At 72.0% G+C, this 42,470-nt stretch carries 43 protein-coding genes and 2 pseudogenes (1 of these 45 running past the window's edge); 30 read left to right on the top strand and 15 right to left on the bottom strand.

Annotated features, from left to right (window positions below):
- On the top strand, nt 1-346 hold a 346-nt coding region (locus ABT171_RS36250; protein ID WP_351250664.1), incomplete at its 5' end, for an ATP-dependent Clp protease proteolytic subunit.
- An 89-nt stretch (nt 347-435) separates the two neighbouring features.
- Complete coding sequence (locus ABT171_RS36245) at nt 436-1,047, top strand: ATP-dependent Clp protease proteolytic subunit (protein WP_351250663.1); 612 nt, start codon at nt 436-438, stop codon at nt 1,045-1,047.
- Between the two features lie 143 nt (nt 1,048-1,190).
- On the opposite strand, the pseudogene ABT171_RS36240 reads toward ABT171_RS36245, so the two are convergent.
- Nucleotides 1,191-1,648 (bottom strand): annotated as a pseudogene (locus ABT171_RS36240) (dienelactone hydrolase family protein); the annotation flags it as partial.
- A 129-nt stretch (nt 1,649-1,777) separates the two neighbouring features.
- Between ABT171_RS36240 and ABT171_RS36235 the strand changes: the two are divergent.
- The 4 genes from ABT171_RS36235 to ABT171_RS36220 all read left to right on the top strand — a co-directional run bounded on the left by ABT171_RS36235 (nt 1,778) and on the right by ABT171_RS36220 (nt 5,342).
- Entirely contained in the window at nt 1,778-3,094 is a 1,317-nt protein-coding gene (locus tag ABT171_RS36235) for a jacalin-like lectin (RefSeq protein WP_351250662.1), read from the top strand.
- A gap of 103 nt (nt 3,095-3,197) precedes the next feature.
- Nucleotides 3,198-3,791: a TetR/AcrR family transcriptional regulator gene (locus ABT171_RS36230; protein WP_351250661.1), complete on the top strand. Its 594-nt coding sequence runs from the start codon at nt 3,198-3,200 to the stop codon at nt 3,789-3,791.
- Nucleotides 3,788-4,621 carry an alpha/beta fold hydrolase gene (locus tag ABT171_RS36225; protein ID WP_351250660.1) on the top strand — a complete coding sequence of 278 codons (834 nt, stop codon included), beginning with the start codon at nt 3,788-3,790 and terminating at the stop codon, nt 4,619-4,621. The genes ABT171_RS36230 and ABT171_RS36225 overlap by 4 nt, the downstream gene beginning before the upstream one ends.
- Before the next feature lie 214 nt (nt 4,622-4,835).
- Nucleotides 4,836-5,342, top strand: coding sequence for a DUF6624 domain-containing protein (locus tag ABT171_RS36220; protein WP_351250659.1), 507 nt, complete (start codon nt 4,836-4,838; stop codon nt 5,340-5,342).
- 103 nt (nt 5,343-5,445) lie between these two features.
- Here the strand turns inward: ABT171_RS36220 and ABT171_RS36215 are convergent, their stop codons facing one another.
- Nucleotides 5,446-7,191 carry a DUF2264 domain-containing protein gene (locus ABT171_RS36215; RefSeq protein WP_351250667.1) on the bottom strand — a complete coding sequence of 582 codons (1,746 nt, stop codon included), beginning with the start codon at nt 7,189-7,191 and terminating at the stop codon, nt 5,446-5,448.
- A gap of 851 nt (nt 7,192-8,042) precedes the next feature.
- On the opposite strand from ABT171_RS36215, the gene ABT171_RS36210 reads away from it, so the two are divergent.
- The 3 genes from ABT171_RS36210 (at nt 8,043) to mmuM (ending at nt 10,259) form a co-directional block, all read left to right on the top strand.
- Nucleotides 8,043-8,327, top strand: a complete 285-nt coding sequence (locus ABT171_RS36210; RefSeq protein WP_351250658.1) for a hypothetical protein — start codon at nt 8,043-8,045, stop codon at nt 8,325-8,327.
- A gap of 167 nt (nt 8,328-8,494) precedes the next feature.
- Nucleotides 8,495-8,998: a nucleoside deaminase gene (locus ABT171_RS36205; RefSeq protein WP_351250657.1), complete on the top strand. Its 504-nt coding sequence runs from the start codon at nt 8,495-8,497 to the stop codon at nt 8,996-8,998.
- Between the two features lie 334 nt (nt 8,999-9,332).
- On the top strand, nt 9,333-10,259 hold the full coding sequence (gene mmuM, locus ABT171_RS36200; RefSeq protein WP_351250656.1) for a homocysteine S-methyltransferase: 927 nt from the start codon (nt 9,333-9,335) through the stop codon (nt 10,257-10,259).
- Nucleotides 10,260-10,599: 340 nt separating this feature from the next.
- On the opposite strand, the gene ABT171_RS36195 is transcribed toward mmuM, so the two are convergent.
- Entirely contained in the window at nt 10,600-12,195 is a 1,596-nt protein-coding gene (locus tag ABT171_RS36195) for a carboxylesterase/lipase family protein (protein WP_351250655.1), read from the bottom strand.
- A gap of 393 nt (nt 12,196-12,588) precedes the next feature.
- Here ABT171_RS36195 and ABT171_RS36190 point away from each other — a divergent pair, with 393 nt between their 5' ends.
- The 3 genes from ABT171_RS36190 to ABT171_RS36180 all read left to right on the top strand — a co-directional run bounded on the left by ABT171_RS36190 (nt 12,589) and on the right by ABT171_RS36180 (nt 15,004).
- Entirely contained in the window at nt 12,589-13,602 is a 1,014-nt protein-coding gene (locus tag ABT171_RS36190; RefSeq protein ID WP_351250654.1) for a hydroxyacid dehydrogenase, read from the top strand.
- A gap of 126 nt (nt 13,603-13,728) precedes the next feature.
- Nucleotides 13,729-14,817, top strand: coding sequence for a LacI family DNA-binding transcriptional regulator (locus tag ABT171_RS36185; RefSeq protein ID WP_351250653.1), 1,089 nt, complete (start codon nt 13,729-13,731; stop codon nt 14,815-14,817).
- Between the two features lie 37 nt (nt 14,818-14,854).
- Complete coding sequence (locus tag ABT171_RS36180; RefSeq protein ID WP_351250668.1) at nt 14,855-15,004, top strand: hypothetical protein; 150 nt, start codon at nt 14,855-14,857, stop codon at nt 15,002-15,004.
- A 123-nt stretch (nt 15,005-15,127) separates the two neighbouring features.
- Here ABT171_RS36180 and ABT171_RS36175 read toward each other — a convergent pair whose 3' ends face one another.
- The gene (locus tag ABT171_RS36175) at nt 15,128-15,388 is read right to left on the bottom strand and encodes a hypothetical protein (RefSeq protein WP_351250652.1); all 261 of its coding nucleotides are present in this window, start codon (nt 15,386-15,388) and stop codon (nt 15,128-15,130) included.
- Nucleotides 15,385-16,248: an isocitrate lyase/PEP mutase family protein gene (locus ABT171_RS36170; protein WP_351250651.1), complete on the bottom strand. Its 864-nt coding sequence runs from the start codon at nt 16,246-16,248 to the stop codon at nt 15,385-15,387. The genes ABT171_RS36175 and ABT171_RS36170 overlap by 4 nt, the downstream gene beginning before the upstream one ends.
- A gap of 241 nt (nt 16,249-16,489) precedes the next feature.
- Between ABT171_RS36170 and ABT171_RS36165 the strand changes: the two genes are divergently transcribed.
- Entirely contained in the window at nt 16,490-17,122 is a 633-nt protein-coding gene (locus ABT171_RS36165) for a VOC family protein (protein WP_351250650.1), read from the top strand.
- Between the two features lie 60 nt (nt 17,123-17,182).
- On the opposite strand, the gene ABT171_RS36160 is transcribed toward ABT171_RS36165, so the two are convergent.
- A complete protein-coding gene (locus ABT171_RS36160; protein ID WP_351250649.1) occupies nt 17,183-18,316 on the bottom strand; it encodes a hypothetical protein in 1,134 nt (377 codons plus the stop codon).
- 88 nt (nt 18,317-18,404) lie between these two features.
- Here ABT171_RS36160 and ABT171_RS36155 point away from each other — a divergent pair, with 88 nt between their 5' ends.
- A complete protein-coding gene (locus ABT171_RS36155) occupies nt 18,405-18,806 on the top strand; it encodes a VOC family protein (RefSeq protein WP_351250648.1) in 402 nt (133 codons plus the stop codon).
- Here the strand turns inward: ABT171_RS36155 and ABT171_RS36150 are convergent.
- Together ABT171_RS36150 and ABT171_RS36145 are read right to left on the bottom strand one after the other, a co-directional pair.
- The gene (locus tag ABT171_RS36150; RefSeq protein ID WP_351250647.1) at nt 18,789-19,475 is read right to left on the bottom strand and encodes a helix-turn-helix domain-containing protein; all 687 of its coding nucleotides are present in this window, start codon (nt 19,473-19,475) and stop codon (nt 18,789-18,791) included. The two genes, ABT171_RS36155 and ABT171_RS36150, sit on opposite strands and share 18 nt — an antisense overlap.
- A gap of 47 nt (nt 19,476-19,522) precedes the next feature.
- The gene (locus ABT171_RS36145; RefSeq protein WP_351250646.1) at nt 19,523-20,362 is read right to left on the bottom strand and encodes a VC0807 family protein; all 840 of its coding nucleotides are present in this window, start codon (nt 20,360-20,362) and stop codon (nt 19,523-19,525) included.
- Between the two features lie 146 nt (nt 20,363-20,508).
- Between ABT171_RS36145 and ABT171_RS42030 the strand changes: the two genes are divergently transcribed.
- Nucleotides 20,509-20,721, top strand: a complete 213-nt coding sequence (locus ABT171_RS42030; RefSeq protein ID WP_503077967.1) for a hypothetical protein — start codon at nt 20,509-20,511, stop codon at nt 20,719-20,721.
- Between the two features lie 259 nt (nt 20,722-20,980).
- Here the strand turns inward: ABT171_RS42030 and ABT171_RS36135 are convergent, their stop codons facing one another.
- Nucleotides 20,981-22,174: a YihY/virulence factor BrkB family protein gene (locus ABT171_RS36135; protein ID WP_351250645.1), complete on the bottom strand. Its 1,194-nt coding sequence runs from the start codon at nt 22,172-22,174 to the stop codon at nt 20,981-20,983.
- Nucleotides 22,175-22,305: 131 nt separating this feature from the next.
- Here ABT171_RS36135 and ABT171_RS36130 point away from each other — a divergent pair, with 131 nt between their 5' ends.
- The 15 genes from ABT171_RS36130 (at nt 22,306) to ABT171_RS36060 (ending at nt 37,240) form a co-directional block, all read left to right on the top strand.
- Nucleotides 22,306-23,943: an acyl-CoA dehydrogenase family protein gene (locus ABT171_RS36130; protein WP_351250644.1), complete on the top strand. Its 1,638-nt coding sequence runs from the start codon at nt 22,306-22,308 to the stop codon at nt 23,941-23,943.
- Between the two features lie 288 nt (nt 23,944-24,231).
- Nucleotides 24,232-25,518 (top strand): GAF domain-containing protein, encoded by a 1,287-nt coding sequence (locus ABT171_RS36125; protein ID WP_351250666.1) that lies wholly within the window; start codon nt 24,232-24,234, stop codon nt 25,516-25,518.
- A 175-nt stretch (nt 25,519-25,693) separates the two neighbouring features.
- On the top strand, nt 25,694-27,028 hold the full coding sequence (locus ABT171_RS36120; protein WP_351250643.1) for a hypothetical protein: 1,335 nt from the start codon (nt 25,694-25,696) through the stop codon (nt 27,026-27,028).
- 76 nt (nt 27,029-27,104) lie between these two features.
- Nucleotides 27,105-27,677 carry a GNAT family N-acetyltransferase gene (locus tag ABT171_RS36115; RefSeq protein WP_351250642.1) on the top strand — a complete coding sequence of 191 codons (573 nt, stop codon included), beginning with the start codon at nt 27,105-27,107 and terminating at the stop codon, nt 27,675-27,677.
- Between the two features lie 139 nt (nt 27,678-27,816).
- A complete protein-coding gene (locus ABT171_RS36110; RefSeq protein ID WP_309486338.1) occupies nt 27,817-27,900 on the top strand; it encodes a putative leader peptide in 84 nt (27 codons plus the stop codon).
- A gap of 126 nt (nt 27,901-28,026) precedes the next feature.
- A complete protein-coding gene (locus ABT171_RS36105; RefSeq protein ID WP_351250641.1) occupies nt 28,027-29,727 on the top strand; it encodes a nitrite/sulfite reductase in 1,701 nt (566 codons plus the stop codon).
- On the top strand, nt 29,724-29,915 hold the full coding sequence (locus ABT171_RS36100) for a hypothetical protein (RefSeq protein ID WP_351250640.1): 192 nt from the start codon (nt 29,724-29,726) through the stop codon (nt 29,913-29,915). Before ABT171_RS36105 ends, ABT171_RS36100 begins: the two co-directional genes overlap by 4 nt.
- Nucleotides 29,912-30,622: a phosphoadenylyl-sulfate reductase gene (locus tag ABT171_RS36095; RefSeq protein WP_351250639.1), complete on the top strand. Its 711-nt coding sequence runs from the start codon at nt 29,912-29,914 to the stop codon at nt 30,620-30,622. The genes ABT171_RS36100 and ABT171_RS36095 overlap by 4 nt, the downstream gene beginning before the upstream one ends.
- A gap of 26 nt (nt 30,623-30,648) precedes the next feature.
- Entirely contained in the window at nt 30,649-31,185 is a 537-nt protein-coding gene (gene cysC / locus ABT171_RS36090) for an adenylyl-sulfate kinase (RefSeq protein ID WP_351250638.1), read from the top strand.
- Entirely contained in the window at nt 31,182-32,126 is a 945-nt protein-coding gene (gene cysD / locus ABT171_RS36085) for a sulfate adenylyltransferase subunit CysD (RefSeq protein WP_351250637.1), read from the top strand. Before cysC ends, cysD begins: the two co-directional genes overlap by 4 nt.
- Before the next feature lie 2 nt (nt 32,127-32,128).
- A complete protein-coding gene (locus ABT171_RS36080; RefSeq protein ID WP_351250636.1) occupies nt 32,129-33,463 on the top strand; it encodes a sulfate adenylyltransferase subunit 1 in 1,335 nt (444 codons plus the stop codon).
- A gap of 235 nt (nt 33,464-33,698) precedes the next feature.
- Nucleotides 33,699-34,808: an aliphatic sulfonate ABC transporter substrate-binding protein gene (locus tag ABT171_RS36075; RefSeq protein ID WP_351250635.1), complete on the top strand. Its 1,110-nt coding sequence runs from the start codon at nt 33,699-33,701 to the stop codon at nt 34,806-34,808.
- A 12-nt stretch (nt 34,809-34,820) separates the two neighbouring features.
- The gene (locus tag ABT171_RS36070) at nt 34,821-35,624 is read left to right on the top strand and encodes an ABC transporter ATP-binding protein (protein WP_351250634.1); all 804 of its coding nucleotides are present in this window, start codon (nt 34,821-34,823) and stop codon (nt 35,622-35,624) included.
- Entirely contained in the window at nt 35,611-36,501 is an 891-nt protein-coding gene (locus tag ABT171_RS36065) for an ABC transporter permease (RefSeq protein ID WP_351250633.1), read from the top strand. The genes ABT171_RS36070 and ABT171_RS36065 overlap by 14 nt, the downstream gene beginning before the upstream one ends.
- A gap of 1 nt (nt 36,502) precedes the next feature.
- Entirely contained in the window at nt 36,503-37,240 is a 738-nt protein-coding gene (locus ABT171_RS36060; protein WP_351250632.1) for a sirohydrochlorin chelatase, read from the top strand.
- Nucleotides 37,241-37,323: 83 nt separating this feature from the next.
- Here the strand turns inward: ABT171_RS36060 and ABT171_RS36055 are convergent, their stop codons facing one another.
- The 6 genes and pseudogenes from ABT171_RS36055 to ABT171_RS36030 form a co-directional block, all read right to left on the bottom strand.
- Nucleotides 37,324-37,647 carry a hypothetical protein gene (locus ABT171_RS36055; protein WP_351250631.1) on the bottom strand — a complete coding sequence of 108 codons (324 nt, stop codon included), beginning with the start codon at nt 37,645-37,647 and terminating at the stop codon, nt 37,324-37,326.
- Between the two features lie 611 nt (nt 37,648-38,258).
- On the bottom strand, nt 38,259-38,900 hold the full coding sequence (locus tag ABT171_RS36050; RefSeq protein WP_351250630.1) for a mycothiol-dependent nitroreductase Rv2466c family protein: 642 nt from the start codon (nt 38,898-38,900) through the stop codon (nt 38,259-38,261).
- A gap of 55 nt (nt 38,901-38,955) precedes the next feature.
- Nucleotides 38,956-39,966: a ketopantoate reductase family protein gene (locus ABT171_RS36045; RefSeq protein ID WP_351250629.1), complete on the bottom strand. Its 1,011-nt coding sequence runs from the start codon at nt 39,964-39,966 to the stop codon at nt 38,956-38,958.
- A gap of 31 nt (nt 39,967-39,997) precedes the next feature.
- Entirely contained in the window at nt 39,998-40,549 is a 552-nt protein-coding gene (locus tag ABT171_RS36040) for a DUF1697 domain-containing protein (protein ID WP_351250628.1), read from the bottom strand.
- 263 nt (nt 40,550-40,812) lie between these two features.
- Nucleotides 40,813-42,058, bottom strand: a pseudogene (mgt, locus tag ABT171_RS36035) (macrolide-inactivating glycosyltransferase).
- A gap of 21 nt (nt 42,059-42,079) precedes the next feature.
- Nucleotides 42,080-42,470: the 3' portion of an ABC transporter substrate-binding protein gene (locus tag ABT171_RS36030; protein ID WP_351250626.1), read on the bottom strand. The gene runs 887 nt beyond the window's last position; 391 of the gene's 1,278 nt are visible here — the last part of the coding sequence; the start codon falls outside the window, past its right edge; the stop codon is at nt 42,080-42,082.

Here is a 42,470-nt window from a genome sequence, read left to right as displayed (position 1 = left end):
GTTCTGCGCGTCCATGGGCCAGTTCCTGCTCACGGCCGGCACCCCCGGGAAGCGGTTCGCGCTGCCGCACACCAGGATCCTCATGCACCAGCCGTCGGCCGGGCTCGCGGGCTCCGTCACGGACATCAAGATCCACGCCAAGCAGCTGCTGGAGACGAAGCGGGAGATGGCCGAGCTGATCGCCCATCACTCGGGCCAGACGTTCGAGCAGATCACCAAGGACTCGGACAGGGACCACTGGTTCACGCCCGCCGAGGCCAAGGAGTACGGCCTCATCGACGACATCATGACCCATGCCGCGGGGGCGCCGGGCAGCGGTGGCTTCCGGAGCGGGTCTGCTGCATGACCGCGTGGTGGGACCACACCCCCCTTCACACGGAGGTATCGCGCTCAGTGAAGCCAGTTGAATACTCGTCTCAGGGCCGGGGCGTGCCCATGACAGGTCGCTATGTGGTTCCTAGCTTCGTGGAGCGCACCGCGCAGGGAACCAGGGAACTGGATCCTTACGGCAAGCTCTTCAGTGAACGGGTCGTCTTCCTCGGGCACCAGGTCGACGACACGTCGGCCAACGACATCATGGCGCAGCTGCTCTGCCTGGAAGCCATGGACCCGGACCGGGATATCTCGCTCTACATCAATTCGCCTGGCGGCTCTTTCACGGCTTTCACGGCTATCTATGACACCATGCAGTTCGTCAAACCTGACATCCAGACCGTCTGCCTGGGTCAGGCCAACTCCGCCGCCGCGTTGATTCTCACCGCGGGTACGCCAGGGAAGCGGATGGCGCTGCCAAACGCCCGGATACTCATTCACCAGCCGTACCACGAGGGAAGTCAGGGCCAGATATCCGACCTTGAGATCCAGGCCACGGAGGTCGAACGGCTGCGTCTCCTCATGGAGCGGGTCCTGGCGGAACACACGGGGCAATCGCTGGAGCAGATCTCCAAGGATGTGGAGAGGGACAAGATCTTCACCTCTTCCGAGGCCAAGGAGTACGGTCTCATCGACCAGATAGTGTCGCCCCGGTCGGTCGCCGGAGTCTCTTGAGCCCCTGACACGAGGGGCTTGAAGTGGTGCGGGAGCGCGAGGGGGCACGAGGCCGGCAGACCCGGCTCCCCGGCGTTTCATCCTGGACCGGCTCCTGCACCACACCGCCCGCCTTCGGCCCCTGACCGCGGTTGCCGACCAGATCACTCCGTCACGGGCAGGCACTCGGCGAGCAGGCCGTCGACGTCGCGCCAGGCCCGCTGCGCATGCCGTGGGTGCTAGCCGACGCCGGGGAGCACGGTGTGGCCGACCGGCGGATGGTGGAAGGCGTGCAGGGCTCCGCCGTAGACCACGAGGCGCCAGTCGACGCCCGCGCCCTGTATCCCGGCGGCCAACGCGTCCCGTTGCGGGGGCGGCGTGATCGGGTCTTCCGAGCCCGCCCGGCCCACACCGGGCAGCGAATGCGCCCCGCCTCGCCCGGTCGGCCCGTGGTCAGTGCGTTGGCTGTCCCGATCACGCGCGGGTCGACGCCGTCGCGCCCGAGTTCCAGCGCGATCGCGCCCCCGGTGCCGTAGCCGATGGCGGCGATCCGGTCGGGTCCGGTGCGCGGTTCGGCGCACAGCACGTCGAGCGCCGCGTGGCCGATGCCCCGGAAGGAGTCACCGAGGACGGAGAGCGTCTGCGCACCCCAGAAGACGGCGAAATCCTGCCACGCATTGATGTTGAACGGTTTTCTCAACCGCCCTTCAGAAACAGGCGAGTTGAGTCGAGCATGGGCCGCATGCGACCCATGAGACGACTTCTCGCCGCCCTCGCGGCCGGCGCGCTGGCGCTGACCGGCCTCACCCTCTCCACCGGTGCGGCGCAGGCCGCCGGCTCGGGCACGTTCAGTGTGCTGACGTACAACGTGGCCGGTCTGCCGGAAGGGCTCAGCTCCAGCCATCCGGCCGCCAACACCCCGCTGATCTCCCCGAGGCTGGCGGACTACGACATCGTCAACGTCCAGGAGGACTTCAACTACCACGCGGCGCTGTACGCGGGCGACACCCACCCCCACCGGACGGCGACCAGCGGTGGCGCGGGCATCGGCGACGGCCTCAACACCTTGTCCCGCTACCCCTTCGAGGACTTCGAGCGGGTGAGGTGGAACGACTGCACCGGCACCAACTGTCTGACGCCGAAAGGCTTCACGCTGGCCCGGGTGCGGCTCGCCGAGGGGGTGTACGTCGACCTGTACAACCTCCACCCGAACGCCGACGACACCGACGACGCCCTCGCCGCCCGCCGCGCCAACATCACGCAGCTGTCGCAGTTCGTCCGGGCCAACTCGGCCGGCAACGCGGTGATCGTCATGGGGGACACCAACACCCGCTACACCCGCAGTGGCGACAACATCCGCACGCTCGCCGACGACAACTCCCTGACCGACGCGTGGGTGCGGCTCGTCAGGGGCGGCACGACACCGGCACAGGGCGCCGACCCGCTGCTGTGCCCCGCCTCCGCGCCGCCGGACGACTGCGAGGTGGTCGACAAGGTCCTGTACCGCGGCAGCGACCTGGTCTCGCTCACGGCGACCCGCTACCACGACGAGTGGGCGAGGTTCCTGGACGCGAGCGGCGGCAACCTCTCCGACCACTTCCCGCACACCGTCGGCTTCTCCTACACGCTCAACCCGGGGCTGCGCGCGAGTGACTTCTTCGGCGGCCCGCACGGCACGGCGTTCAACGACGCCGACGACCTCCCCGCCGCCCCCTCCCCGCGCACCCTGACCCTGCGCGGCGCCGCCCGCCTGGACGCGGTGTCCCTCACCCACGACGACGGCACGGTCCTCGACCACGGCGGCACGGGCGGTACGGCCGCCTCGCTCACCCTGGCCGCCGGTGAACACCTCACCTCGGTGAAGCTGACCGAGGGCCGGAAGGACGGCCGCACCCGGATCTTCTCGGCGGCGTTCACGACGGACAGGGGCCGGGTGCTGTCCGCCGGTACGGCGGGCACGGACACGACCACCTTCACCGCCCCGTCCGGCTGGCAGATCGCCGGTTTCACCGGCCGCGCCGGCGACGAGATCGACAAACTCGGAGTGCTGTACACGCCGATCGGCTGAGTCCCGCGCGCCACGGGCCGTGCCGCCGCCCACCCGACCTGAGTGACACCTCGAACCTAGATCCCCTAGGATTAAACCTAGGTAGTCAAGGAGGAGGTGTCCGATGGCCCGAGCCGGCCTCACCGTCGACCGTGTCGTCGCGGAAGCCGCCGAACTCGCCGACGAGGCGGGCTTCGCGAACGTCACCCTGTCCGCGCTGGCCCGCCGCTTCGGCGTGAAGGACGCGAGCCTGTACTCGCATGTGCGCGGCCTGGAAGACCTGCGCACCCGGCTCGCGCTGTACGCCGGCGGCGAGCTGATCGACCGGATCGCACCGGCCGTGGCCGGCCGCGCGGGCAAGGAGGCGCTGGCCGCCTTCGCCGGCGCCTACCGGGCCTACGCCCTGGAGCACCCCGGCCGGTACGCGGCCACCCAGATCCGCATCGACCAGTCCCTGGTCGCCGACTCCCCCGCGATGCGCCGCACCGCCGAGATCACCTACGGCATGCTGCGCGCCTACGGGCTGGACGAGCCCGACCTCACCGACGCCGTACGCCTGCTGCGCAGCACCTTCCACGGTTACTGCGCCCTGGAGTCCGCCGGCGGCTTCGGCGCCGACCGGGACGTACAGGCCTCCTGGGACAAGGCGGTGGAGGCCCTGCACCTGGCACTGGAGCACTGGCCGCGCGAGAACCGGACAGGAGAACGCCGTTCATGACCAGAGAACTCCACTCCCGAGAACTTCACTACGACGTGACGGGCAGCGGTCCCGTGCTGCTCGTCCTGCCGGGCGGGGCCGGGCATCCGATGGGGTTCGGGCCGCTGACCGAGCGGCTGAGCGCACGCTTCACCGTGGTGACATGCGACCCGCTCGGCCTCGCCCATGGGCGGCTGGGCCGGCCGGTGGCCGAGCAGCGGGTGACGGACTGGAGCGAGGGTGCGCACCGGGTGCTGGAGGCGGTGCTTCCCGCGGGCGCATCCGCGTACGTCCTCGGAACCAGCTCTGGCGGTATCGCCGCCCTGGACCTGCTTGCCCGGCACCCCGAGCGGCTCGCGCACGTCGTCGCGCACGAACCGCCGGTCGTGCAGGTCCTCGCGGACGCACCCCGGCAGCGGGCGGGGTTCACGGAGGTGGCCGACACGTTCCGGGCTGCCGGCTTGCGGGCGGCCGGGGCCCGGCTGGCCGCCGTGCTCGACGGCACACCCGCGCCCACCCCGGCGGACCCCGAGGCCCAACCACCTTCGCCCGGCGAGGAGTTGACCACCCCCATGGGCGTCTTCCTCACCCGGGTCCTGCTCCCGTTCAGCGCGTACGTACCGGACACGGCCGCCCTGCGGTCCGTCTCTGTGCGTCTCACCCTGGCCGCGGGCCGCGACTCCCGTGGCTGGCTGCTGCACCGCACGGCCAGGATGGCGGCCGAGTCGGCCGGCGCCGGTTTCACCGAGTTCCCCGGCGGCCACCTCGGCGTGCTGGAGCACCCGGAGGAGTTCGCGCGCCGTCTCGTGGACACGCTGTCCGGGGCCGGGGCCCAGGTCACAGGGGCGTAGTCACAGGGGCGTAGTGGCCGTGCGGCCGCCGGCCCCTGTCTTGCAGGGCCCTGTGACCGTCACAGCGATCCGGCTGTGGTTCCGGGCGTAGATCCATTATCACTGTTCCCGCAGATGCCTGTCACCCTTCTCCGGAATGATCTTTATGCCCTGTATGGCCTCCTAAGGTTGCGGATGACGAACACAACGCTGCGATGGGATACAGGAGTTGAAAGTGGCGTACGACGTTGCCGCGCTGGCGGAGGAACTCAAGGCGATGGCTGCGGACGATCACCAGGCCGCCGTGCGCGGCTACAGCGACGACCCGGTCGAGCAGCTGGCATGGCGCCGGCTGACCGCACGGCACGGTGACCGGCTCGGCGCGATCATGGACGAGTACGGCTGGCCGACGGCCGAACTCGTCGGCGAGGAGGCCGCTCGCGCGGCGTGGCTGATCGCCCAGCACGCCGACCGGCAGCTCCATGTCCAGCGCCGCGCCTTGAAGCTGATGCAGCAGGCGGTGTCAGCGGGCTCGGCCAGCCCGCGCGACCTGGCCTTCCTCCGCGACCGCACGCTTGTCAACGAGGGTTGCCGGCAGATCTACGGCACGCAGATCGCCGGCGTGAAGGACGGAGCGCCCGTTCCGTGGCCCTGCGAGGATCCCGAGCGTATGGACGAACGGCGTGCGGAAGTCGGCATCGAGCCCTTCGACGAGTACGTTGCCAAGTTCGCAACCCCCTGATGCCGGCCTGATGTTCTGTCCTTGTCCCGCCGCTGGCCGGTGGCCTCGCGGCCACAGGGCGCGCCCGTTCGACCCGGCCTGCGCCACCACTCTCAACGGGGCGTCACCGACCACGACGAGCCTCTGGATCGCCCGTCTGAAGCCGGGAGACCCGCCCGCCGGAAGCGGTGAGGACAAAGACACTCCGCGCGCCGGACGCCCAGCGGACACGCACTTCGTGATCCGCCCCGTGCTTCTCCGTCACCCTCACGGACACCAGGTCCGTGAGGGGCCGGGGGTCCGGCTCGCCGGTGAGCCGGGCGAGTGCCACGAACAGCGTGGCCCCGCCCGTGCCGGTCCCCCCTGTCAGCCCCTCCGGCCCCGCGGACAGGCCGGACACGGGCAGCAGGTCGGCCCTGAGTCCGTCCGGCGCCGACCACCCGGTGACCCGTACGGGTGTGCCGGGCTCGGCCCCGGCCACGAGATGGGCGCGCACCTCCACCGCTCCCTCGGCGACCACGAGGCTGGTGACGGTGATCCCGTCGCGCACGGTGTGCCGGGAGGCGATCCACCCCTCGCCGGTGCCCAGCGGCTCGATCCGGGTGCGGCTCGGTTCACCGCCGACGATCACACTGTTGTCGTACGACGCCGCGGGCACCGTCGCGGTCGAGTAGGCGAGCCGGGTGTAGTAGGGGTCGTAGCGGACGTCCTCGCTGCCGTGGTTGTGCAGCCGGACCAGCCCGTCCGAACGGGTGGACTGCAGCAGCCAGTTGGGGACGGGGAGGGGGTGCACCTCGTCCCTGCGGTCCACCGGGGCGGGTTCCTCCGGTGCCGTCCACACCTCGTGCTCGGGGGGCAGGAGCAGTCCGAGAAAGCCTTTGCTGGCCCAGTAGGGGGAGGCCGGACCCGAGTAGCTCTGCACGAGCGAGGTGTCGGGGCCGAGCCAGCCGAGCGGGAGCAGACCCCGCTCGTCGACCGCGCCGCCGTCGAGGAAGTACCGCAGCGCGCCGGAGGCCAGACGCCGTGTCTCGCCGGGTGCCAGGGGGGTCTGGCCGGTCAGGGCGCCGAGCCAGAGCGGGGCCGTCGTCGCGAAGCGGTAGGTGAGGGAGCGGCCCTGGTGCAGGGGGGCGCCGTCGCCGCCGAAGAGGCGGGCGTAGTCGGCGAGGTGGCGCGACAACCGTCGACCGTATACAGAAAACAGTTCACTGTCGTCCGCCAACCATGCGTGGAAGACTGTATACAGATGCATGGCCCAGCCGTTGTAGTAGTCGAACTTCCGGCCGTCGCCGTCTGTGTACCAGCCGTCCCCGAGGTACCAGCCCTCGATCCGCTCCAGACCCCGGTCGACCGCCTTGCGGGCCGCCTCCGGCCGGTGGTCGATCTCCTGCAGGAAGCCGCCGACGGTGACCGGGAACAGCTCCCAGTTGCACGGCCAGGGTTCGGCGGTGAGCGCGTCCGCCAGCCAGTCGGCGGTGCGCTGCCGCACGGCGTCGTCCAGGCGGTCCCACAGCAGCGGCCGGGTCAGCCGCAGGGCGAGGGCGACGGACGCGGCCTCGACGAGCGGCTGGCTGCGGTCCTCGATGCGTGGCCAGACCCCACGGGGACCAGCCGCGAGTCCGTCGGCGTAGCGGCCGAGCACGGTCTCGTCGCGGCGGAAGGCGGCCAGCAGCAGCGTACGGGCGTATCCCTCCAGGCCGTCGGAGAGGTGGCCCGCGTGGCTGACATGGCCGCCGGGGAGGTGGTAGAGGGCGCGGTCGGGTGTGGCGTAGGGCTCGACGGCGGCCAGCAGGGCGTCGGCGGCGGCCTCCCAGTGGGCGCGGGTGTATCCGGTGTACGGGCTGGACGCGCGGTCGTCGGCGGGCAGTTCGATCACGGCGGTGGCATTCCTTCCTGGCGGGGCAGGCCCTGTCGTCAGAATCCTGTCGTCCGCCCGCACGGCGGGCGTCGCGGTGTCAGTGCGTGCTCTGGTGTCTCCCGACCGAGGGTTGGCGCGCCGAACCCAGGGCGGTGCCCGTTGTCCAGGGTGCCGTCGGCGTTGAACCAGCGGCGGACGATCGGGGTGACGAGCACCGGCTCGCCGCCCTGGTCTTGTCGCTGCCCCGGCCGAGCAGGCCGTAGTAACCGTTACCGAGGTCCTTGGGCGCCCGAGTCGGGGCCGGCAGTCGGGGTCCGCGCAGGCCGGACGCTCGCCACACCACAGCGGGCCCGGACCCCTACGCCTCGGCCTCGCGGCTTCATCAGGCCCAGTGACGCGGACCTCCGACGCCGCCCGGTCCCCGTCCGTCGGCTTCGACCGCGTCAGCACCTTCAGGACGGCCGAGCGGTTCCCGGCCCGGAGCCGGCAAACGCCGGCCGTGACACCGTTGCGGGGGTCGTGGGCGAGCTGGGTGCAGACCTGGCCTTGGTCGACGGAGTCAGGTGGTCATTGCCTCGGGCCAGTCGGCTCCCTGCCGCCCGCCTGATCACGTCGCACCGCTGAAGTCTGGAGTTTCCTCATACCCCCGACCCGACTGGTTCATGTAGGAATCTACGAAGAACCGGTCTCGGCCTGCGGGGGCTTTCATGTTTTCCGCTCCTGGCTGACTTCGCTCGGTGGGTTGTGTACTCCTCACAGAAGTTGCAACAGAGCACGGCGAGTTGTGACGAAGCGACAGATGAGTGCCGTGGGCTTCCTGCCCCCGCTCGACCATCCTGACATCTTGCCGAGCTAGGGGGAAAGCCTTGACCGAAACGTTGTCCGGCCGGCATGTCGGGATCGCCTCCTCTCGCCTGCGGATCCACGCCTGGAAGGACCGCGTCCTCATCGGGATGGGCCGCCCCGGCCCGGACGAATCCCGGCAGGCGTGGCTCCAGCGGCTGTCCCGCCAACTCGGCACCACCTACCCGGTCCTCGACCCTTACTCTCCGCGGCGGGACTCTCCGGCCAGGGGCTGTGTCAGGCACCCGCAGCCCGAGAGGTCGTCGAACAGCACTACCTCCTCGGGCATGACGCGCGCGGTGCGGTAGTGCCTTGAATCTGCGGGGCTGCACCTCACCCGCATCTCCCCCGCATCTCGCCCACGCCCCGGTCACGCCGGAGCAGCTGTGCGGCGTCCAGCCGCGAATGCCGCCCGCCTGGGCCGGCCCGCATCCACCCTCTCCACCCTTTCCACCCTGTCAACGAAGGAGTCACCGTGATCACGCACACTCAGGAAACCGGCATCCAGGAGTTCGAGCGCGCCTGGATGCACAAGGCGATCACTTTGGCCACCGCCAGCGTGGCGAACGGGGGCGGTCCGTTCGGCGCGTTGGTCGCCAAGGACGGCGAGGTCGTCGCGACCGGGCACAACCAGGTCACCTCGACCCTGGACCCGGTGGCGCACGCCGAGGTGAGCGCGATGCGCGCCGCCTGCAAGAAGCTGAACACCTTCTCGCTGGAGGGCTGTGTGCTGATCACGTCCTGTGAGCCGTGCCCGATGTGTCTGGCCGCCGCTCTGTGGGCGCGTGTCGACCGGCTCGTCTACTCCGCCGACCGGCACGACGCCGCCGTGGCCGGCTTCGACGACCGCACCTTCTACGACCTGTTCGAGAAGAGGCCCCAGTCGATGTGGCCGATGTCGGTCGAGCACCTGGACCTGCCGAACCGCACGGCGCCGTTCGACGCGTGGCTGGCCAAGGCCGACCGCATCGCCTACTGACGTCACTGACCCAACGCCGTACGGGACCACTTGGCACCGTCGGCGAACTAGCCGCCCAGTGAAGGAGGCGATGGACGCCTGGCTCCCGGGGCGTGACCGGGAGCCGGCGGTTGAGGAAACCCTTCCGGGCGCCTCGGACGCCCCCGGACGCCCCGGACGGCTCTGGCCGGTCGGCCGATCGGGGCATGCCGACGACGCTGATGCGGACGGGCAGGCGTCGGTGCGGCTGCTCAACGACACGGGGCACCTTCGGCAGGCGGGGGCGTTGGATTGCTCCGTCCCCAGCGGCCCTCAACCTCTGGTGCATCGCGGAACGAGTACTTAGCGTCATGACATGATCAGCAACACCTCCCCCAGCCTCGCCGACGCGCTCGCCGCCGGGACGGTCGTGCTCGACGGCGGTATGTCCAACCAGCTGGAGTCCGCCGGGCATGACCTGAGCGACGAGCTGTGGTCGGCCCGACTGCTCGCCGAACGGCCGGAAGCGGTTACGGAAGCCCATCTCGCATACTTCCGCGCGGGCGCCGACGTGGCCATCACCGCCGGCTACCAGGCCACCTTCGAGGGGTTCGCACGGCGCGGTATCGGCCATGACGACGCCGCGCGCCTGCTCACGCTGAGCGTGCACCTCGCGCGGGACGCCGTCCGCCAGGCCAGGGACGAGGGCGTCGAACGGCCGCTGTGGGTCGCGGCCTCGGTCGGCCCGTACGGCGCGATGCTCGCGGACGGGTCCGAGTACCGGGGCCGGTATGGGCTGAGCGTCGCCGAGCTGGAGCGGTTCCACCGGCCGCGCATGGAGGTGCTGGCCGCCGCCGCACCGGACGTGCTCGCGCTGGAGACCGTGCCGGACGCCGACGAGGGTGCCGCACTGATGGGAGCGGTGCGCGGGCTCGGGGTGCCGGCCTGGCTGTCGTACACCGTCGACGGTCGGCACACGCGTGCCGGGCAGCCCCTGGAGGAGGCGTTCGGCCTCGCCGCCGACGTGGACGAGGTGATCGCGGTCGGAGTGAACTGCTGCTCGCCGGACGACGTGGAACCCGCGGTGGAGATCGCCACGCGGGTCACCGGCAAGCCGGTCGTGGTCTATCCGAACAGCGGGGAGACCTGGGACACCGAGGCGCGCGCCTGGACGGGGCGTGCGCGGTTCGGCGCCGGGCAGGTCGGGGCATGGCGCGACGCGGGCGCACGGCTCATCGGGGGGTGCTGCCGGGTGGGGCCGGAGGGGATCGCTTCGATCGCGCGGGCGCTGGGCAGGACCTGAGCCGCTCGTCCGGCACTGGGCCGCAGGTTCCGGGGCGCTGGTCTCCCGGCGTGGGAACCGGTTGCCGTCGTGGTTCCACAGGTTCCGGGGGCGGGAGGGGCGAGGCCGATGACCAGGAACAGTGAGAACGCTGGGCGGAGCACGATCCGGGATGTCGCGCACCACCGCCGACTCGACCCCCGACTGGCGACTGCCGACTGCCGACCGGCGACTGCCGACCGGCGACTGCCGACCGGCGACTGCCGACCGGCGACTGCCGACCGGCGACTGGCGACTGCCGACCGGCGACTGGCGACTGCCGACTGCCGACTGCCGACTGCCGACCGTCGACTGGCGACCGTCAGCGGCGTCTGCCTCCGACCGAGCGTCGTAACCGCCGTACCGCTGCCGCCAGTTCGGCTCCGGGGGCTTTCATGTCGGTGGCAGGGTCGGGCATCGGGGCTGTGGAGGAGGTCTTCCAGAGGGTGTATTCCGCATCTCGTGGACCGTATGCGGTATGCGGTTCGCCGTCGCCGAAGATCCGCACCGGGTGGGAGGCGTCCCAGGCCTGCCAGCCGGGGTTCCCGGTTGTCGCGAAGCGGACCCAGGCGCCGTGCATCGCGTCGCACAGTTCGTGTGGGGCGCCTTCGCCGGCCAGTTTCTTCGACTCGGGTATGTCACCGCTGTCGAAGACGAATCCCAGCTCCAGGGCGTGACAGGCGCCGAGTCCGGGAAGCCGGGAGGGCCATGCGAACTCGTAGAGGTAGGAGGTGCCGGCGCGGGCGTCGGCGAGGCGGTGCAGTGGGACGCGCAGCAGGTGGTCGGTGACCATCTGGCCGACGATCTCGGCGGTGCCCGCGCCGGGGTGCAGGCTGCGGTAGCCGCGCGCTATCTCGTGGCCGGCGTGGCAGCGGGCCATGGCACCGGCGAGGGCGACGGGACCGAGCCGGTCGACGTGTTCGAGCAACCCGCCGGGTACGAGCCAGAGCCGGTACTCGTCGCGGGTCCAGCCCATGAGCAGTTCGACGCCTGGGGCGGCGTCACCGTCGATCAGGGCCTTGAGTGGCTCGCGGGGCACGAGGTCGCCGTCCACGACGACGCCGAACTGGGGTCCGCCCAGGACGGGACTGCTGAGCCGGCCGACTTCGGCCTGGGTGCGCAGCAGCAGGTCGCGGTCGACGGCGGCGAAGGCCGCCGCGGTGGCGGGGATCTTCAGCCGGGTGGCCATGCGGCGCACCATGCGCCGAACCTTGTCGCGTTCGGAGATCTCGGGTGGGCCGCTCTGCAGTACCGCCCGGCGGATCAGGCCGCGGGTGTGGGGGGCGGCGAGCAGGACGCCGGCGCTGATGGCGCCGGCCGACTGGCCGCACAGGGTGATCTGGTCCGGGTCGCCACCGAAGGCCGCGATGGCGTCGTGCACCCAGCGCAGGGCGGTGAGCTGGTCGCGCAGGCCGCGGTTGGGGGGTGCGTCCGGAAAGAGTCCGTAGCCCTCGATGCCGAGCCGGTAGTTGACGGAGACGCAGACGACGCCGTCCCGGGCGAAGGTGGCGCCGTCGTACACGGGTACGGCCGAGGATCCTCTGGTCAGGGCGCCGCCATGGAGCCAGACGAGGACCGGGAGGCGGGCTCCGTGGCTGGGGTCCGGGGTCCATACGTTGAGGTTGAGGCAGTCGTCGCCGGGGATCTCCGGGTCGGAGAGGTACTGCGCGAAGGCATCGGAGTACGGCGGTTTCGGCGCGGTCGGCCCGAAGGTCCCGGCGTCGCGCACGCCGTCCCAGGGCTCGGGCGGCTCGGGCGGGCGGAACCGGCGGGGCCCGAAGGGCGGGGCGGCGTACGGGATGCCCCGGAACACCGCGACGCCCTGCTCGTACCGGCCGCGTACGGCCCCGTACGGCGTCCGGACCACGGGGCTCACCCGGTCTGTTCCGGCCGCGGGGTTCGCCTGGTCTGCCGTCATCGCCACCAGCCCTTCGCCGCGCACTCGTGCAGGCGCCGACTCGTGCACTGTGCAACAACAGAGCACCACAAGCCCGCCCGGTATTCCGGCGCACGGGCACGCGGGAGGGCCGTTCGGGTTACGGCGGCACGATGGGTGCCGGGTCGGCCACCTGGCGTAGACGGGAGGTCAAAGCCGAACTGGTGCCCGGAAGGCTGGGCTTCCGCCGGAAAATTTCGGTAACCGATTACGGCACCTGTCAGCGGACGATCCCGGCCGCCCAGCCGGAGCAGGAAGCACTCTCCGCCCCACCGGATCCGGTCCCACCCCTAACGATTGACCGCCCCTTCCCGGCGACCTACGGTAGAAGGCGCTTTCTGAAAACGTTGCTACCGCCGTTTCGTCAGGAGAGCCATGCCCCGCCCCCAGCCGCCACGGGCCGTGTTCGCGATGGATCCGGTGCATCTCCCGTTGCTCTTCCCACCGCCGCTCATGGCCCGGCTGAGGCGGACGGCCGACCTCGACCCGGGACTCGTCGTACGGGACTTCGGGGAGCCGGCGGTGGCCGACGCCCTGGCCGCGGCCGAGTTCCTGATCACCGGCTGGGGCTGCCCGCACCTGGACGCCGGTGTCCTCGCCGCCGTCCCGAGGCTGCGTGCCGTCCTGCACGCCGCGGGCTCGGTCCGCTCCCTGGTCGGCGAGGCCCTGTGGAAACAGGGCGTCATCGTGTCCAGCGCGGCCGCCGGCAACGCCCTGCCGGTGGCGGAGTACACGCTCGCGATGATCCTGCTCCTCGGCAAGGATGCCTTCGAGCACCGTGAGCGCTACCGCCGCACCCACACCCTGCCGACCCCCGCCGAGACCGCGGCCACCGGCAACCTCGGCCGCCGCGTCGGGGTCATCGGGGCTTCGCGTGTGGGCCGCCGGCTCATGGAGCTGCTGCGGCCGTTCGACCTCACGGTCCTGTTGCACGACCCCTATGTGAGCCCCGCCGAGGCCGCCGCCATGGGCGCACGGCCGCTGCCGCTGGAGGAGTTGCTGCGGCGCAGCGACATCGTCAGCCTGCACGCCCCCGACATCCCCGAGACCCGGCACATGCTCGACCGGGCCCGGCTCGCGCTCATCCCGGACGGGGGCGTGCTGATCAACACGGCGCGCGGTGCGCTGGTCGACCAGGACGCGCTGACGGAGGAGCTGGTCTCGGGTCGCCTGCGCGCGGTTCTCGACGTCACCGAGCCCGAGCCGCTGCCCGCCGGCTCCCCGCTGTACGAGCTGCCCAACGTCTTCCTCACCCCGCACATCGCGGGCTCGCTCGGCAACGAGCTGGAGCGGCTGGGTGCGGTCGTCGTGGAGGAGTTGGAGCGGCTGGCCGGGGGTGTGCCGCCGCGGCACGAGGTGCGGCGCGCGGATCTGGACCGGGTCGCCTGAGGTGCGCGCCGGGACCGTTGTCCACAGGGCCGCCGGCGCCGAGTGACGATGGGCTACGGTCTGCGCACCGGCGGGGGCGGGTCCGGACCGGTGCGATCGCGTCACGTCGTCGAAGGAGCGGCAACGGTGAGTCAGCGCAAGGCGACCAGTGGCGCCGGCCGGGCGACCATCCGCGACGTCGCGGAGCGCGCCGGTGTGTCCGTGGCGAGCGTCTCGCGGGCGCTGTCGGGCACCTACCCGGTGTCGGACGAGCTGCGTCGGCGGGTGATGAAGGCCGTCGGGGACCTGGACTACGTGACCAACGCCCACGCCCGCTCCCTGGCCGGTGGCGGCACGCCGACGGTCGCGATCCTCGTCAACGACATCACCGGCGCCGCGTTCGCCCATGTGGCCAAGGGTGTCGAGGGCGCGGCCGCGCTGCGCGGCTGGCTGTCGCTGGTCGGCACGACCGGCGACGAGCCCGAGCGGGAGCTGGCGCTGGTCAACCTCATGCGGCAGCAGGGCGTGGCGGCGGTGGTGCTGCTGGGCGGCGCGTACGACCACGACGAGTACCAGCCGCGCATGGCCCGGTTCGCCCGCTCCCTGGACGCGGCCGGGTCCCATCTCGTGCTCGTGGGCCGGCCGCCCCTGGAGGGCGACGTCCCGGCCACGACGGTCGACTATGACAACGAGGGCGGCGCCTACGCCATGGCGAGCCATCTGCTGTCGGCCGGCCACCGACGTGTCCTGGTGCTGCCGGGGCACGCGGAACTCTCCGTGGCGCAGGGCAGGTTGAGGGGCGCGCAGCGGGCCTTCGAGGCGTACGGCGTGCTGTTCGACCCGGGTCTGGTCCGTCACGGCCCGTACGACTACGCGCACGGCTACGACGCCGTCGGGGCGGCCCTGCACGAGACTCCGGACTTCACCGCGGTGCTCGCCGGGACCGACGTGGTGGCCGCGGGTGCCATGCAGGCCCTGCGCGCCGCGGGGCTGCGGGTGCCGGAGGACGTCTCGGTCGTGGGCTACGACGACATCCCGCTCGCCTCCCAGCTGACGCCCCAGCTGACCACCGTGCACGTGCCGTACGAGGAGATGGGCCGGGTGGCGCTGCGCGCGGTGGCCGACCGGCGCCGGGGCGGCGCGGGCCGCGGCGGGAGCGCCGACGCGGAGCATCTGGTGCTGGGCACCCATGTCGTCGTACGCCACTCCGTGCGGCCGCCGGGGGTGCGTGGGTAGCCGGCCGGCGTTACGTGAACGGTCTCTGATCCTGGGCGTGGCCTTCTTCCTCTTCCAGCGGTTCGTGATGCGGAAGGCGTACGGGGCGCTCGGGGAACGGGAGTTGAGGGTGCCGGACGACATGAGTGTCGTCGGCTTCGGCGATCTGCCCGAGCCGCTGGGCCGCCCCGGGAAGTCCACCGCGTGATGCCGTCCGGGGCAACGGCCGGGCGCGTCCTGCACGGGGTGCCCGGCCGTCGTCGTCAACGGCCTTGTGCGGCCTTGTGCCAGGGTTCGGGTCTCGTCCGGCGACCGGTCGTCTCCCGGCCGCTCAGTCCCAGACCTCCCTGTGCTGGTGGGCGGCGCCGGCGAGGGCTTCGATCGCGTCGACGGCGCTGCCGTCGTGGTCGCTGCCGGCGGTGCCCTTGCCGGTCTGGACGTTGGCCGCGCGGTCGACCTCCAGCCAGGAGTCGGCGTGGGAGTTGTCGACCACGGTGATCAGGCTGCCGGAGGCGGCCGCTGGTGCAGCACCGGCGAGCACCGCGACGGCGATTGCCGCCGCCATCCCGAGCCGGGGTACGGCGCCGGTCATGCGCCCACGCCCTCGGGGGTGAGCCGCTCGCGGGCGATGTTGCGCTCCAGCAGGCTGGTGGAGGCCTTCACACCGACCCCGTTCGCCGGGTCCACCTCCGGCAGACGGCCGTCGGCCGCCTTCAGTCCGGTGAGGGCGGAGTCCATCGCCTCGTGCGCGGCGAACAGGCACGGGGTGCTGTAGATCGCGACGTCGACGCCGAGGTCGGACAGTTCGCCGAGGGAGAGGCGGGGCGACTTGCCGCCGGCGATCTGGTTGAACAGCATCGGTTTGGTTCCGACGACCTCCCGGATGCGTTTGATCCACTCGACGCTGCGCACCCCGTCCACCAGGATCACGTCGGCGTCGGTGGCGGCCAGCCGCTCGGCGCGGTGCAGGATGTCGTGCTCGTCGGTGGCGTCCGTACGGGCGACGACGACCAGGTCTCTGCGGGTCTCAAGGACCTTGTGCAGCTTTTCCAGGTACTCCTCCAGCGGCAGCACCTGTTTGCCGTCGGCGTGGCCGCAGCGGCGGGGCCGTTTCTGGTCCTCCAGGATCACGCCGGAGGCGCCGATGCGCTCCAGCCCCTCGACGACGTGACAGGCGACCTCGGGGTCGACGTACCCGTCGTCGATGTCGACCAGCAGGTGGTGGTGCGGGAATGCGCCCCGCAGCCGCTGGACGAAGGCCACCATGTCGGGCCAGGCGATGAAACCGATGTCCGGCAGCCCGTAGTACGAGGCCGCGAACCCGAAGCCCGAGACGAACATCCCGTCGTAGTGCTTGGCCGCGATCGACGCCGAGTACATGTCGTACACGCCGATCAGCGGTGTCGTCCCGGGCCCGGCGATGCGCTCGCGCAGCTTCTTACCGTAAGTCAAGGTCCGGCTCCTCCTGTGAGTGGGTGGCGCGGGGCCGGATGGACCACCGCGCCTCGAAGCCCTTTGCCAAGACAAGAGCATCTCTAGATACTCACATGACCATCTACAGAAGCGAGCTTTACTCACTCCAATGGCGGAACCGGTTCACCGCAGAAACGTCACGCAGGAAGCCGTACGGACCAGCTGCGGCTCGGGCCAACTCCCTTGTAGCACAGGTGCGGTGGCCGTAGCCTCGCCCGGCATGAACGTCGTTCCCCCGTTCCTGGACCATCTCGTGCTCGCCACACCCGACGTGGCGGCGACGGTCGCGGACTTCGCGCGGCGGACCGGGGTGACGCCCGTGCCCGGCGGGGCGCATCCCGGCCTGGGCACCCGCAACCATCTGGTGGGCCTGGGCGGCCGGAGCTATCTGGAGATCCTCGGCCCCGACCCGGGGCAGCCCGAGCCCGCGGGGCCGCGGCCGTTCGGTGTCGACCGGCTGGCCGGGCCGCGCACGCTGACCTGGGCGATCAGCCCGCCCGACCTGGACACGGCGATCACGACGGCCCGCGCGCGGGGCCACGACCCCGGTCCGGTGCGCCCGATGAGCCGCCGCACCCCGGACGGGAGCGTGCTGCGGTGGCGGCTGACCGACGGCGGCCACGCGCATTCCTCCGGTCTGGTCCCCTTCCTGATCGACTGGGGCGACTCCCGGCACCCGACGGCCACGGGTCTGCCGGTCACGCCACTGCTGGCGGTGTCCGCCACGGCACCGGACCCGCAGGAGGTACGCGGCGCGCTGGCGGCCCTCGGCACCGGGCTGCCGCTCGCCGCGGGACCGGAAGCGCTCTCCTTCACCGTGGACACCCCCAACGGACCCGTCACCTTCGGCTGAGCCGGTCACCTTCGGCTGACGACCGGGGCGAAGGCGCTGCGGAGGCCTGGGCGCCGGCCGTCAGAACAGGCTGGAGGACCAGGGAAGTTCGCAGACGCGGTCGTGGATGCGGCGGAGCCAGGGCCGGCGCACCTCGGGCAGCCGGGCGAGCGTGTGCAGGAGCAGGGTCCGGTCGAAGGCGAACGGGCGCCACGGGCGGAGCGGCAGCGGGTCGTCGCGCTGGACGCCCCGGGGCAGACCGCCGGTCACGGGCAGCCGCGACCGGTCGTGCGGGAAGGCCAGGCCCGACCAGACATCGGCGGGCAGCGGCACGGCCGGGGTGCCGGCGGCCGGCGGCCAGACCTCGCCGGTCTGCGGGTGCACCGGCACCAGGGCGATGTCACGAGCGGACGCGGCCGGGAGGCCCGGGCCGGCCAGGGTCAGCGTCCGCTGCGGCACTCCCGGCGGCAGCAGGCGGGCCAGCGCGCGGCCGAACACGTCCGTGACGAGCCCGCCGGGCAACGCCACCGGCTCACCCTCCGACGCCACCAGCAGATGGGCCAGGGCCACGCTCGCCGCCGCCTTCCAGTGCGGGCTCCACCAGCCGCCCGGTTCGACCGGAGGGGTCCCCCGCTCCCTGAGTTCCCGGAGCTCCCGGCCGACGGTGCCCCAGTCGGCGCCGGGGCGAGCGGGGCCCGCGCGGCGGCGTACGGCGGCCGGGTGGAGTCTGACCGCCTGCCAGTAGGAGCAGTCGTCGATACGCGTCGCCACCGGCCGACCGCAGTCGGCGCAGGCCAGATTGGGGCCGTCGCTGCCGTCCAGGCCCAGGCAACCGCCGCCGCAGCGGTCGGGGGCGAGTACCGTGCCCCGGACGTCGCCCGGCGCCAGGACGACCGAGCCCGGCAGGCCGTAGGACAGGGCGGGAACCGGCGCGAACACGCCGCGGGCCGCCGCTTCCTCGGCGCCGATGTCTTCCCACCGCCGCCAGGGCGGGCCCCAGGGCTGCGGGTCGACGGCGTACGTCCCCGGCTCCATCAGGGCCGGCAGCATCTCGTGCCCGACGCTCTGCCGCGCCCCCACCGGCAGCGCGACCCGCGCCAGGGGGACCGTCAGCTCCCCACCACACCCCGCACAGACGAACACGTCCCCCAACGACCACTCCCCCATCCCCGCGCCGGTCAGCGGGATCTTCCCGGCCGGAACGGCCGCGGGCAACGTCTTTTCCCGGGCCTGCGGTCTTCCCGGGCCTGCGGTGTCCGATTCCTTCAAGACCGGACGGTCCGCGCCTGCCTACGGTGGCCGCATGACTGCACAATTCGCCGTGATCGGCGTGGTGACTTCCGACATGGCAGCCTCGCTCGCCTTCTACCGTCGTCTCGGGCTCGTCTTCCCCGAGGGATCCGAGGAGCAGCCGCACGTCGATGCGGAACTGCCCGGGGGACTGGTCTTCACCCTGGACACCGAGGACACCGTCCGTTCCTTCTCCCCCGGCTGGCGGCCACCCGAGGGCGGCGGTCGCATGGGGCTCGCCTTCCGCTGCGGCTCGCCCGCCGAGGTCGACGCCCTGTACGAGGAGCTGGTGGCCGCCGGGTACCACGGGGAGCTCAAGCCGTGGGACGCGTTCTGGGGTCAGCGGTACGCCACCGTGCACGACCCCGACGGCAACGGCGTCGACCTGTTCGCTCCGCTACCCGCCGCCGAGTAGCTCCCCGAGCGGCATACCCGCCAACTCCCGCACCTCACGGGTGAGGTGGGGCTGGTCCGCGTACCCCACGCGGACGGCCGTCTCGGCGTACGGCGTCCCGGAGCGGGCCAGCGCCAGCGCCCGCTGCAGACGCAGGATGCGGGCCAGGGTCTTGGGGCCGTAGCCGAACGCGCCCAGGCAGCGGCGGTGCAACGTGCGGGTGCTGATGCCGAGTTCGGCGGCCGTGGCGGACACCGGGCGGCCCTCGTCCAGACGCTCCACCAGCCGGTGCAGCAGCGGGTCGGGGGCGGCGGTCCGCTCGGCCTGCTGCAGGGCGATGTCCTCCAGCGCCGTCGCCGGGTCGGGTGCCGCCGCTACGCGGTCGCGCAGCCGCCGGACCCGGGCGGCGGGCCAGAGGTCGGCCAACTCCACCCGCAGGTCCCGCACTTCGTGCGCGGGCACACCGAGCAGGGCGGGCGCCGTACCGGGGAAGAAGCGGACGCCTGCCCAGAAGCGCGGCGGGCCCTTGGGGACGTAGGGGCCGGTGTCGGGGCCCGCGACCAGCAGCCGGCCCCCGCTCCACAGCAGGTCCATGCAGCCGTCGGGCAGCACGGGGCCGCCACCGGCGCCCTCCGGGGTGTTCGTCCACACGATCGCGCCGGTCAGCCGGGACGCCCGCTCCGTGTACACGGGGCCAGCGTACGTCGCCGACGCCGCCGGGCGGCGCGACCGCCGACTCAACTCGGGCGCCGGGCCGGGGACACCGGGGGCGCCGGGGTGCGTATCGCGCCGTTCCCCGCTGCCCGCCGGCCCACGGGCGGATCTGCGGCGCCGCCCCCGGTGCCGGGGGCTCCGAGCAGCGGAAGACCGTGCCGGGTGCGGAAACGGCGGGCGTAGGCGGCGGTGACCGCTGCGGCCAGGGCGAGCAGCACGAGCGAGAGGACGCGGCTGAGCAGCGGCACCACGTCGGTCGGCAGTGTGGCGGCGGCGAGTGTGCCGATGCCGCCGTCGAGCAGCTGCTCGGCGCCCCAGACCACGGTCAGGACGCGCAGACCCCGGCGGAACTCGGCAGAGTCCTGCCACATCCCCGCCCGTATCCGGGCTGCCGGACCCCTGTGCAGGCGCTGTCCCAGCTGGAAGGCCAGCGGCCTGCCGGTGAAGCCGGTGCCGAGCACCCAGCCGCCGACCACGAGGGACAGCGCCGCGTCCTTGAACAGCAGGATCCGGGTGCTGCCACCGATCAGGGTGGTCAGTGCGGCGGCGGCCAGCAGCACGGTGAAGAACAGGTCCATGCCGTCTATGCGGCGCTGCCGGACCGCGCCGGTCACCAGACGCAGGGCGGGTGGCGCGCCGCTGAGCAGCAGGGCGGGGGCCTGTCCGGCGCCGAGGGCGCGGGCCGCGTAGTAGACGAGGAGCGGCAGGAGGATGTCGACGGCGATCGACAGCAGCGGGCCGTGGACCGACCCGCCCGTCCGCGCCTTCGTGGCTGTCCCCGTGTTCGCACCCGTGTTCGCACCCGTGCTCGCTCCTGTGCGCGGCCACCGCTTCCGGCCCGTCGTGTCCGCCACGTCCACCATGCCGTCCTCCTCCTCGCCCCGCGCAATGCCCGCTGCCCGACAGCACCGGTCTGCGGAAAACGCTAGGTGAGGGGCAGTGCGGGGCGGATCGGAGCACGGGTGGAGAGACGGGTGGAAGCGGGGTGGAACGCCGCGTCACTCACAGGGTGGAGACCCGTTCCCCTCAGCCCTCGGGGCCGGGCCCCGCCGTAGCCGACCTGGCCCGCGATGGTGCCGAGGGTGAGGTCGGTGTCGCGCAGCCGGTCGGCGGCGAGGGCGAGCCGCCGGTGTCCGGCCGGTCAGGCCGGACACCGGCGGGAGCACCGGGCCCGCAGGGCGCCGCCCGGGAGACGGCAGCAGCCGGGGCCTGGACGGTCTGACACATGCGGGGCGGCAGCAAAAACACCTGAGAGGTCTGACGGCGGCGCGGGGCCGCTCACCCAGCCCCGGACGATCCGACGCCAACGCGCCGCGGCAGCCAGAACCTGAAGGGTCTGACGGCGACGCGGGGCCGCTCACCCACCCCTGGACGATCCGGCAGACACCAACACGCCGCGGCAGCCGGAGCCTGGGCGGTCTGACTTCGACGCGGCCGTTCGCCGGGCCCGTACCGCAGCCGTGAGGCCCGCGGCGCGTGCCTTATTCGTCCGGCTCTGCCGTCCCCTCCGGCCCGCTGTCCCCGCCCGGCTCGTGCGGGTGCCGGCCGTTGGCCTTGTGGGCGTGGTGGGGGTGCTTGGGGTGGGTGCGCAGGCGGGAGGTGACGTCTTCCGGGGGCAGGAAGCGGGACCAGCGCTCGGGGAACTCGGAGGGCATGTCGGGGTCGTCGGGGTCGGTGTCGCGGGCCGACGCGGCCCGGGCGGCGTACTCGGCGGCCTGGGCCTCGCGGACCCGTTCGTTGGCCGCACGGGCGGCGGCCGTGGCGGCGGCGGGCCAGACCCGGTCGATGGCGGCGTTCACGGCCGCGCCGACGAGGACGGCGAAGGCCGCCACACCGATCCACAGGAGTACGGCGACGGACGCCGCGAGGGAGCCGTAGATGGTGGCGCCCTCGATGGTGTGCACGAGGTAGATCCGCAGCAGGAAGCTGCCGAGGACCCACATGGCCAGGGCGACGAGGGCGCCGGGGACGTCCTCGATCCACGGGGAGCGGACCGGCACGGAGACGTGGTACAGGGTCGTCAGGAAGGCGATGGACAGGACGATGACGACCGGCCAGTACAGGACCTGCACCACCGTCTCCGACCAGGGCACCACGCGCACCACCGCGTCGGGGCCCGCCACCATCAGCGGCAGTGCCACCGAGCCGATCAGCAGCGCCACGATGAACAGCAGGAAGGACATCATCCGGGTCTTGACGATGCCCCGGACGCCGTCGAGGCCGTACATGACGGTGATGGTGTCGATGAAGACGTTCACGGCGCGGGAGCCGGACCACAGGGCGAAGACGAAGCCGATGGAGATGACGTCGGGCCGGCCGCCCTTCATCACGTCGTGCAGGATCGGCTGGGTGATCTCCTTCACGCCCTTGTCGGACAGGACCGTCCGCGAGGCGTCGAGGATGTTGGTCTCCAGGCTGCGGATGGTGTGGGCGCCCGTCCAGCTGTCGACGTAGGCGAGCAGCCCGATGAGGCAGAGCAGCAGCGGCGGCACGGACAGCAGCGTGAAGAAGGCCGCCTCGGCCGCCAGGCCCAGGATGCGGTACTCCATGCAGGAGTTGACGGTGTCCTTGAGCAACAGCCAGGCGGTCCGGCGTTTGGAGACGTTCCGGTAGAGGGCTCTGGCCCGGTGGAGGCGACCGGCGGGCCGCTCGGGGGGTTCGCTTGCTGGCTGCACGACCCAAAGGTATCCGCAGCACGGGACCGCCCTCACCTTCCGGGGCGAGTGACCGCATCCGGCGCGCCCGGCGGCGCCGCTGTGCCACGCTGGAGGCCATCACCGCCGCCGTCCCGGGTAGGTTCCCCATCATGGCAGGCCTCTCCACCCACACCGTGACGAACCAGCCGCCCCCGCTGGTCGGCTACGACGTCTTCGCCGCCGACCGGGCCCTCGTGGCGGCCGTCGAGCGGCACACCGGTCCGGACGTGCTCGACGAGGTGCGCGCGGAGCTGTCCGCGCTGGGCCGTGCCGCCGGTTCGACGCAGGTGCAGGAGTGGGGGGCGCAGGCCAACGAGCACCCGCCCCGGCTGCGTACCCACGACCGGTACGGCCACCGGATCGACGAGGTCGACTTCCACCCGGCCTGGCACCGGCTGCTCGGCAAGGGTGTCTCGGCGGGGCTGACCGGGGCCTGGATCCGGCCGTCGGGGCACGTGCGGCGGGCCGCCGGGTTCCTGGTCTGGACGCAGGCCGAGGCGGGCACCTGCTGCCCGCTGTCGATGACGCACGCGGCCGTGCCGGCGCTGCGGAGCGACCCGGCGCTCGCCGCCGAGTGGGAGCCGCGGCTGACGTCCACGGTCTACGACCGGGAGCTGCGGCCCGCGGGGCGGAAGGCCGGCGTGCTCTTCGGTATGGGCATGACCGAGAAGCAGGGTGGCAGCGACGTCCGCGCGAACACCACCGAGGCCCGGCCGCTCGCCGAGGCCGGCACGTACACGCTGACCGGGCACAAGTGGTTCTGCTCGGCACCGATGTCGGACGGGTTCCTGGTGCTCGCCCAGGCTCCGGGCGGTCTCACCTGCTTCCTGGTGCCGCGCGTCCTGCCCGACGGCAGCCGCAACGTCTTCCTCGTCCAGCGGCTGAAGGACAAGCTGGGCAACCGTTCCAACGCCTCCGCGGAGGTGGAGTTCGCCGGCACCTGGGCCCGCCGGGTCGGGGAGGAGGGCCGCGGGGTGCGGACGATCATCGGGATGGTCGCGGCGACGAGGCTGGACTGCGCGCTGGGCTCGGCGGGCCTGATGCGGCAGGCGGTGGCGCAGGCGATCCACCACTGCGCCCACCGGGAGGCCTTCGGCGGCCGGCTGCTCGACAAGCCGCTGATGCGCAACGTCCTCGCCGACCTGGCGCTGGAGTCCGAGGCCGCGACCACGCTCGCGCTCCGGCTCGCGGCCGCGTACGACGACGGCGGCGAGCAGGAGCGTGCCTTCCTGCGGCTGGCGGTGCCGGCCGCCAAGTACTGGATCACCAAGCGGTGTGCGCCCGTCGCGGTGGAGGCCGCGGAGTGCCTGGGCGGAAACGGTTACGTCGAGGAGTCGGGCCTGCCCCGGCTGGTCCGGGAGTCGCCGCTGAACTCCATCTGGGAGGGCGCCGGAAACGTCCAGGCGCTGGACGTGCTCCGGGCGCTGCAACGGGAGCCGGGCGCGCTGGACGCCTGTCTGACCGAGATCGGCCGGGCACACGGCGCCGACCACCGCCTCGACCGCGCCGTGAAGGGCCTGTTCACCGAACTCGCCGACCTGGACGCCGTCGAGGGCCGCGCCCGGCGGCTCGTGGAGCGCCTCGCACTGGTGCTCCAGGGTTCGCTCCTGGTCCGGCACGCCCCGCCGGAGGTGGCGGACGCCTTCTGCGCGTCCCGCCTGGGCGGTGACCACGGCGCGTCGTTCGGCACCCTGCCAACGGCCCTGGACCTGGCGTCGATTGTGGAACGAGCACGCCCCGGACGGTGAAACGCGGGCCGAGCGGCGTCATCCGCGAAGCCTGCCGGACCCCTGGCGGGAGTGGTGCTGCGCCGACACGGCACCACCCCCGCTCCGCGTCAAGTCTCGGCCACCCTCCGACCGTCCACCAGGGTTGCAAGGGGTTGCAACTTGTCGGGGCACGTGCGCGGAGTGTGTGCCTCCGGCCTGTCCGGAGCGGCAGTATGAGAGGCACAGCCGGACCGGAAACCGCCGCCCGGACGGCTTGACAACTCTGTTCGACGCCTTTCCGGGAGGACCCCCGTGGCGAACCCGCCGATGAACGTGGCGCGCCTGGCCGCCGTGGACGCGACACAGGCGGCGCGGCTGCTGAGCGAGGTACGCGACGCCACGCTTGCCGGTCGACGTGCGAGGATCGCGCCCCGGCCGGTGATCGAGCAGTCCTGGGGCCGGATGCTGCGCAGCGGTGTGGATCCCGACCGCGACTTCAGGTCCGGGCTGCTGTCCTTGGAGGAAGTGCGGCGGCGGCGCGAGGAGTCACCGCTCCGGCATGTCCTGCCGGTGCTGCGTGAAGGTCTGCTTTCGGTCGCCGATGTGGCCCAGCACATCATGGTCGTGGCGGACGCCGAGGGGCGGGTGCTGTGGCGGGAGGGGGCCCCGCCGGTGCTGCGCAGGGCGGACGGTCTGGGCTTCGAACTGGGCGCGGACTGGCGGGAAGACGTCGTCGGCACCAACGGGGTGGGCACTCCGGCGGTCGTACGACGGCCTGTCCAGGTCTTCGCCGCCGAGCACTTCGTCCGCTCGCACACCTCGTGGACCTGCACGGGTGCGCCGATCACGGACCCGAGGGACGGGCGGCTGATCGGTGTCGTGGACGTCAGCGGCCCGCTGGAGACGATGCATCCGGCGACCCTCGCCTGGGTGGACTCGGTGGCGAAGCTGGCCGAGGCGCGGCTGCGGGAGCTGCATCTGAACGCGCTGGAGCGGCTGCGGTCGGTGGCGGCTCCGGTGCTGGCCCGGCTGGACGGGCGGGCCCTGGTGGTGGACCGGGACGGCTGGACGGCGGCCGTGTCGGGGATGCCGTACGTGCGGCGTGTGGCGTTGCCCAAGTCGCTGGCGCCGGGCCGCCGGTGGCTGCCGGCGCTGGGTTCGTGCGCGGTGGAGCCGCTGGCCGGGGGCTGGTTGCTGCGGGTGGCCGAGGAACCGCTCGGTACCGTCACCCGGATCGTGCTGGACCTGGCCAGGCCGGGCCGCAGTACGCTGACGGTTTCGGGGTCAGCGGGGCCCTGGTCACGTGAACTCAGTCCGCGGCACGCCGAGTTGCTGTATCTGCTCGCCGCCCACCGGTCCGGCCGCGGTGCGGCGGCGCTGGCCGGGGATCTGTTCGGGGATCCCTCACGCACGGTGACGGTACGGGCTGAGATGTCCCGCATCCGGCGCTATTTCGGGGACCTCCTCCAGCACCGGCCGTATCGTTTTCGCGAGGACGCGGAGATCGAGGTGCTGCTCCCCGACGACCCTCGTGACCTGCTGCCTTCCTCCACGGCGCCGGCGATCACGCGGTGCCGTACGGCCGCGCGGGGCGGTGGGCCCGCGGCTCGGTGAGCCCCTCTTCCGCGGATGTGCGGGGTCTTCGCCCTGCGCGCGCCGTTACTGCCGTAGCATCCCCTAGGGGCCTCTCCGGTTGACCACTGCTCCAACGTACGGATCATCAGGCACAGTTGGAGTGTCGGCGGCCGGCGCGCACCGGTGGCGAAGGAGCCCTGGAAGAGGGGACGAGATGAAGCATCGCGGCAGACATCGCCGGCGCAGGCGGGGCGCTGCACTGCGCGCGGTCCTGACCGGGACCGCGCTGGCGCTCACCGCGGCCGCCACCCTGATCAGCGTCTCGCAGGCGGGTGTCACCGACAGTCCCGGGGCGCTGCGGCGGCTCTCCTCCCCGGCGGAGACCGGCCGGCTGCGGCTCCAGGAGCACCTGGTGCCCGCCCGCACGCTGAACCGGCTCTCCGCCGCGATGGGCCGTCCGGTCGGGGTGGACGCCGTCCTGGCGAGCGCCGACCGCGGGATGCGCGAGTCCGCCGGCTGCTCCTCCGCCGACCGCGCGTCCCTGCCCGTCACCCCGGCCGCCACGCGCGCCTACTGCTGGGACCCGGCCGACTCCGCGGGCACGGCGTGGCGGCCGGCGTCGGTGACCACGTCCGGGGACGCGGACGACGACGGCGTCTGGGGCACCCACCGGGTCGTCCTCGCCGGCTGGACCCACAGCGCCGCCACCGGCCGCGCCGACGAGCGGGGTCTGGCCAGGGTGGCCTTCGTGAACGCCGACGACCCCGCCCACCTCGCCTACCGCTGGGTGCTGCTGGTGGTGCCGGTCGACGGCGGCCGTGACTACCGGGGGCTCGGCTCCGGGATGTCCGGGATGGTCTGGTACCAGCACAAGCTGCTGGTGACGGCCAGGGCGGGCGGCGCCGACGCGCTGTATGTCTACGACCTCGACCGGATCCAGCGCACCAGCGTCGACGGGCCCGCGATCGGCCGGGTGTCCGGCGGCTGGTCCGCCGACGGCTACCGGTATGTGATGCCCGCGGTCGGCTCGTACCGCTTCACCGCGGGCCGCTGCGCCCGCTCCGGGCCGCCCTGTCCCGGCGCGCTCGCCCTGGACCGGGGCACGGTGCCCGACAGCCTGGTCGCCGCGGAGTGGACCGCGCCGGACGGGGACCGGAACGCGCGGCTGTGGCGGTATGCGTTCAGCACGGATCCCGCGCGCGGCGGGCTGCTCGCCACGGATGCCGGGGGGCGGGTGACGGCGGTGGAGGCGTACCGGACGCGGGCGGCCGGGATCCGGGGTGTGCTGTCGTACCGGCAGCCCGGGGCGGAGCAGTCGTCCTGGTATGTGGGACGTCTGCCCGGTTCGGGAGACGGACACGGTGGCCTGTGGCGGCAGGACTCCACGGGAGCGAAGGCCGCGCACTGCGGCGCGGACGCCTCGCACCGCTGCTGGGCGCAGTCGGCGGGGTCGCTGTCCTACTGGCAGGAGACGGGGGAGGTGTGGTCCATGTCCGACCGCATGCTCTTCGCCCTGCCCCTGCGCGACCTGGACCGCACCCTGAGCTGACCCGGCCGCCGCCCGGCCTGTCCCCGTCGGGCCGGCCGATCGACAGGGCAGGGGCCGGGATGGTTCCCTGGCCCGCATGAGCAGCGTCCCTGTCACCACCTGGTCCCTGGAGCAGACCTCGCCGGCCGATCTCCTGGCCGCCGCCGCGCCCGAGGGCGACGTCCGGGTTCTCCGTGCCGAGGTGCCCTCCCCCGAGTTCAGCCGTTTCCTGTACGCGTCGGTCGGCGGCGACCTTCGCTGGACCGACCGGCTGGGCTGGACGTACGCGCGGTGGCGGGAGCATCTGGACCGGCCCGGCGTGGAGACCTGGGTGGCCTACGACCGGGCCACCCCGGCCGGCTATGTGGAGCTGGACCCGCAGGACGAGGGTGTCGTCGAGATCGTCTACTTCGGTCTGCTGCCGGCCTTCCGGGGCCGGCGCATCGGCGGGCATCTGCTGTCGTACGGCACGGCGCGTGCCTGGGACCTGGCCGAGCGGTGGCCGCAGCGGACACCGACGAAGCGGGTGTGGCTGCACACCTGCAGCCTGGACGGCGAGTTCGCCATGGACAACTACCTGCGGCGCGGCTTCAGGCTGTTCGACACCAAGGTCGCGCTGGAGCCGGAGGTCGCGGAGCCGGGGCCGTGGCCCGGGGCCTACCCCGCCTGATAGCCCGTCCGACCTGGCGGGACAAGTCTTCCGGCAGCGTATGTGAGCGACAACACCCTTGTTCCACATTCCGGGACAAGGGTGTCCGCATGATGGATAAAGCTGGACTGTGTCCAGATCGCCGTGACACGCTTCCGTCATGTCCGGAACTGGAATTGCCTTGGTGAGTCGGCGGCACGTCGACCTCGGCCGCATGTCCAGCGCCATCTGTCCGGCGAGCTGAGCCTCCAGCACCGCCGCGAACCCCCCGTACCTGATTCTCCTTGCGCAAGGACGCGCACGCCTGCCCGCGTGCGCGCTTCTGTGCAGGTCAGAGCTGATTCCCACCGGTCCCGAAGGACGTAGAACCATGGCCGCCACTCCACCGAAGCCCGCCGCCTCCGCGCCCCGCCGCAAGGTGAGCCGTCACCGTGGTGAGGGTCAGTGGGCCGTGGGTCACTTCACCCCGCTCAACGGCAACGAGCAGGTCAAGAAGGACGACGACGGTCTCAATGTGCGGACACGCATTGAGACGATCTATTCCAAGCGCGGCTTCGACTCGATCGACCCCGGCGACCTGCGCGGCCGGATGCGCTGGTGGGGGCTGTACACCCAGCGCAAGCCCGGCATCGACGGCGGCAAGACCGCCGTACTGGAGCCGGAGGAGCTGGACGACCGCTACTTCATGCTGCGGGTCCGCATCGACGGCGGCGCGCTCACCACGCGGCAGCTGCGCGTCATCGGCGAGATCTCCCAGGAGTTCGCCCGGGGCACCGCGGACATCACCGACCGGCAGAACGTCCAGTACCACTGGATCCGGATCGAGGACGTGCCCGAGATCTGGGACCGGCTGGAGGGCGTGGGCCTGTCGACCGTCACCGCCTGCGGTGACACCCCGCGTGTGATGATCGGCTCCCCGGTGGCGGGCATCGCCGAGGACGAGATCATCGACGGCACGCCGGCGCTGGAGGAGATGAAGCGCCGCGTCCTGAACAACAAGGCGTACTCGAACCTCCCCCGCAAGTTCAAGACGGCCATCTCGGGTTCGCCGCTGCTGGACGTCGTGCACGAGATCAACGACGTCGCGTTCGTCGGTGTACGGCACCCCGAGCACGGCCCGGGCTTCGACGTGTGGGTGGGCGGCGGCCTGTCCACCAACCCCAAGCTGGGCGTGCGGCTCGGCGCGTGGGTGCCGGTCGACGAGGTCCCGGACGTCTACGAGGGCGTCATCTCGATCTTCCGCGACTACGGCTACCGCCGGCTGCGCAACCGGGCCCGCCTGAAGTTCCTCGTCGCCGACTGGGGCGCGGAGAAGTTCCGGCAGGTGCTGGAGGACGAGTACCTGGGCGGGCGCAAGCTGGTCGACGGGCCCGCTCCCGAGCAGCCGGTCCAGCAGTGGCGCGACCACATCGGGGTGCACCGGCAGAAGGACGGCCGGTTCTACGTCGGTTTCGCCCCGCGTGTCGGCCGCGTCGACGGCGCCACGCTGACGAAGATCGCCGACCTCGCGGAGGCGCACGGCTCGGGCCGGGTCCGTACCACCGTCGAGCAGAAGATGATCGTCCTCGACGTCGAGCAGGACAAGGTCGACTCGCTGGTCGAGGGTCTGGAGGCGCTGGACCTCACCGCCCGGCCGTCGTCCTTCCGGCGCGGCACCATGGCCTGCACCGGCATCGAGTTCTGCAAGCTCGCCATCGTCGAGACCAAGCAGCGCGGCTCCACACTGATCGACGAACTGGAGCGCCGGCTGCCGGACTTCGACGAGCCGATCACCATCAACCTCAACGGCTGCCCGAACGCCTGCGCCCGTATCCAGGTCGCGGACATCGGTCTCAAGGGCCAGCTGGTCCTCAACGACCGGGGCGAGCAGGTCGAGGGCTACCAGGTGCACCTCGGCGGCGCCCTGGGCCTGGAGCCGGGCTTCGGCCGGAAGGTGCGCGGCCTGAAGGTCACCGCGGACGAACTGCCCGACTACATCGAGCGGGTGCTCAAGCGGTTCCAGGCGGAGCGCGAGGACGGCGAGCGGTTCGCGGCCTGGGCGTCCCGGGCTTCCGAGGAGGTGCTGTCGTGAGCGAGCGTGCCGCGCCGTTCTACTGCCCCTACTGCGGCGACGAGGACCTGCGTCCGAGCGAAGCTCTGGAAGGCAGCCACGGCTCCTGGGAATGCGGGGCGTGCAACCGCGCATTCCGGCTGAAGTTCCTCGGGCTGCTCGCCCGGGGCCTTCGGCGAGCCGACAACGGAGGGGACCGCACGACATGACGACGGCTCAGGAAGAGCGTACGGCCGACGAGTTGAAGGCGCTCGCCGAGCAGGCGGGCCGTGACCTGGAAGACGCCTCCGCGCTGGAGATCCTCCAGTGGGCGGTCGACACCTTCGGCGCCGGGTTCTGCGTCACCTCCTCCATGGAGGACGCCGTGGTCGCCCATCTCGCCTCACGCGTGCGCAAGGGGGTGGACGTCGTCTTCCTCGACACCGGTTACCACTTCCCGGAGACCATCGGCACCCGCGACGCCGTCGAGGCCGTGATGGACGTCAACGTCATCACCCTCACGCCGCAGCAGTCGGTCGCCGAACAGGACGCGGAGTACGGCCCGAAGCTGCACGACCGCGACCCGGACCTGTGCTGCAGGCTGCGCAAGGTGCAGCCCCTGGAAGAGGGGCTGAAGGGCTACCAGGCCTGGGCGACCGGCCTGCGCCGCGACGAGTCCCCGACCCGGGCGAACACCCCGGTCGTCGGCTGGGACGAGAAGCGGCGGAAGGTCAAGGTCTCCCCGATCGCCCGCTGGACGCAGGACGACGTGGACGCCTACGTCGCCGAACACGGTGTGCTGACCAACCCGTTGCTGATGGACGGCTACGCCTCGATCGGCTGCGCCCCCTGCACCCGCAGGGTCCTGGAGGGCGAGGACGCGCGCGCCGGCCGCTGGGCCGGGCGGGCCAAGACCGAGTGCGGGCTGCACGGATGACGAACGACTCGACCCAGGAGAACCACGTGACCACCGGAGCCACCGTCTGGCTCACGGGTCTGCCGAGTGCCGGCAAGACCACCATCGCGTACGAGCTGGCCGGCCGGCTGCGCGGAGAGGGCCACCGCGTCGAGGTGCTCGACGGGGACGAGATCCGCGAGTTCATCTCGGCGGGCCTCGGCTTCTCCCGCGAGGACCGGCACACCAACGTGCAGCGCATCGGCTTCGTCGCCGAACTGCTGGCCCGCAACGGCGTCAAGGCGCTGGTGCCGGTGATCGCGCCGTACGCGGACAGCCGGGAGGCGGTGCGCAAGCGGCACGAGGAGAACGGGACGCCGTACCTGGAGATCCATGTGGCGACCCCGGTCGAGGTGTGCAGCGTGCGCGATGTGAAGGGGCTGTACGCCAAGCAGGCCGCGGGCGACCTCAAGGGGCTGACCGGGGTCGACGACCCGTACGAGGAGCCCGAGACACCTGATCTGCGGATCGAGTCGCAGCACCAGACCGTGCAGGAGTCCGCGGCGTCGGTGTACGCGCTGCTGAGCGAGAGGGGACTGGCATGACGACCGTCGCCGAGGCCGCGACGGGCGGCGAGGGTACGGAGAGCCCGTACGCCCTGTCGCACCTGGACGCGCTGGAGTCCGAGGCGGTGCACATCTTCCGTGAGGTGGCGGGTGAGTTCGAGAACCCGGTGATCCTGTTCTCGGGTGGCAAGGACTCCATCGTCATGCTGCACCTGGCGCTGAAGGCGTTCGCGCCGGCGTCCGTGCCGTTCTCGCTGCTGCATGTGGACACCGGACACAACTTCCCGGAGGTTCTTGAGTACCGGGACCGTGTGGTCGCAGCCCATGGGCTGCGCCTCCATGTGGCATCCGTCCAGGACTACATCGACCGGGGTGTGCTCAAGGAGCGTGCCGACGGCACCCGCAACCCGCTGCAGACCCTCCCCCTGACGGAGCGGATCCAGAGCGAGCGGTTCGACGCGGTCTTCGGCGGCGGGCGCCGGGACGAGGAGAAGGCCCGTGCCAAGGAGCGGGTGTTCTCGCTGCGGGACGAGTTCTCCCAGTGGGACCCGCGCCGCCAGCGCCCGGAGCTGTGGAACCTGTACAACGGCCGTCACGCCCCCGGTGAGCACGTCCGGGTCTTCCCGCTGTCGAACTGGACCGAGCTGGACGTGTGGCAGTACATCGAGCGTGAGGGCATCGAGCTGCCGCGGATCTACTTCGCGCACGAGCGTGAGGTGTTCCGGCGGGGCGGTATGTGGCTGACGGCCGGCGAGTGGGGCGGCCCTCGCGAGAACGAGACCGTGGAGAAGCGCCTGGTGCGCTACCGCACGGTCGGTGACATGTCCTGCACCGGTGCCGTCGACTCCGACGCCACCACGCTGGACGCCGTGATCGCCGAAATCGCCGCCTCCCGGCTGACCGAGCGCGGGGCGACCCGCGCCGACGACAAGCTCTCCGAGGCCGCGATGGAAGACCGCAAGCGCGAGGGGTACTTCTAAGCATGAGCACGACCACGACCGAGGCGCTCTCGGCCACCACGCTGCTGCGCTTCGCCACCGCCGGCTCCGTCGACGACGGCAAGTCCACGCTCGTCGGACGGCTGCTGCACGACTCCAAGTCGGTCCTGGCCGACCAGCTGGAGGCCGTGGAGCGGGCTTCCGCGAGCCGCGGCCAGGACGGCCCCGACCTCGCGCTGCTCACCGACGGCCTGCGCGCCGAGCGGGAGCAGGGCATCACCATCGATGTCGCCTACCGCTACTTCGCCACGCCCCGGCGCCGGTTCATCCTCGCGGACACGCCCGGCCATGTGCAGTACACGCGCAACATGGTCACCGGTGCGTCGACGGCCGAGCTGACCGTGATCCTCGTCGACGCCCGCAACGGCGTGGTCGAGCAGACCCGCCGGCACGCGGCGATCGCGGCCCTGCTGCGGGTCCCGCACGTCGTGCTCGCGGTCAACAAGATGGACCTGGTCGGGTACGAGGAGGCGGTGTTCGCCGCGATCGCCGAGGAGTTCACGGCGTACGCGACCGAGCTGGGCGTGCCCGAGGTCACCGCGATCCCGATCTCGGCGCTGGCCGGTGACAACGTGGTGGAACCGTCCGCGACCATGGACTGGTACGGCGGCCCGACCGTCCTGGAACACCTGGAAACCGTGCCCGTCAGCCACGACCTGGCCCACTGCCACGCCCGGCTGCCGGTGCAGTACGTGATCCGGCCGCAGAGCGCCGAGCACCCGGACTACCGGGGTTACGCGGGCCAGATCGCCGCCGGTACCTTCCGGGTCGGCGACGAGGTCACGGTCCTTCCCTCCGGGCGGACCACGCGGATCTCCGGCATCGACCTGCTGGGCGAGCCGGTGGACGTGGCGTGGACGACCCAGTCGGTGACGCTGCTGCTCGAAGACGACATCGACATCTCACGCGGCGACCTGATCGTGCCGGCGAAGGACGCGCCGGCCACCACGCAGGACGTGGAGGCCACCGTCTGCCATGTGGCCGACGAGCCGCTGACCGTCGGCCACCGGGTGCTGCTCAAGCACGGCACCCGCACCGTCAAGGCGATCGTGAAGGACATCCCGTCCCGGCTGACCCTGGACGACCTGTCCCTGCACCCGCATCCGGGACAGCTCGTCGCCAACGACATCGGCCGCGTGAAGATCCGTACCGCCGAGCCGCTCCCCGTCGACTCCTACGCCGACTCGCGGCGCACCGGCTCCTTCATCCTGATCGACCCGTCCGACGGCACCACCCTGACCGCGGGCATGGTCGGCGAGTCGTTCGCCTCCCCGGAACCGGTCAAGGACGCGTCCGAAGACGACGGCTGGGACTTCTGAGCATGAGGACGACCGACGTCTATTCGACGTTCGCGAAGGAGGGCGGCCGCATCGGCAGCGGCTCCCTCGGCAGCGGGCAGGGCGGAGTGGCGCGATGTGTGCGGTGACGTACGCGCACCGCTCGCGCGCCCTCACCCCCCACCCGACGTCCCGGAAGCGACGAAGACCCTTTGCCGAACTCCCGGCCACGGCCTGAGAGACCGTGACCGCCGGGCCAACGAGAGGAAACCCTCCCGTGCCTGCCAACCGCTCGAAGCTGTTCCGTCGCGGCATAGCCGCGCTCGCCGCACTCCCCCTGCTCACTCTCGCAGCCTGCGGCTACGGGTCCGACTCCAAGAACGACGACACCGCCAAGATCGCGGCCGGGGCCAAGAAGATCGACGGGCTGGACTCCGTCAAGATCGGCTACTTCGGGAACCTGACGCACGCCACCGCCCTGGTCGGCAACCAGAAGGGCTTCTTCCAGAAGGAACTGGGCGCCACCGAGGCCAAGTACCAGATCTTCAACGCGGGCCCGTCCGAGATCGAGGCCCTCAACTCGGGCTCGATCGACATCGGCTGGATCGGCCCCTCCCCGGCGATCAACGGTTACACCAAGTCCGACGGCAAGAGCCTGCGCATCATCGGTGGTTCGGCCTCCGGTGGCGTCAAGCTGGTCGTCGACCCGAAGAAGATCAAGTCCCTGAAGGACGTCAAGGGCAAGAAGATCGCCACCCCGCAGCTCGGCAACACGCAGGACGTGGCGTTCCTCAACTGGGCGGCCTCGCAGGGCTGGAAGGTCGACGCGCAGAGCGGCAAGGGCGACGTCTCGGTCGTCCGCACCGACAACAAGGTGACTCCGGACGCCTTCAAGTCCGGTTCCGTCGACGGCGCCTGGGTGCCGGAGCCGACCGCGTCCAAGCTGGTCGCCGAGGGCGGCAAGGTGCTGCTGGACGAGTCGGCGCTGTGGCCGGGCAAGAAGTTCGTGATCACCAACATCATCGTGCGGCAGGCCTTCCTCAAGGAGCACCCGAAGGCGGTCGAGGCCGTGCTGAAGGCCTCGGTCGAGGCCACCAAGTGGATCAACGCCAACCCGGACCAGGCGAAGGCGGTGGCCAACAAGCAGCTGGCGGCCGACTCCGGCAAGGCGCTGCCGGCGAAGGTCCTGGACCCGGCCTGGAAGTCCATCCAGTTCACCGACGACCCGCTGGCCGCCACCCTCCACACCGAGGCACAGCACGCCGTGAAGGCCGGGCTGCTGGAGAACCCGAAGCTGGACGGGATCTACGACCTCACCCTCCTGAACAAGGTCCTCAAGGCCGAAGGTGAACGCACCGTCGGCGACGCCGGGCTCGGCGTCAAGTAACCCCCGTAGCCGATGAGTTCCCAGGAGGTGACGACCATGGCCACGACCTTCGCCAAGGCCGCCGAGTCGGTCGAGCACGCGGCGCGCATCGAACACGTCTCGAAGTCCTTCGCGGGACCCGCTGGGCAGCAGCTCGTCCTGGACGACATCAGTCTCGATGTCGCTCCGGGGGAGTTCGTCACCCTCCTGGGGGCCTCGGGCTGCGGCAAGTCCACGCTGCTGAACCTGGTGGCCGGGCTGGACCGGCCCTCGTCCGGCAGCATCACGACCGACGGGCGTCCGGCCCTGATGTTCCAGGAGCACGCCCTCTTCCCGTGGCTGACCGCGGGCAAGAACATCGAACTCGCCCTGAAGCTCGGCGGCGTCGCGAAGAACGAGCGGCGCGGCCGGGCCGAGGAACTGCTCGAACTCGTCCGGCTCCAGGGCGCGTACGGCAAGCGGGTGCACGAGCTGTCCGGGGGTATGCGCCAGCGTGTCGCCATGGCCCGCGCGCTGGCCCAGGACAGCCGGCTGCTGCTGATGGACGAGCCGTTCGCGGCGCTGGACGCGATCACCCGCGACCTGCTGCACGACGAACTGACCCGGATCTGGGCGGAGACGGGCCTGTCGGTGCTGTTCGTGACGCACAACGTGCGCGAGGCGGTGCGGCTCGCGCAGCGCGTCGTGCTGCTGTCCTCCCGCCCGGGCCGGGTGGCCCGGGAGTGGCAGGTGGACATTCCGCAGCCGCGGCGCATCGAGGACGCGCCGGTCGCCGAACTGTCCCTGGAGATCACTGAAGTCCTGCGTGGGGAGATCCGCCGCCATGGCCAGCACTGACACGACCAAGGCCGTCCTGGAGGACGCCGCGAGCGTCGAGGCGGGCCTGGACGCCCTGGAGGCCGGTGTCGTCGGCCGGACCTCGTTCCGGCAGACGCTCGGCAAGAAGATCCTGCCTCCGGTCGTCGCCGCCCTGGTGGTGCTGGCGGTGTGGCAGGCGCTGATCTCCTTCAAGATCGTCTCCGATCCGACGAAGCTGCCCTCCCCTGCCGACGTGGGCAACGAGTTCAAGGACGCCTGGCTGCAGGGCAAGCTGCTCGGCTATATCTGGACCAGCGTCTCGCGGGGTCTGCTGGGCTTCCTGTTCGCGCTGGCCATCGGCACTCCGCTGGGGCTGCTGGTGGCCCGGGTGAGGTTCGTGCGCGCCGCGATCGGCCCGGTGCTGTCCGGTCTGCAGTCGCTGCCGTCGGTGGCGTGGGTGCCGCCGGCCGTGATCTGGCTGGGCCTGAACAACTCGATGATGTACGCGGTGATCCTGCTCGGCGCCGTCCCCTCCATCGCCAACGGCCTGGTGTCCGGCATCGACCAGGTGCCGCCGCTGTTCCTGCGCGCCGGCCGCACCATGGGGGCCACGGGGCTGAAGGGCGCCTGGCACATCGTCCTGCCGGCCGCGCTGCCGGGCTATCTGGCGGGTCTGAAGCAGGGCTGGGCGTTCTCCTGGCGTTCACTGATGGCCGCGGAGATCATCGCCTCCTCGCCCGACCTGGGCATCGGCCTGGGCGCCCTGCTGGAGAACGGCCGCAACGCCAGCTCCATGTCCATGGTGTTCGAGGCGATCTTCCTCATCCTGTTCGTCGGCATCGCCATCGACCTGCTGATCTTCAGCCCGCTGGAGCGGTGGGTGCTGCGCAGCCGCGGCCTGCTGGTGAAGGGCTGAGATGAGCGCCCCGGTCCTTCTCGTCATCGCTCACGGCAGCCGCGATCCGCGGCACGCGGCGACCGTGCACGCCCTGGTGGAGCGGGTGCGGTCGCAGCGGCCGGGGCTGCGCGTGGAGACCGGGTTCCTCGACTTCAACGTGCCGTCCGTGCACGGCACGCTGGAGTCGCTCGCGGCGGAGGGCGTGCGGGACGTGGTCGCTCTGCCGCTGCTGCTGACGTGCGCGTTCCACGCCAAGGCCGACATCCCGGCCGTGCTGCGGGACGCGCCGCCGCGCCTCAGGATCCGGCAGGCGGACGTGCTCGGTCCGTCGCCGCTGCTGCTGGACGCGCTGGAACGGCGGCTGTACGAGGCTGGGCTGACACCCGCCGACAAGTCCTCGACCGGGGTCGTCCTGGCCTCGGCGGGGTCCTCGGACCCGGAGGCGATCGCAGTGATCGCCGACATCGCGCGGGAGTGGTGGCACACCGGTTGGTGCGCCGTGCGACCTGCGTTCGCCTCCGCATCCCTTCCGCGCACCGAGGACGCGGTCGCCGAACTGCGCGCCCTCGGCTGCGAGCGGGTCGCCGTCGCGCCGTACGTCCTGGCCCCCGGCTTCCTGCCGGACCGTATCGCGCGGGGCGCGGCCGGGGCCGACGTGCTGGCCGACGTGCTGGGCCCGGCGCCCGAGGTGGCGCGGGTGCTGCTGGAACGCTACGACGCGGCCTGCCGACCGGCACTGGCGGCACTGGGCGCCTGACCGTTCCGGCCGGCCACCGCGTCAGCCGGTGCCCTCGCGGCCCGGTCAGGCGTGGGCGGCCTCGGCGGCGGGGCTGCGGCCGGTCACAGGCCGAGCGCCTGGGTGAGCTGCCGGGTGAAGGTGAGGCTGCCGGTGCCGGCCCCCGCCGTGACGGCGACGGTCTCCAACGCGGTGCGGATCCGCCCTCGGTTGGGCGGAAGGCCGTCCTCGGCGGACAGCGCCAGCTCGGCCTGGATGCTCTCCCCGCACCGCGCCAGCCCCGGGTACTCGGCGCGCAGTGCCTCGGTGAGCCGCTCGGCGACGGCCATGAGGGTCTCCAGGTCGGGTGTGCCGTTCGCGGTGTCGATACGGCCGTAGTCGCCGAAGCTGGCCGGGCCGTTGAGGTTTCCGAAGTTGTAGGTGCTCATGTCCTGTCCTCGCTCGTGGCCCGAACGGGCCCTCGGGGGTGGGGCGTTGGCCCTGAACGGCCGAAGATGCCGGGACCTCCGACGTTACCGATGTTGGGGGTCCGCGCACGGCCGAGGGCGGGGAGCCGGTTCCTCATCCGTGACCCCCGCGGTCCGCAGACGCTCTCCAGGTGGCATGACACCCGGATGTCCGGATCGATGACGTCCGAAAATCGCCACCCGTCCGGGTGACCCGTGTTCGTTGACCAGGTGCCCGGACGCCGGGGTGGAGCGAGGTCGGCACGGGCCCGGCGAGCGCCGCGCCGGCGTCGCGGGCGATGCCGTCCCCGCGGTACCGCGGCAGCACCGCCCATGGTCCGCCCATCGCGCTCATACGTCCCCCTCCGGCCGTCAGCGCGCTTCACCCTAGGGACAACCCCGCGGGTTTGTCGCGAGGTTCGGCGACCACGGGCCCTGGGGGACGTGAGCGTGGTAGAGGCCGCCGGGTCCGGCGTTCCCCTGTGACGTCGGACCGCGGCGGCTCTTCGTTCTGCGCCGGTCGCGGCCCCTGCGTCACACCCTCGGCGAACACCTCGGGCAGGAGGGGCGTTTATCGGCCACAGTGCTTCCCGTCAGTCGAAGCGGAGCGAGCCGGTGCGGGTGCGCTTGAGTTCGAAGAGGTCGGGGTGGCGGGCCAGCACCCGGAAGCTGTCGAAGAGTTCGGCCGCCTCGGCGCCGCGCGGCACGGCGCGCAGCACGGGCCCGAACCACACCGTCCCGTCGATGTGGAGGGTCGGTGTCCCCACGTAGCCGCCCGAGTCGGGTTCGGCGCCGGCCGTGTGACTGCGGCGCACCTCGTCGTCGTACGACGGGTCGTGGGCGGCGGCCGACAGCTCGGCGGGCAGCCCGAGTTCGTCCAGCGCCTCGGTGATCACCTGGTCGAAGTCCTCGATGCCGCGTTCGTGGATCCGGGTGCCGAACGCGGTGTACAGGTCGCGCAGCACCTTCGTGCCATGCGCTTCGGCGGCGGCCACGGCGACCCGCACCGGGCCGATGGAGCGGTCCACCAAGTCCCGGTACCAGTCGGGCAGTTCGTTGCCCGTGTTGTGCAGGTACAGGCTCATCACCCGGAACCGGAGGTCGAGCGGGCGCAGGCGCTCGACCTCCAGCAGCCAGCGGGAGGTGATCCAGGCGAAGGGGCAGGCCGGGTCGAAGAAGAAGTCGATCCGGGTCGGGGCGGGCTCGGTGGCAGTGGCAGTGGCGCGGTACGTCATGGTGGCGACGCTAGTCCCCCATTGGGGTACTGTCCCGACCCAATCGTCCCCTTGATCAGTGGTCCAATTCCCCGTCCGCCAGACGGACCAGGTCGGCGAGCGGCATCGATCCGGCGGCCCGGCGCTCCCGTGCGAACCGGTTGGCGAGCCGCTGGAGCAGTTCGTTCAGCGGGGTCGGTACGCCGTGCAGCCGGCCCAGCAGGACGATCTCCCCGTTGAGGTAGTCGGCCTCGATGGTGCCGGTGCCCCGGGCGAGGGACTGCCAGGACGAACCGCCGCCGCGTGGCGCCCCCTCCAGTGGCACGAGGGTGACCTTGTCGGCGCGGGCCGCGCGCTCCTCCTCGGTGTCCGTGTACGCGATCCCGGCGGCGTCGAGGACGGCCGCGCCCTCGGCACGCACGCGCGCGTACAGCGCCCGGGCGGGCTCCGTGTCGCGGGTTCCGGTCAGCGCCTCGATGGCGTTGCTGAGGTTCGCGAGCAGCTTGCCGTACTGCCAGCGGGCCACGTCGGGCACGACCGGCGCCTCGAAGCGGGCGTCCGCCAGGTCGGCGGCGATCCGGCGGGCGGTGTCGTCGGTGCCGTGCGGAAGGCGGCCGAGGTGCAGGACGCCGGTGAGCGGGCTGCCGGCGGCGGAGACGACGCCGGGCTCCTCGAAGCCCGAGGGCAGCCAGACGCAGACGCCGTACACCCGCCGGAAGCGGCGCAGGGCCAGTCGTCCGCTCTCCACGCCGTTCTGGAGGCATACCAGCGGCAGCCGTTCGGCCGCCGTGCCGCCGCCGGCGACGGGCGCCTCGGCCCAGCTCTCCAGGGCGGCCATGGTGTCCTGCGTCTTCACGGCGAGGAGGAGGACGTCGTCGGCGCGCAGCTCACCGAGCGGGCGGGGCCCCTCGACGGCGGGCAGCCGGTACGTCAGCTCCCCTTCGGGGAGCCGCAGTCGCAGCCCGTGCTCGTCCAGTGCCGCCAGATGCTTGCCGCGTGCCACGAGGACGACCTCACGCCCGGCCTGGGCCAGCCGCCCTCCGACGGTCCCGCCGACCGCTCCCGCCCCGATGATGATGTAGCGCATGGACCAGACCCTCGCACACCCGCCTCAGGGATCACACGCCCGGAGCCGTCAGCTCGACCAGCTTGAGCACGGTGTTCCAGTTCCGGCTCGTCGCGATCAGGTCCTTGGTCAGGCGCGGGCGGGACAGCGCCTCGGCGAGTCTGGAGCGGCCGAGGCCCTCGGGGGCGTACAGGTACAGGCAGCGGTCGCCGAGCCGGAACTCCTCGGGCAGGTACGCGGCGGCGTCGATGTCCGCGTAGCGGTCCGGGGTGACCGGTGCGGAGAAGTAGGTGACGTGCAGCTGCCTGGGCTCCAGGTCGGCGGCCGGGAACGGGCAGGCCTCGGCGACCGCCTTCAGATAGGCGTGGTCGCGCACGAGCACGTCGACCGGGAAACCGAACCGTTCCTCGATCGCCCGGCTCAACTCCGCCGCGAGCGCGTCCTCGTCGCCGTGGCCGGCCGTGAAGACGGCCTGGCCGCTCTGCAGATGGGTCCGCACACCGGTGTGGCCGAGGCCGCTCAGCAGCGCACGGAGGTCGGCCATGGGCACCTTCTTGCTGCCACCGACGTTGATTCCGCGCAACAGCGCCGCGTAGGTCGTCATCCGGCCACCCTAGAGCGGCCGTCGTGCCCCGTGGGGGCGGGCACGACGGCCGGGCCCGCGCGGGGCGGGTCTGCGCGAAACTTTCGCCGATCACCGGGCGCCGGATCAACCTCTACACGCACCTGTGACTTGTTCAACAAAATTTCGTCATCACAAACCGCCGCGCTGACGGCGGAACGGACAGCCCATGTCCTCCTTCCGGCGCGACGGTCATCCGCGGGGCGCGGCGCTCCCGGCGCCGAAAGAACGCGGGAGCACGTGAGCTACGCCCCCGGCCGCCCCGGCAGTTCGGCCTCGATGAGGTCCGCCGCACGCGGCGTACCGCCCTCCTCGGCCATCTCCGCCTGGATCTCCTTCAGACGGCGGGCCACCTCCGTGTCGTATACGAGGGCGAGCGCGGCCTCGCGGAGTCGCTCACCGTTGGCTTCCTCGGTGTCCAGCCGACGAGCGACGCCGAGCCCCTGAAGCATGTCGGCGTTGCCGAACTGGTCGACGGCCTGCGGGACGGCGATCATCGGCGTGGCGGTGGCCAGCCCCTCCTGGCTGCCGCCCGCGCCGGCGTGCGTGACGAACAGGTCGGCCTGCCGGAGGATCGCCAACTGCGGCACCCAGCTGTGCACTTCCACGTTGTCCGGGACAGCGCCCAGTTCGTCGCGGGCCACATGCCGGCCGATCTGGAGGACCAGGTGCCAGCCGGGCAGGTCGCCGAAGGCGCGCACGCACTCGCGGTAGAACGCGGGCCGCTTGGTGAAGGCCGAGCCCAGCGACACCAGCACGACCTTCTCGGCGCCGGCCGGCCGCTGCCAGTCGCCCTGGTCGGCGCGGTCACCCTGGCAGGCGCCGACGAAGGTGTGCACCCGTTCGTCGACGCGGTCGGCGTGCGGCTGCAGCGCCCTCGGGATGAGGACGATCGAGCGGGCCGGGCCGACGAAGGAGTCCGGGTGCCGGCTGATCCCGTTCTCCGTCAGCCAGGCCTCGAAGCGCGCGTAGTAGGCCTGTCCGCGCTCGGTCTTCCTCGGCTCGGCCCACAGCGGCTCAAAGATCTCCTCCTGGTACCCCTCCCAGGCGACGAGGTTCGGCGAGAGGGAGACCGCCGGGACGCCCCAGCGGTGGGCGAGCACCCGCGCCGGGTAGGAAGCGATGTCGTGCAGGACCAGGTCGGGCTCGTCGCCGGCGTAGGCCTCGATGAGCTGCGGGAGCGCCTGGATCGCGTCGGCCAGGAACGGCTCCACGTTGTCCAGCAGGGTGGTTCCCCAGTCCTCCGGGTCGGCGTCGGGTCCGGGCAGGGTCGAGGTGTACGGCACGGGCCGGGCCCCGGTGGCGGCCACCTTCTCGGCGAACACCGGCGGGACGGCGTACGTGACCCGGTGACCCCGGGCGACGAGCTCGCGGATCACCTCCAGGCTGGGGTTCACGTGGCCGTGCGCGGCGATGGAGAACATGGCGATGTGGGCGGGAGCTGTCATGGCAGAGACACTAGGCGAGACGAGACGTCTCGTTCAAAGCAATTTCCTGGTCGGTGGTCCGCGCTCAGCGCTGATAGCGGGCCAGCACCAGGTTGCCGTCCTCGACGAGGCGTCTGCGCAGCTCGCTGAGGCCGATCTCGCCGCTGTAGTACTCCTGGAAGGCCGGCGTGGCCACCTTGTCCTTCCACTCGGGGTAGCCGCGGACGGACGGGGCGGGCGCCGGGCTCAGGTGGCCCGCCAGAGCCGTGCCGGTCGCCCAGCCGTTCTCCGCGGTGTGCAGGGCGGGGTCCTTCAGCGCCTGGGTGCCGGTGGGCAGCATCCAGTCGCCGAGCGCGAGGCGGACCATGTTCCTGGGCCGCAACAGGAAGCCGAGGAACGCGGCGGCCTCCTTCTTGTGCGGGCAGTCCGCGGCGACGGACAGGGTCTGCGGGCTGACGCCCTGGGTGAGTCCGGCG

This window comes from Streptomyces sp. NPDC001851 (assembly GCF_040297165.1).
In the GTDB taxonomy this organism is placed as follows: domain Bacteria; phylum Actinomycetota; class Actinomycetes; order Streptomycetales; family Streptomycetaceae; genus Streptomyces.
Note: the sequence above shows the minus strand (reverse complement) of the source record. Positions and strands in the feature narration are given on the sequence as shown.

Excerpts from the sequence above, each read along its gene's own strand:
- ABT171_RS36060 (WP_351250632.1), top strand. The coding sequence starts at position 36,503 with ATGAGCGCCCCGGTCCTTCTCGTCATCGCTCACGGCAGCCGCGATCCG.
- ABT171_RS36230 (WP_351250661.1), top strand. The coding sequence starts at position 3,198 with ATGGCCCGAGCCGGCCTCACCGTCGACCGTGTCGTCGCGGAAGCCGCC.
- ABT171_RS36225 (WP_351250660.1), top strand. The coding sequence starts at position 3,788 with ATGACCAGAGAACTCCACTCCCGAGAACTTCACTACGACGTGACGGGC.
- ABT171_RS36235 (WP_351250662.1), top strand. The coding sequence starts at position 1,778 with ATGAGACGACTTCTCGCCGCCCTCGCGGCCGGCGCGCTGGCGCTGACC.
- ABT171_RS36045 (WP_351250629.1), bottom strand. The coding sequence starts at position 39,966 with ATGCGCTACATCATCATCGGGGCGGGAGCGGTCGGCGGGACCGTCGGA.
- ABT171_RS36125 (WP_351250666.1), top strand. The coding sequence starts at position 24,232 with ATGAACGTGGCGCGCCTGGCCGCCGTGGACGCGACACAGGCGGCGCGG.
- ABT171_RS36130 (WP_351250644.1), top strand. The coding sequence starts at position 22,306 with ATGGCAGGCCTCTCCACCCACACCGTGACGAACCAGCCGCCCCCGCTG.
- ABT171_RS36080 (WP_351250636.1), top strand. The coding sequence starts at position 32,129 with ATGAGCACGACCACGACCGAGGCGCTCTCGGCCACCACGCTGCTGCGC.
- ABT171_RS36165 (WP_351250650.1), top strand. The coding sequence starts at position 16,490 with ATGAACGTCGTTCCCCCGTTCCTGGACCATCTCGTGCTCGCCACACCC.
- ABT171_RS36040 (WP_351250628.1), bottom strand. The coding sequence starts at position 40,549 with ATGACGACCTACGCGGCGCTGTTGCGCGGAATCAACGTCGGTGGCAGC.
- ABT171_RS36070 (WP_351250634.1), top strand. The coding sequence starts at position 34,821 with ATGAGTTCCCAGGAGGTGACGACCATGGCCACGACCTTCGCCAAGGCC.
- ABT171_RS36110 (WP_309486338.1), top strand. The coding sequence starts at position 27,817 with ATGTCCGGAACTGGAATTGCCTTGGTGAGTCGGCGGCACGTCGACCTC.
- ABT171_RS36055 (WP_351250631.1), bottom strand. The coding sequence starts at position 37,647 with ATGAGCACCTACAACTTCGGAAACCTCAACGGCCCGGCCAGCTTCGGC.
- ABT171_RS36050 (WP_351250630.1), bottom strand. The coding sequence starts at position 38,900 with ATGACGTACCGCGCCACTGCCACTGCCACCGAGCCCGCCCCGACCCGG.
- ABT171_RS36120 (WP_351250643.1), top strand. The coding sequence starts at position 25,694 with ATGAAGCATCGCGGCAGACATCGCCGGCGCAGGCGGGGCGCTGCACTG.
- ABT171_RS36065 (WP_351250633.1), top strand. The coding sequence starts at position 35,611 with ATGGCCAGCACTGACACGACCAAGGCCGTCCTGGAGGACGCCGCGAGC.
- mmuM (WP_351250656.1), top strand. The coding sequence starts at position 9,333 with ATGATCAGCAACACCTCCCCCAGCCTCGCCGACGCGCTCGCCGCCGGG.
- ABT171_RS36190 (WP_351250654.1), top strand. The coding sequence starts at position 12,589 with ATGCCCCGCCCCCAGCCGCCACGGGCCGTGTTCGCGATGGATCCGGTG.
- ABT171_RS36245 (WP_351250663.1), top strand. The coding sequence starts at position 436 with ATGACAGGTCGCTATGTGGTTCCTAGCTTCGTGGAGCGCACCGCGCAG.
- ABT171_RS36095 (WP_351250639.1), top strand. The coding sequence starts at position 29,912 with ATGACGACGGCTCAGGAAGAGCGTACGGCCGACGAGTTGAAGGCGCTC.
- ABT171_RS36105 (WP_351250641.1), top strand. The coding sequence starts at position 28,027 with ATGGCCGCCACTCCACCGAAGCCCGCCGCCTCCGCGCCCCGCCGCAAG.
- ABT171_RS36145 (WP_351250646.1), bottom strand. The coding sequence starts at position 20,362 with ATGGTGGACGTGGCGGACACGACGGGCCGGAAGCGGTGGCCGCGCACA.
- ABT171_RS36115 (WP_351250642.1), top strand. The coding sequence starts at position 27,105 with ATGAGCAGCGTCCCTGTCACCACCTGGTCCCTGGAGCAGACCTCGCCG.
- ABT171_RS36155 (WP_351250648.1), top strand. The coding sequence starts at position 18,405 with ATGACTGCACAATTCGCCGTGATCGGCGTGGTGACTTCCGACATGGCA.
- ABT171_RS36175 (WP_351250652.1), bottom strand. The coding sequence starts at position 15,388 with ATGACCGGCGCCGTACCCCGGCTCGGGATGGCGGCGGCAATCGCCGTC.
- ABT171_RS36195 (WP_351250655.1), bottom strand. The coding sequence starts at position 12,195 with ATGACGGCAGACCAGGCGAACCCCGCGGCCGGAACAGACCGGGTGAGC.
- cysD (WP_351250637.1), top strand. The coding sequence starts at position 31,182 with ATGACGACCGTCGCCGAGGCCGCGACGGGCGGCGAGGGTACGGAGAGC.